The sequence below is a fragment of the Gordonibacter sp. genome (assembly GCF_036667095.1).
GTDB lineage: Bacteria > Actinomycetota > Coriobacteriia > Coriobacteriales > Eggerthellaceae > Gordonibacter.
Genome location: NZ_JAVWUP010000004.1, coordinates 1 through 56,992, shown reverse-complemented (window position 1 = coordinate 56,992; position 56,992 = coordinate 1). Strand labels below are relative to the sequence as shown.

General features: G+C 60.1%; 42 protein-coding genes, 1 tRNA gene and 1 riboswitch. Of the genes, 14 read left to right on the top strand and 29 right to left on the bottom strand.

The window, feature by feature from the left end; genetic code table 11:
- Positions 1-216: 216 nt before the first annotated feature.
- The 4 genes from priA to RR842_RS01060 form a co-directional block, all read right to left on the bottom strand.
- The gene (gene priA / locus RR842_RS01075) at positions 217-2,565 is read right to left on the bottom strand and encodes a primosomal protein N' (protein ID WP_332512645.1); all 2,349 of its coding nucleotides are present in this window, start codon (positions 2,563-2,565) and stop codon (positions 217-219) included.
- A gap of 44 nt (positions 2,566-2,609) precedes the next feature.
- Positions 2,610-3,875: a methionine adenosyltransferase gene (metK, locus tag RR842_RS01070; protein WP_332565316.1), complete on the bottom strand. Its 1,266-nt coding sequence runs from the start codon at positions 3,873-3,875 to the stop codon at positions 2,610-2,612.
- A gap of 9 nt (positions 3,876-3,884) precedes the next feature.
- Positions 3,885-3,978, bottom strand: a riboswitch (SAM riboswitch).
- 120 nt (positions 3,979-4,098) lie between these two features.
- The gene (locus RR842_RS01065) at positions 4,099-5,445 is read right to left on the bottom strand and encodes a hypothetical protein (protein WP_332512649.1); all 1,347 of its coding nucleotides are present in this window, start codon (positions 5,443-5,445) and stop codon (positions 4,099-4,101) included.
- 29 nt (positions 5,446-5,474) lie between these two features.
- Entirely contained in the window at positions 5,475-6,794 is a 1,320-nt protein-coding gene (locus RR842_RS01060; protein ID WP_332512650.1) for a hypothetical protein, read from the bottom strand.
- Positions 6,795-6,876: 82 nt separating this feature from the next.
- Between RR842_RS01060 and RR842_RS01055 the strand changes: the two genes are divergently transcribed.
- Genes RR842_RS01055 through RR842_RS01035 form a run of 5 tightly spaced genes read left to right on the top strand, consistent with a single transcriptional unit; the run spans position 6,877 to position 12,338 of the window.
- Entirely contained in the window at positions 6,877-7,629 is a 753-nt protein-coding gene (locus tag RR842_RS01055) for a gamma-glutamyl-gamma-aminobutyrate hydrolase family protein (protein WP_332512651.1), read from the top strand.
- Complete coding sequence (locus tag RR842_RS01050; RefSeq protein WP_332574463.1) at positions 7,626-8,381, top strand: DUF1461 domain-containing protein; 756 nt, start codon at positions 7,626-7,628, stop codon at positions 8,379-8,381. The genes RR842_RS01055 and RR842_RS01050 overlap by 4 nt, the downstream gene beginning before the upstream one ends.
- 60 nt (positions 8,382-8,441) lie before the next feature.
- Positions 8,442-10,013, top strand: coding sequence for a glutamate--tRNA ligase (gltX, locus tag RR842_RS01045; protein WP_332728830.1), 1,572 nt, complete (start codon positions 8,442-8,444; stop codon positions 10,011-10,013).
- On the top strand, positions 10,006-11,175 hold the full coding sequence (locus RR842_RS01040; RefSeq protein WP_332728829.1) for a 4Fe-4S dicluster domain-containing protein: 1,170 nt from the start codon (positions 10,006-10,008) through the stop codon (positions 11,173-11,175). Before gltX ends, RR842_RS01040 begins: the two co-directional genes overlap by 8 nt.
- Positions 11,172-12,338: a hypothetical protein gene (locus RR842_RS01035; RefSeq protein WP_332728828.1), complete on the top strand. Its 1,167-nt coding sequence runs from the start codon at positions 11,172-11,174 to the stop codon at positions 12,336-12,338. The genes RR842_RS01040 and RR842_RS01035 overlap by 4 nt, the downstream gene beginning before the upstream one ends.
- Before the next feature lie 124 nt (positions 12,339-12,462).
- Here the strand turns inward: RR842_RS01035 and RR842_RS01030 are convergent, their stop codons facing one another.
- Positions 12,463-13,530 carry a membrane dipeptidase gene (locus RR842_RS01030; RefSeq protein WP_332728827.1) on the bottom strand — a complete coding sequence of 356 codons (1,068 nt, stop codon included), beginning with the start codon at positions 13,528-13,530 and terminating at the stop codon, positions 12,463-12,465.
- A 270-nt stretch (positions 13,531-13,800) separates the two neighbouring features.
- Here RR842_RS01030 and RR842_RS01025 point away from each other — a divergent pair, with 270 nt between their 5' ends.
- On the top strand, positions 13,801-14,622 hold the full coding sequence (locus tag RR842_RS01025) for an arylamine N-acetyltransferase (protein WP_332512659.1): 822 nt from the start codon (positions 13,801-13,803) through the stop codon (positions 14,620-14,622).
- A gap of 433 nt (positions 14,623-15,055) precedes the next feature.
- Here the strand turns inward: RR842_RS01025 and RR842_RS01020 are convergent, their stop codons facing one another.
- The 3 genes from RR842_RS01020 to mfd all read right to left on the bottom strand — a co-directional run bounded on the left by RR842_RS01020 (position 15,056) and on the right by mfd (position 20,642).
- A complete protein-coding gene (locus RR842_RS01020) occupies positions 15,056-16,099 on the bottom strand; it encodes an EamA family transporter (RefSeq protein WP_332553635.1) in 1,044 nt (347 codons plus the stop codon).
- 36 nt (positions 16,100-16,135) lie between these two features.
- A complete protein-coding gene (locus RR842_RS01015; RefSeq protein ID WP_332512662.1) occupies positions 16,136-16,885 on the bottom strand; it encodes a GNAT family N-acetyltransferase in 750 nt (249 codons plus the stop codon).
- A gap of 205 nt (positions 16,886-17,090) precedes the next feature.
- Entirely contained in the window at positions 17,091-20,642 is a 3,552-nt protein-coding gene (mfd, locus tag RR842_RS01010; RefSeq protein WP_332574460.1) for a transcription-repair coupling factor, read from the bottom strand.
- Between the two features lie 364 nt (positions 20,643-21,006).
- Here mfd and nth point away from each other — a divergent pair, with 364 nt between their 5' ends.
- From nth to RR842_RS00995, 3 genes are all read left to right on the top strand, one after another.
- Positions 21,007-21,663: an endonuclease III gene (gene nth / locus RR842_RS01005; RefSeq protein ID WP_332517319.1), complete on the top strand. Its 657-nt coding sequence runs from the start codon at positions 21,007-21,009 to the stop codon at positions 21,661-21,663.
- Positions 21,664-21,944: 281 nt separating this feature from the next.
- Positions 21,945-22,109 carry a hypothetical protein gene (locus RR842_RS01000; protein ID WP_332517320.1) on the top strand — a complete coding sequence of 55 codons (165 nt, stop codon included), beginning with the start codon at positions 21,945-21,947 and terminating at the stop codon, positions 22,107-22,109.
- A 235-nt stretch (positions 22,110-22,344) separates the two neighbouring features.
- Positions 22,345-23,487 carry an aldo/keto reductase gene (locus RR842_RS00995; protein ID WP_332728826.1) on the top strand — a complete coding sequence of 381 codons (1,143 nt, stop codon included), beginning with the start codon at positions 22,345-22,347 and terminating at the stop codon, positions 23,485-23,487.
- Between the two features lie 156 nt (positions 23,488-23,643).
- Here the strand turns inward: RR842_RS00995 and RR842_RS00990 are convergent, their stop codons facing one another.
- Positions 23,644-26,859 (bottom strand): FtsX-like permease family protein, encoded by a 3,216-nt coding sequence (locus RR842_RS00990; RefSeq protein WP_332728824.1) that lies wholly within the window; start codon positions 26,857-26,859, stop codon positions 23,644-23,646.
- Positions 26,860-26,863: 4 nt separating this feature from the next.
- The gene (locus RR842_RS00985) at positions 26,864-27,565 is read right to left on the bottom strand and encodes an ABC transporter ATP-binding protein (protein WP_332511712.1); all 702 of its coding nucleotides are present in this window, start codon (positions 27,563-27,565) and stop codon (positions 26,864-26,866) included.
- A 125-nt stretch (positions 27,566-27,690) separates the two neighbouring features.
- Between RR842_RS00985 and RR842_RS00980 the strand changes: the two genes are divergently transcribed.
- Positions 27,691-28,281 carry a TetR/AcrR family transcriptional regulator gene (locus RR842_RS00980; protein WP_332517323.1) on the top strand — a complete coding sequence of 197 codons (591 nt, stop codon included), beginning with the start codon at positions 27,691-27,693 and terminating at the stop codon, positions 28,279-28,281.
- A 186-nt stretch (positions 28,282-28,467) separates the two neighbouring features.
- Here the strand turns inward: RR842_RS00980 and RR842_RS00975 are convergent, their stop codons facing one another.
- Both RR842_RS00975 and RR842_RS00970 read right to left on the bottom strand, forming a co-directional pair.
- A complete protein-coding gene (locus tag RR842_RS00975; RefSeq protein ID WP_332728823.1) occupies positions 28,468-32,988 on the bottom strand; it encodes a twin-arginine translocation signal domain-containing protein in 4,521 nt (1,506 codons plus the stop codon).
- Positions 32,989-33,370: 382 nt separating this feature from the next.
- Positions 33,371-34,372 (bottom strand): LuxR C-terminal-related transcriptional regulator, encoded by a 1,002-nt coding sequence (locus RR842_RS00970; RefSeq protein ID WP_332728822.1) that lies wholly within the window; start codon positions 34,370-34,372, stop codon positions 33,371-33,373.
- Positions 34,373-35,035: 663 nt separating this feature from the next.
- Here RR842_RS00970 and RR842_RS00965 point away from each other — a divergent pair.
- Positions 35,036-35,572, top strand: a complete 537-nt coding sequence (locus RR842_RS00965) for a CarD family transcriptional regulator (RefSeq protein WP_332724449.1) — start codon at positions 35,036-35,038, stop codon at positions 35,570-35,572.
- A gap of 136 nt (positions 35,573-35,708) precedes the next feature.
- Here the strand turns inward: RR842_RS00965 and RR842_RS00960 are convergent, their stop codons facing one another.
- The 3 genes from RR842_RS00960 to RR842_RS00950 form a co-directional block, all read right to left on the bottom strand.
- Positions 35,709-36,257, bottom strand: coding sequence for a flavodoxin domain-containing protein (locus tag RR842_RS00960; RefSeq protein ID WP_332728820.1), 549 nt, complete (start codon positions 36,255-36,257; stop codon positions 35,709-35,711).
- Positions 36,254-36,943, bottom strand: coding sequence for a helix-turn-helix domain-containing protein (locus tag RR842_RS00955; RefSeq protein ID WP_332728819.1), 690 nt, complete (start codon positions 36,941-36,943; stop codon positions 36,254-36,256). The genes RR842_RS00960 and RR842_RS00955 overlap by 4 nt, the downstream gene beginning before the upstream one ends.
- A gap of 148 nt (positions 36,944-37,091) precedes the next feature.
- Positions 37,092-37,514 carry a DUF488 domain-containing protein gene (locus RR842_RS00950; RefSeq protein WP_332511698.1) on the bottom strand — a complete coding sequence of 141 codons (423 nt, stop codon included), beginning with the start codon at positions 37,512-37,514 and terminating at the stop codon, positions 37,092-37,094.
- Between the two features lie 333 nt (positions 37,515-37,847).
- On the opposite strand from RR842_RS00950, the gene RR842_RS00945 reads away from it, so the two are divergent.
- A complete protein-coding gene (locus tag RR842_RS00945) occupies positions 37,848-39,554 on the top strand; it encodes a GGDEF and EAL domain-containing protein (protein ID WP_332521210.1) in 1,707 nt (568 codons plus the stop codon).
- Between the two features lie 63 nt (positions 39,555-39,617).
- Here the strand turns inward: RR842_RS00945 and RR842_RS00940 are convergent, their stop codons facing one another.
- The 6 genes from RR842_RS00940 to RR842_RS00915 form a co-directional block, all read right to left on the bottom strand.
- Positions 39,618-40,232: a hydrogenase maturation protease gene (locus RR842_RS00940; protein WP_332728818.1), complete on the bottom strand. Its 615-nt coding sequence runs from the start codon at positions 40,230-40,232 to the stop codon at positions 39,618-39,620.
- Positions 40,233-40,246: 14 nt separating this feature from the next.
- Positions 40,247-40,681, bottom strand: a complete 435-nt coding sequence (locus tag RR842_RS00935; protein WP_332728817.1) for a viscotoxin-A3 — start codon at positions 40,679-40,681, stop codon at positions 40,247-40,249.
- Positions 40,682-40,898: 217 nt separating this feature from the next.
- Positions 40,899-41,855 carry a DMT family transporter gene (locus RR842_RS00930; RefSeq protein ID WP_332728816.1) on the bottom strand — a complete coding sequence of 319 codons (957 nt, stop codon included), beginning with the start codon at positions 41,853-41,855 and terminating at the stop codon, positions 40,899-40,901.
- A gap of 115 nt (positions 41,856-41,970) precedes the next feature.
- Positions 41,971-42,669, bottom strand: coding sequence for a cytochrome b/b6 domain-containing protein (locus RR842_RS00925; protein WP_332511691.1), 699 nt, complete (start codon positions 42,667-42,669; stop codon positions 41,971-41,973).
- A 1-nt stretch (position 42,670) separates the two neighbouring features.
- Positions 42,671-44,317 (bottom strand): nickel-dependent hydrogenase large subunit, encoded by a 1,647-nt coding sequence (locus tag RR842_RS00920; RefSeq protein WP_332511690.1) that lies wholly within the window; start codon positions 44,315-44,317, stop codon positions 42,671-42,673.
- A gap of 6 nt (positions 44,318-44,323) precedes the next feature.
- Positions 44,324-45,574 carry a hydrogenase small subunit gene (locus RR842_RS00915; RefSeq protein ID WP_332511689.1) on the bottom strand — a complete coding sequence of 417 codons (1,251 nt, stop codon included), beginning with the start codon at positions 45,572-45,574 and terminating at the stop codon, positions 44,324-44,326.
- A 385-nt stretch (positions 45,575-45,959) separates the two neighbouring features.
- On the opposite strand from RR842_RS00915, the gene pheA reads away from it, so the two are divergent.
- Complete coding sequence (gene pheA / locus RR842_RS00910; RefSeq protein ID WP_332728815.1) at positions 45,960-46,811, top strand: prephenate dehydratase; 852 nt, start codon at positions 45,960-45,962, stop codon at positions 46,809-46,811.
- 21 nt (positions 46,812-46,832) lie between these two features.
- Here pheA and RR842_RS00905 read toward each other — a convergent pair whose 3' ends face one another.
- The 8 genes from RR842_RS00905 to RR842_RS00870 form a co-directional block, all read right to left on the bottom strand.
- Positions 46,833-47,411, bottom strand: a complete 579-nt coding sequence (locus RR842_RS00905; protein WP_332521206.1) for a manganese efflux pump MntP family protein — start codon at positions 47,409-47,411, stop codon at positions 46,833-46,835.
- Positions 47,412-47,662: 251 nt separating this feature from the next.
- A complete protein-coding gene (locus RR842_RS00900; RefSeq protein WP_332511684.1) occupies positions 47,663-48,538 on the bottom strand; it encodes an adenine glycosylase in 876 nt (291 codons plus the stop codon).
- Entirely contained in the window at positions 48,529-49,077 is a 549-nt protein-coding gene (locus RR842_RS00895) for an Rrf2 family transcriptional regulator (RefSeq protein WP_332521205.1), read from the bottom strand. Before RR842_RS00895 ends, RR842_RS00900 begins: the two co-directional genes overlap by 10 nt.
- A 5-nt stretch (positions 49,078-49,082) precedes the next feature.
- Complete coding sequence (locus RR842_RS00890; RefSeq protein ID WP_332728814.1) at positions 49,083-50,696, bottom strand: ribonucleotide reductase subunit alpha; 1,614 nt, start codon at positions 50,694-50,696, stop codon at positions 49,083-49,085.
- Between the two features lie 156 nt (positions 50,697-50,852).
- Positions 50,853-51,572 (bottom strand): HAD family hydrolase, encoded by a 720-nt coding sequence (locus RR842_RS00885; protein ID WP_332553351.1) that lies wholly within the window; start codon positions 51,570-51,572, stop codon positions 50,853-50,855.
- An 85-nt stretch (positions 51,573-51,657) separates the two neighbouring features.
- On the bottom strand, positions 51,658-53,538 hold the full coding sequence (locus RR842_RS00880; RefSeq protein ID WP_332728813.1) for an ABC transporter ATP-binding protein: 1,881 nt from the start codon (positions 53,536-53,538) through the stop codon (positions 51,658-51,660).
- Positions 53,535-55,697, bottom strand: coding sequence for an ABC transporter ATP-binding protein (locus RR842_RS00875; protein ID WP_332728812.1), 2,163 nt, complete (start codon positions 55,695-55,697; stop codon positions 53,535-53,537). Before RR842_RS00875 ends, RR842_RS00880 begins: the two co-directional genes overlap by 4 nt.
- Positions 55,688-56,251 carry a MarR family winged helix-turn-helix transcriptional regulator gene (locus tag RR842_RS00870; protein ID WP_332518462.1) on the bottom strand — a complete coding sequence of 188 codons (564 nt, stop codon included), beginning with the start codon at positions 56,249-56,251 and terminating at the stop codon, positions 55,688-55,690. Before RR842_RS00870 ends, RR842_RS00875 begins: the two co-directional genes overlap by 10 nt.
- Before the next feature lie 663 nt (positions 56,252-56,914).
- Between RR842_RS00870 and RR842_RS00865 the strand changes: the two genes are divergently transcribed.
- Positions 56,915-56,991, top strand: a tRNA-Asp gene (locus RR842_RS00865).
- Position 56,992 lies beyond the last annotated feature (1 nt).

Sequence of the window (56,992 nt, the reverse complement as noted above, 5' to 3'; positions counted from 1 at the left end):
GCAGGTACGACGAAAGCGCATCCTGCGGCAAGCACTGCGGCAAGGATCGACCGTGCGATCCGCGTCGCGTGTGTTTTCACGGTTCATTCTCCCTTCGCCTCTTGAATGAACGCCCCCAGCAAGCGAACAGGATACCATGCAACCGGGGCTTGCCAACCAACGATCGGCAGGAAGGCAGCCGCACGCGGAATGCTCGCGAAGGTGCCGCATCGGACGCTACAGCAAGTCGTCAGGATCGACGTCCACTGCGACGTTCACGTCGCGATCCGGCTTGCGCGCACGGAAAAACGGGAGCAGCACTGCGGAAAGATCGCTTTCCAGGGGGCATTTGACCACGATATGCCAGCGGTACGTACCGCGCAGCTTCGCAAGAACGCACGGCGTAGCGGCCAACACGTCCCAGGAGTTGCCGACATAGTTGCGCACGTGACGTCCAAGGTCGGCATGCAATGCCGCAGCAAGGCTGCGCACCGCCCCTTCGTCCTTGCCCCACACCAAGATGTTGGCCATGCGCACGTAAGGCGGGTACTTCAACAACCGGCGTTTAGGCAACTCGTCGCGCAGGAACAGCGCGCGGTCATACGTTGCGGCAGCCTGGATGGGCGCCGCATCAGCCTCGTAGGTCTGCACGAGCACGCGGCCCGGCAGCTCCGCCCGACCAGCGCGGCCCGCCACCTGCTCGACCAGCGCGAACGTACGCTCGGAGGCGCGGTAGTCGGGCAGCTTCAGCATGGTGTCGGCGTTGATAACACCCACCAGCGTCACGTCCTCGAAGTCGAGTCCCTTGGCGATCATCTGCGTGCCCAGCAGCACTGCCGCGTCAGCGGCGGCGAATTCCTCGAGCAGACGCTGATGGGACCCCTTGCCGCCGGTGGTGTCGGCATCCATGCGCACAATGGGCACGTCCGGCCCCACGCCCGGCGCTTCGTCCAACAGCACGCGCAGGTCGGCCTCGACGCGCTGGGTACCCGCACCGAACTTCTTCAAGTAGGGGCTGCCGCATTCAGGACACGTGGCCGGCGCCGCGATGCGGTAGCCACAATGATGGCAGATAAGGAAATTGCCGCGCTCATGGAAGGTGAGCGACGTGGAGCACGACGGGCATTCCGGCACGAACCCGCACTCGCGGCACAGCAAGAACTTAGCGAATCCGCGTTGGTTCAGCAGCAGCACGGCCTTGTGCCCCACGGCCAGCTCCTCGGCCAGCGCGCTCGACAGCGGACGCGAGAACATGGAGCGCGAGCCGCTTCCGAACTCATGGGCCATGTCCACGACCTGCACCTGGGGCATCGGCTTGCCGTTAGCGCGTTCGGGCAGCTCCACCTGATGCCACCGCTCGTCTTTGGCGCAGGCATGCAGGCTTTCGATAGAGGGCGTGGCCGACCCCAGCACCACGGCCGCACCCGAGCGGCGCGCCATCCATACCGCTACGTCGCGCGCATGGTAGCGCGGTGCGCTGTCCTGCTTGTAGGACCCCTCGTGTTCCTCGTCGATAACGATGAGCCCCAAATTGCGCATCGGCGTGAACAGCGCACTGCGCGCACCCACCACCACGCGTGCCGCCCCCGAGCGGATGAAATCCCACTGGTCGTAGCGCTCGCCCGCGCCCATGCGCGAGTGCATGACGGCCACCGTGTCGCCGAACCGGCCGCGGAACCGGCCCACCGTCTGCGGCGTCAGCGAAATCTCGGGCACAAGCACGCACGCCGTGCGGCCGGCCGCGAGCGTCGCCTCGATAGCCTGGAGGTACACCTCGGTCTTGCCCGATCCCGTGACGCCGTCGAGAAGCACGACCTCGCCATTGCCGGATGCACAGGCAGATTCGACGGCTCCTAGGGCACTTGCCTGGCCGGAAGTAAGGAGGGGCTTTCGGGAAGGCACGAAGCTGCTTCCCGATTCCTCCCGACTGCCGACACCACCCGACGCCCCAGAGGGCATCCCCCGCATGCGGCGACGGCGCTCGATGCGCACCGCACCTTTGCCCTCGAGCGTTTTTAGCGCACCGGATACGGCACCGAGCTCAGCAGCCAGTTCGGCCACGCGCAGCTCACCCGCACGCAGAGCCTCTACGATGGCCCCTTGCTTCACGGCGTTCTTGCGCGGCTCGAAGTCGGCAAACGACGGACCCGGCACGACCCAGCGATCGTCAACCTCCCCCACGGTCGGCTCCTCGAGCCGCCAATACCCCTCGCGGGAACGTACCATGCGCGGCACGCCGCCAGGCGGCGTGAACAGCCGCACACACGACGAAAGCGGTGCCAAGTAGCGCTCGGAGAGCCACTGCGCGCACGCGGCACCCTCCTCATCGAAGTATGCCGGGCTCACCGCCCGCACGATCGCCTTCAGCTTTGACAGGTTCAGACCTGCCGGGAGATCGTCTGCCGCATGCTCTTCAAGTGCGACGACGAATCCTATCGCCTGCCGGGGCCCGAACGGCACGAGCGCGGCACACCCCACCACGATGTCGTAGCCGCCGAGCGCGGTCGGATCGTCGGAAACGAGGTAGGTATAGGGCGTATCGAGCGCCTGCGTAGGTATGTCGAGAATGACCGATGCGAGTTTCATGGGATCAAGTATACCAGCACCCCACCCCCTGGGGGACGCAAAGCCTACGCCAGCCCGCAGGCCTTCCGCAGCGCGCCGGCCTTGTCGGTTCGCTCCCAGGTGAACTCAGGCAGCTCGCGGCCGAAGTGGCCGTAGGCGGCGGTTTTACGGTAGATCGGACGGCGCAGGTCCAGCGCATCGATAATGGCGCCGGGGCGCAGATCGAACACGCTTTCCACGGCAGCCATGATGTCGGCTTCGGGCACCTTCGCGGTGCCGAAGGTGTCGACCATCACACTCACCGGACGCGCCATGCCGATGGCATAAGCCACCTGCACCTCGCAGCGGTCAGCCAACCCCGCGGCCACCACGTTCTTGGCTACCCAGCGCGCGGCATAGGCCCCCGAGCGGTCTACCTTCGTGCAGTCCTTGCCGGAGAACGCGCCGCCGCCGTGGCGTCCCATGCCGCCGTAGGTGTCCACGATGATCTTGCGGCCGGTGAGGCCCGCATCCCCCATGGGCCCGCCCACGACAAAGCGGCCGGTGGGGTTCACATGGATGCCTGCACCCTCGGCAAGCTTGACGCCTTCGGCCGCGAAAACGGGCTCGATCACGTGCGCGACGATGTCGGCGCTCAAAGCGCCATGCTCCACGTTCTCGGCGTGCTGGGTAGACACAACCACCTTCTCCACGCTTGTCGGAATGCCGTCCTCGTAGCGCACCGACACCTGCGTCTTGCCGTCGGGGCGCAGGTACGGCAGCGTACCGTCCTTGCGCACCTCGGTCAGACGCTCGGCCAGACGGTGAGCCAGATACACCGGCATGGGCATAAGGGTGGACGTCTCGTTGCAGGCATAGCCGAACATCATGCCCTGATCGCCCGCGCCGACGCGCTCGTAAGGATCGTCGCCTGCAAGCCCGTGCTGGGCCTCCCATGACTCGTCCACGCCCTGCGCAATGTCCGGACTCTGTTCGTGGATGGCGTTCAACACGCCGCACGTGTCGCAGTCGAAGCCGTACTTCGCGCGGTTGTAGCCGATGTCGGAGAGCACCTCGCGCACAATGCCCGGCACGTCCACGTAGGCCTGCGTGCGGATCTCGCCCGTCACGATGACCATGCCCGTGGTAGCCAGCGTCTCGCAGGCGCAGCGCACCTGGGACGGGTCAGCCGCCTGCCCGCCCGGCGCCACGTAACCGCGCTCGGCCAACTCGATCTCCTTGGACAGGATGGCGTCAAGCACCGCGTCTGATATCTGGTCGCATACCTTGTCGGGATGCCCTTCCGTCACGGACTCGGACGTGAACAGATAGCTTCCTTGGTTATTGAGCATGATGTTTCTCCTTCATCGATGTCGGCAGGACCACCTTGGCATGCTTTGCCAGGTTGGTGCCGGGATCCTCGAGCCAACTCTCTTCCCCAGCTCTCGATAAACGGTCGGCGAACTCGCCTATTCGCTTGACAGACAGGCTGGTTTAAAATATCGTAAATTTGCCTCCAATGCAAGAACGCGCGTTCCAGCAATCAATGCAGCAATCGTCGTTTCGAAAAGCACCTCAGAAATTTTCATCGTCAACGGAGAAGCTCGGGCTGCACAGCCCACCGTGGTCAAGAGCAATTATCCCCTCGCATCCGTTTCGACAGTACAAACCTTTGAATGCGCCGTTGTAGACATACAGGCCTGGCATCGATGTCCAAGCCTCAACCGCACTCTGACCTCCGACTTCCGAAACGTCAGCCCGCACTAAACCAACCTCGCGTGGAGGATAATACTCTTGAACGATGTAGGACTCATCGAGCTTCTGGTCAACCAGCGCGCCCCACTCGTCAGCGGCCATGCTTACACCTGGATACACACCGCGGGCACCATAATCGTCCTCAGGTTTGATAATCCACGCATCTTTGCTTGCCTTTACCACGTTTACATCAAATCCCTGACCGCGTTGCAGCCGGAAGGTGCGCGGCACGTGCTCGTCAATGAACGAGCACTCCTCGTCAGTCAAAAAGGACCTCGTCTGTGAGTCGAACAACACGATGGAAACCACTTTGGAATGGACGACCGTTGTTCTAAAATGGCCAATCAGGCATACCTTCCGCTGTTCAACTGCATCAATGAGCGCATCGCATTCACCAGGATGCTGCAGCATCTCACTGGTAACGGCGCGCCGATAAATGACATCTATCACCGTTCCGTCGGAAGGGTCGACTAGGTTTTCCCCGTCAAAGATAAACGACCGAACATCCACAAAACGAGCCGGATAGCCCGCCCGCTCGAAAGCGGCGATGAATCGGTTGAAATCGCTAAACACGCCGCTCTCGCGAAAATCAGTTACAGCCACCGTCGGGCAAGGTTTCGCGTAAGGACACTCTCGATAGCTGGACATAAACGCTTCAACCCACGAATCGAATAGCTCAAACTGCTCAACGCGATGACGCGAGGCGAACTGATGGTAGGTAGCACCTCGCTGCAGTGCGTGGCCAATCTCAAGGTCGCGCGACATCGCCCCGCTCCCATCGGTATTGAATTCGCAAAACTTGAAGCTGAGATCGTTTTCGTCAAGAAAGATATCGAATCGGGCTAGAGGAAGCATCTGTCCATAGTCGCATGGCAGCATGATAAGCCGCTCCATCTCGGGCGAGAAACCGAACAGCGCGCGATAGGTTGCATCTTCCAAATAGCGGGCGATAACCTTGCACAGAATGGTATGGGCCATCGTGCAAACTTCCTGAAGAAACCGGCGATCCTGCGAGCCCACCAAATTGGGAACGTAGGAAAAGGGCACGGGTCGGCCGTGCACCCAAATGTCAGACTGCTCAATGTAGGACAGCGCCGCCTCGCAACCCGGCACATCGCCGTCGAGGCTTTCGAGCGCTTCCAAATATTCTTGGCGATACTGTTTCATGGCGTCTCTCTATTCGTGGGAAAGTTCCGTTAGAAGCCCATTGCACCTGGGGGCAAAACAAGACCAAGGACAAAGCACAGCACAATAACCGCAAATCCGATCGCAACAACGGGAGCAGACCTTGCAGCAAAAAACGATGCTGCAAAACCCAAGCGATTCCCCGTAGAAGAACACTGAGCCGATCGATCAGCCTCGAGCAGAAAAGAAAGAGCCCCGAAAGCCACCATCAGCACTCCCAGCATTACGAGCAGCAAAAGCCCGCGCGCCGCAAACGACATACCGCTCCCCAGCGACACCGCCCCAACAATCAACGCAATGATCCCGGCAAAAAACGCTAGCATCTCCACCATGTTGATCTTCTCGTCGTTAACGCGCCGCTCGACCTCGGCGTGCTTCTCCAGCAAGCTTTCGATCATCTCCTGAATGCCCTCTCGGCTCATTTCGACATAAGCCCGCAACGAACGAGCGCCCTGCATTTGATCGCAAGTAGTACGACTGGTTGCTATCCAGGCGATGAGCTGCACGTATTCGCTGCTGCTGTGCAAGCGCTCCCCCTCGTTGTCGCTCTTGCTCTTCGCTTCAAACTGCCCAACCGCCAGCTCTTCGGCCCGGTCGAACTCCCTCCGAGCGTCGCCAAAGAAGCCCAGGCATGCTCTGAGTCTGCCCAGATTTATATGAAACGTCGGAAAATCCTGGTCAAACGCTTGCCCCTGCGTCATCGATTGAAACCGATCCAGCAACCCTTGCAACTGTTTTGTGTCTTCGTCAGGCACTGTCGGGCACTCGAATTGGTCCGCAGACACGCCCGGCCCAGAAAGCAGACTTTGCTCAGTCTCGTCAAGAAGCATCTCAAGATAGCTGTTCAGAAGGCCTATATGCTTGGGAGCCTGCTCGCAAGCACGACACGCAAACTCCAACGCCTTCGACAACGTGCCCTCGGCGCGATAATAGAGGGAGAGCGCATACGAAAACATTGCATAGTCGGAAAAACAACTTCCAGCGGCCTTGAACAGTTTTTTCCATGCAAGTTGTCGCTCGGACACATCGTTGAGCTGGCGATGATTCCACTCAAAGCATATGAAGAACAGCAGAAAAGCCATCTTGTCCGCCGTACCCGACTCACTTTCGCAATACCGTCCAACAGCCTCGGAAAGTGCGGAAACATCTTCCCGAGAAAGATGATCGCCTTGCACGATATTTTCGCGCACGATGATCTCGAATCGTTGGCTTTTCTCATCAAGGCCGCGAAGTTTGTCAAAATGACCTAAAGAAATTAATTTGGCAAATGCCGGCTCTTTCGAAAACCACTTGTCCGTCTCTTTCGAGGCCGGAGCAACGCCGTCAGCCATCAAACCACCCTCTTCGCCATGCAACTTGTTTAATTCCATTATACTAGCAAAAGCAGTACCATCTCAGACAAGGAATGGCCTCATGAAACCAATCGTGGGAATATCATCACAATACGACTACCATCCGGAACGCTACTCGATCGCCAGAGACTACGTGACGTTTTTAGAATCGTCAAACGCCGTTGCCCTGGTTATACCGCCCTGCGATTCAAGGGGAGATCTGACAGCCCTCCTATCGCTCTGCGACGGTCTTCTCATCCCCGGCGGATCCGATATCAACCCAGCCTTATACCGCGAAAAAAGGCTTTCCCCCACCGAAAAACCCAATCCGAAGCGTGATGGAACGGAGGCGTTTTTCGTGGAGTACGCACTCTCGGCGGACGTGCCTTTTTTGGGGATATGCCGGGGAATGCAGATGGCAAACGTCGTCTTGGGCGGATCGTTGCACCAAGACCTAAAAGCTTGCGGCCGATACGAAAATCATTGGCAGGAAGAGCCCCTCAGCGAGGCCACCCACACGGTGAACACCGTGGCAGACACTCCCCTAGCGAAGACGCTCGGCACCTTAAGTATAAAGACAAACAGCGCTCACCACCAGGGAATCAGCGAACTATCATCCGATTTGGACGTAATGGGTCAAACGGAAGATGGGCTCGTCGAGGCATTCTACCGAGCTCGATCATCGTTTTTCTGGGGCATTCAGTGGCATCCGGAAATGGAACGTCCGAACAAGCATTCACGTGCAATTGCAAAGGCGTTCGTAGGCGCATGCACCGACCAAACAACCAATCGCGCCCGCCACCATTACTCCAACAAGAAAGCGATGTTCTCATGACCAGCAAAAATCCCATCGGCAAGCACCGCAGCATCGCCAGCTCGATCACAACCATCGTGGCGGCAATTGCGCTGGCCATCACGTTCGTGGCGGCAGGTTTTGCCGCCTGCTGCCTGCCACAGACGACCCAAGCCCTAGCGGGCGCGTTTTCCGGCATGGACAATCCAGGCACGGCCTTCACGCACGACCAGCTGGTGCGCGCCGCCGTGGCCACACGCGACTTTACGGTGGACTCCCACGACCAAGCCGCCCTTGCCGACGTGCTCAAGGCTATAAACCAGGAAGCCGACACACCCCTTGCAAACAAAGAGAAACGGATGTCGGGACTTGAAGAGAACTACACGCTCGATGAAAGCTCGATCTCGCATCTGGACGACGTGTATCTGGTCGTCGAGCAGGCGAGACCCTGGCTTGTCGGCACCTGCGTGCTTGCCGTGGCGCTGACGCTCGCACTACTGCTCTCGGGAAAACGCTGCAACGCCGGGGAAGCGCTGCTCATGGGCGGCACCACCGTCCTCATCGTGTTCCTTATGCTAGGAATCGTGGCTGCGGTGAACTTCGATGGGTTTTTCGCCGTGTTCCACTCGCTGTTCTTTGCAGACGGCACGTGGACATTCTCCTACGAGTCGCTGCTCATCACCATGTATCCAACTGCATTTTGGATGGGGATGGGGGCCGTGTGGCTTGCCGTTACCGGCCTGTTGTCTATACTGGCAATTGTTGTGGGATCCATCCTGCGACGGCAGGTTTAGGCTGGCGGGGAGACGGCATGTCGAACGGCTTGGTGACAGGAAAAGAAGATTGGAAGCTGTATGACTGACGAGAAAAAAGTGCGCGTACGTTTCGCCCCCTCGCCGACGGGGCGTCTCCACGTGGGCGGAGCGCGAACCGCCATCTACAACTGGGCGTTCGCCCGGGCAACCGGCGGGGATTTCGTCCTGCGCATCGAGGACACCGACCCGGAGCGCTCCACGCAGGAGAACGTGGACGTCATCCTCAACGCCATGAAGTGGCTGGGGCTGGATTGGGACGAAGGCCCCGAGGTAGGCGGCATGGCAGGGCCGTACTTCCAGACGCAGCGCATGGACACCTACGCGGCGGCGCTCAAGCTGATGCGGGAACGCGGAAGCGTGTACCCGTGCTTCTGCACCAAAGACGAGCTGGATGCGAAGCGTGCCAAAGCCGAGGCCGAAGAGGGCGGCTATGCGGGCTACGACCGCACGTGTCGCGACCTCGACGCCGCCGAGGCTGATGCGCGCATTGCCGCAGGCGAGCCGCATGTATGGCGCCTCAAGGTGCCGCTCGAGCGCGAGCCCATCGAATTCGACGACGCGGTGTACGGACACGTGAGCTTCCCCGTCGAGGTCATGGACGACATGATCGTCGTGCGCACGGACGGCTCCCCCACCTACAACTTCGCCGTGGTGTGCGACGACGCGAACATGGGCATCACGCATGTTATCCGCGGCGACGACCACCTGTCGAATACGCCGCGCCAGATACTCATCTACGAGGCGTTGGGGAAAGACGTGCCTACGTTCGCCCATCTGTCTATGATCTTAGGGCAGGACGGCAAGAAGCTCTCGAAGCGCCACGGCGCGGCCTCGGTCGAGGAGTTCTGCGAGCGTGGCTACCTGCCCGATGCCATGGTGAACTTCCTGGCGCTTCTGGGCTGGTCGCTCGACGGCGAGACGACGCTTATCGACCGGGAGACGCTTTGCCGCGAGTTTACGCTTGACCGCGTGACCAAGAAGGATGCAGTGTTCGACGAGACGAAGCTTGACTGGATGAACGGCCAGTATGTCAAGGACATGGGGGCGAACGCCTGGGTAAGGGCGTCTCTTTTGTGGCTGGCGAAGGCCAATATCCTGGGCAGTGCCGTCGCAGCCGGAACGCCACTCGACCCCGAAGAGGCCGAAGGCGCCTACAGCCAGGCAGCCATCGAGGCGGCTCTCGCCGACGTACAGGAGCGCGCAACGTGGTACTGCGCGCTGTACCCGCTGGTGGCCGAGCGTCTGACGCGCTTGGACGAGGCTGTGGACAAGCTGGCGTTCATGTTCTGGGGCCCTTACGTGCAGCTGGACGAGAAGAGCGTAGCCAAGGTTTTGCGCAAGGAAGGCGCGCGCGCCGACGAAGCTCTCGCCGCCTGCCGCAGCGTGCTGGCCGACGAGAGCGTGGCTTGGGAGGCCGAGGCTTTGCAGGAGGCGTGCCGCGCCTGCGGCGAAAAATTGGAGATAAAGCCGAAGCTACTGTTCCAGCCCTTGCGCGTAGCCATATGCGGCAACATGGTGTCGCCGCCGCTGTTCGAGAGCATCGAGCTTCTTCCCCGCGCCGACGTATTAGCGCGCATCGATGCTGCAACGAAAGAGGTGTTCGGTGGCTGATGCCCGCCCCTTGGCAAACAAAGAGGGCTTCGAAACCGACGACGGATGCGAACGCGACGCCGAGTCTGCATCCGTGCAGGTCGACGGCGCTGAGGAGCGCCTGCGGCCTCAGCATATCGTCGTACTGCGCGACTTCTGCACGCGAGCGCATGGCACGGACTGCGAGCGGTGTGCCTTAGCCTGTCCCCACGGGGCCGTCTCGTATACCGACGAGGGGGTTCCCGTCCTCGACACGGAGGCCTGCACCTACTGCGGCATCTGCCTGGGTATCTGCGACGCGTTCTCCTCGACACGCGTCACCATGAACGATTTGCACGCACGCATACGCCGTATCGCCCTGCGCGGCGAGGACGTGGTGCTCACCTGCAAGGAGAACCTGTTCCCCGGGCTCGAGCCGGCAGCCAACGTCGTCGTGCTTCCCTGCCTGGCGGCGCTTGCCCCCGAGTTCTGGACGCTGGTGCTCTCCGAGAACATCCCTGTGAAGATCGCAGCCGACCTGGCCTACTGCACCGACTGTCCACGGGCGGGAGACATGGGCGAGCTGCTGTACTCCCACGCCATCGAGACGGCCGAGCAATGGAGTGGACGCAGCATCGGATGGATCGAGGAGATCCCCGAGAAGGAGAGCCTGGTCAAGGATTTGACGGATCCCACCGGGGTCGATCGTCGCAGCGCGTTCACGAACATCGTGGGCGACGTGGGTGATATCGCTTCAGGCAAACGCCGCCTGCGCAACTCCGAGGTGCTGCAGGAGTTCTACGAGCGTCGTGAGCGCTCGCGTGCCCTCACGCGTCTGAACCTGGGAAACGGCACGGAATTCAACGACTTCGCGCCCGACGGACGCACGAAAAAGACCATGTGGCCCAAGCAGCAGATGATCCTCGAGGCCATCGAGCGCGATCCGAGCATCGCGGGCAAAGTGCCCGTCGTGGTCTCGCAGACCGACTGCTCACGCTGCACGAATGCGCTCGATTGCGTCGCCGCCTGTCCGACCGGTGCTCGCTACCCCAACCCTGCCGACGGCACGCTTGCCTACGACGTGCGCTACTGCATCGGCTGCGGCCTGTGCGTCGGCACCTGCGCCCAACAAGCCGTCGACCTGATCGAGGCAACGGCCGAGATATTCCGCGAACAAGATGGAAACGAGAAGGAGCAGTCATGACCGAGCCCGAGCAGCCGAACGCCGGTAGCACCCCCGAGCCCTCAGGAGACCAGCCGGCGGGCCAAGTGCCAACAACCCCGCCGTCGCCCTACGAGGTGCCGCCGATGCCCGGCGAAGGAGCGCAAACCGCCTCGCCCGCTGCCGCCTATCCTCCGCAGGTACCGCAACCCCCGGCGACGCAAGGATACCCGCAGCAGCCTTACCCACCGCAAGGCTATCCGCAGCAGCCCTATCCGGGGCAACAACCTCCTGTTGTATACGGTGCGCCGCAAGCATACGACCAGCAACCGTATGGACAGGTGCCGCCCGCGCCCTACGGAGCGCAGCCTTCCTACCCGCCCTATCCCGCACAGCCGCCCTATTTCGCTGCCGCCGAGCCCCCTCGCAAGAAGAAGGCGTGGCCGTGGGTGCTGGGCGGATGCCTGCTCGTGTTCTTGCTGGGCATCGGTGGCTGCGTAAGCTGCACCACCGTTGCCGCCATCGTTGGTGCACAGGAATACCGCAACTCCGGTTCGTACCTCGACAACTACGACGACTATGGGTACGATTACGACAACAGCGACCCCTCGGCGCAAATGGATACCTTCACCCTCGACGAGATCAGAGGTGCCTACGGCGAGATGAGCAACTCCGTGGTAGACGGGCGTTGTTCCGCAGGCGTCTACACCGTGGGTGCTGGCAAGGACATCCAGCCGGGAACGTACTTCCTCGAGGGAAGCCAAGCCGAGGAGATGAACTTCTACGTGTTCAAGGAAGCCGGCAACGGCTCCTACCGCCTCGATGACGGCGTGGTGTATTTCGGTAACTACTTCACCGAGCTTGGCAGCGGGGATGTCATCGCCTTCGTCGCGAACGACACGGCGCGCTTCTATCCCGTCTCGAAATCCGAGTTCGCCCCGACAGCACCCTATCAAAGCGGGTTGTACCGGGTGGGCACGGACATGCCCGCCGGAACCTACACCATCACGGCGCAAAACGACGCAGCCGCCGTCGCCGAGAACGACAGCGCGGCCTTCGTCATGAAAGACCTGGCCTTCAACGACGATTCCATCACCGACACCAAGTATGTTATCCGCGGAAGCTCGCAAACCGTCACGGTGAAAGACGGCGACTACCTGGAGCTGTACGCCGCCACGGCAACGCCCTCAAGCCAAGCAGCCTAGCGCCACCCCGACGCGGAAGGTCGAAGCTGTCCCCTAGCGACAGTTCCCGGGCGGTGGCAGGCCAAAGCCAACCGGCAGCCGAAGACGCAACCATCGCTCGCGAGCGCAAGCGCCCGCGAGCGCTCTACTCCTCCAACCGCTCGAAGAAGGCGTGTGCGTTGTCGAAGAACACCTTGTCGGCTATTTCTGCGCCGAACTGAGCGACCAACAATTCGTGCAAGGTGCCTATCTTGTCGCAAGGATTCAACCAGCTAGGAACGTCGCAGCCGTCGTAGTCGCTGCCCAGTGCCAGCACCCCCTCGCCCGCCACGTTCAGGATGCGATCCACCTGGCGCAGCACGTCATCGCGCGTGGGGTCGGCATGGGTTTCGGACACAAAATCGGTACAGAAGTTCAAGCCCGCAATGCCACCGCGGTCGGCAAGCTCGCGCAGCTGCCAATCGGCGAGGTTGCGGGGATGGCCGCACACGCTGCGTGCATTCGAATGCGAAGCGACAAAGGGGCGCGTCGCGGCCTCGCACACGTCGCGAAACCCGGTGTCGTTTAGATGCGACACGTCCACCACGATGCTGCGCCGCTCCAACTCGCGCACACACACGCGGCCGAACGCCGTCAGGCCATGCGCGGTGTCGTTGCCGCTGCCGAGCGCATTGCGCCCGTTCCAAGTGAGCGTGACCATGCGCACGTTCGCGTCGGCCAACGTGTCGAGGCGCTCCTCGGCCGTTCCGTCGTCCTCTAAAAACGACGCACCCTCCACCGTGAACAGCCCTGCCGTCTTACCTGCAGCATGGACCGCTTCTATATCGGCCACGCTGCGCACGCGCGCCAGTCTGTCGGCATGGCGCTCCAGCTCGCGTTCCCATACCGCACGCACGCGCTCGAACAGCCCCCACGCTGCATTGCCGTGCGCCTCGTCGGGAATGAACGCCGCAAAGCACTGGCACCACCGATACGCCTCCATGCGGTCGAGCGACACCTGCGCGTCGTTGGCCGCCAGCGAGCTCATGCGCGATGCAGGGATGAGCGCATCATGCTCCGCGAACCCTCCCGGCACCGATGGATCGCCATGAAACGCCAGTCTATCCAGCGTGTCGCAGTGCAGGTCGAACACGCGCAAGCGCCCCGTCTGAGAGCTATCGCCTCCACACGGCACTGCAGCCTCCTCGGTCCGAGTCTCGGAATCGCTTGTCATTTCCCCGTCCATTCTTTCTCGAGCTAATGTCTATTTCACCAAAGCGCCTGTCGCAGCCCTCACCCGCAGCAGCACAGGGGTCCCGAGCGTTCGCCCCTCCTCATTCTCGCAGCCGATTATAGCCAAGAAAACACCTCGGATTCAAGGGCACCTTCGCCCTTCCAACATAAGATTGGCGGACACTATCATGCCTCTGTCAAGTATTATAGTCATCGATATCAGCAATGCGTTCAGGGGATCGCGTTGCGCTTTCAGGGGACAGGGGACATCATGGAAAACAAAGGAGCCTTCACCGCACCGCAGGCGCAAGCCTACTTGGAGCGCATCGGCTGCACGAGGCCGGCAGGCGCAACGCAGGGCGCGCTCGACGAGCTGGTATACGCCCATCAATGCTCGATTCCGTTCGAGACCATCGACATGCACCAGTGCACCGAGGCACCCGACCTCGATCCCGGCCACGTGTTCGACAAGATCGTCACGCAACATCGCGGCGGCTACTGCTATGAGCTGAACGCGCTGTTCGAGCGCCTGTTGGTCAGCTTAGGATTCGCAGCGCGCCCGTGTTTGTGCCGCGCCGTGTGCGGACAGATCGAGAAAGACCCCATCAACCATCGGGGCATCTTGGTGGCAATCGACGGCCGCGAGGTGTTCGCCGACGTAGGGTTCGGCGGCCCCTTGCCGTGTGCCTCGGTAAACTTGAGCAACGGACAGGAGCAGGTTATCCGCGGCGAGCGCTTCACCACCAACAAACTTGACGACTACTGGTGGGCCATCGACCGCGTAACCCAGGCGAAGAAGGATCTCTACGGCATCGAGGGGCCCTCGCGCACGCAGACCGAGGTAGAATTCTGCTTGGCAACAGTTACCGACAAGGACTTCGACTCGCTGAACCTGTCGTGCTCGCAACCTGGCATGGAGTTCCACGACCACCGCATCGCCAACCTACGCACCAAGGATGGCTACTACGGCATCTGGGACGACACGCTGACTGTGCGTGCCAACGGCGAGAGAACCCGCACGCCGCTGCCCGACGAAGCAGCTTTCGCCGACGCGCTGGAAACCTACTTCGGCTTCCGGCCTTACGGCACCTAGCCCGGAAGCCACCGACGTCGGCGAGCTGACCGAGCAGAATGCTACCTGCTTTCCAACGTCGCGCATACAGCGCTTCCATTTATATAATTCAGAGGGTCATGGACAAAAACGAGGTTCGGGGTTGCGAAAAACAGCGATTTTGAAGGCAAATCAACTTCTGGCATACAAAAGGCCAGGTCGCAAAACCCCATAGACGCTTGCCATACGCTGAGCAAGGCCCCGAACGCTATTTTTGTCCACGCCGAACCTACCATCCCCCGCGCCGCCAGCTGTGCCCACCAGCTGTGCCCACCAGCTGTGCCCACCAGCTGTGCCCGCCAGCTTCGCCCGCCAGCTGTGCCCGCCAGCCGCACCCGCCAGCTGCCCCACCTGCAAGCCATAGGTTGGACAATCGCGTTGCGACACCTCCCCGCTGTAGGGCAACGCGGAGTTGTCAGGATTCAGAAGCCTTCTTGCCAACATGATCTTCGCTATCGCTTTTCGAAGCGGCGGCATCATCGGGCATGCTCGGCTTCTCCCCTGTCACCAAGAATATCATGGCGATCATGAGCGCAAAACCTATCCAGTCGGCTCCCGTGAACGCCGTGCCCAACCACAGCGCCGCGAACACCGTGGCGCTCACCGGCTCAATGGCACCAAGGAGGCTTCCCTTCACCGAGCCTATAACAGATACCCCATGGAGGTATAAGGCAAACGCCGCGAACGTTCCCACGACGGCGATGACAGCCAAGACCGACCACCCCGCCGCATCCATGACAGGTAACGCTCCTGCCTGGCCGTCGAGGATACCCGATAGCCATACAGCCGTAGCCGCAATGCCCCCCACCAGCATACCGAGGCCCGTTACGGCAAAGCTCCCCCACTCGGCAAAAAGGCTCTTCGGAAACATAATATAGAACGCGACCGACAACCCGTTCGCGATACCCCATACCAGCCCCGGCAAAGGCAACGCCAGAGTGCCCACATCGCCCTGCGTGGCAATGATCCAGGTAGAGCCCATGGCTGCCACCAGCCCCACCGTTTCGCGTACGCGCGGGAGCCGTCGCAAGAACACGCACGTGAACAGCAGGACGAACGCAATACCCGTGCACTGCAGCACCGTGGCCGTGCCCGCGTTCGTGTAGCCGATGACGATGGCATAGGTTATCTGGCACAAGTACAGTCCCACACCGCCGAACACCGCAAGCCTGCCCATCGTGCGCTTGTCGCGCAGCATGGAGAAAAGCTTTTCGCGCTGCGTTGCCCACAGCACGATCAAGAACAGCAACCCGGCCCCCAGCATGCGGGCGCTAGTAATGAACGCCGGGGTGATGGCGTAGTTCGACAGCAGGAACTGCGCGCAGGCCCCCGAAAATCCCCAGAGGGCCGCTCCCACCAACGTACACACGATGCCCCGCCAAAACCGCTTGCGGAAGAATGCCTCCCCCGCACGAACGCCTTCGCCGGGAGCAGTTTCCCTCAACTCACTCGAACCCACGCCGACTCCTTGTCTCATCTACTCTGGCCGCCTGGCTTACTTCTTGAGGATTCTCTCCACATAAGCCGTATCCACCAGGTTCACCGTCTCGAAATTCCCCTGGTAGAACACCGCCCAGTTGTTGAACACGCAGGGCAGCTCCTTTGCCTTTTGCAGCGAATCCACTTGCACGAGAGACAAAGGGACGCCTTTGTCCTCGCAGTACCGCTTCACCGACTCAATATGTCCCGGAACGTAAGGGCACTGGAAGTCGTAGTAGATCGTCAGCTCCTGGCGCTCGATGCGCTCCTCCTTGGCACCCGGCGCAAACCGAGGCATGCCTCCGTCGAAGGAAAGGGCGAGCAACTCGTAGCCATTGTTAGTAGTATCGACCGCTTCGAACCCGTACTTCCTCGCAAAGGACTGGTCGGAAAGCCAGGATTTCTGCTTCTTGGCACCCAGCATGCACACGCCCGACTTGCCCTTGGCTCGGGCATCGGCTAAGCAGTATTCCATGAGTGCACGGCCGTACCCCTGTCCCTTGGGGGCACCGTATACCCAGAGGCAGTATAAGTATATATAGTTGTCTCCCACGATGGGGACCCAAGCCGTCTCAAGCGGGGCGTACTCGATGAACACCGTCGCCTTCGCATCCAGTTTCCTGAACACATGGCCCTCTACCAGGCGCTCAGCAAGCCAGTGTTTCTTAGCCTCGATACCCGGGTGGGGTTTCTTGCTGCGAATGATGCAGCTCACCTGTTCGTCGGCCAGGTTCTCCGGCGTCAGGTTGATGAAACGAGCATCCATAACAAACCTCCCTTACCACTATCAATCCTACAACCATACCCTTCATCCCGCCCACCGCATCGCTCCCTCAGGGAACAGTGCCCAGGGATACCCACCAAGCGACTTTCCCCTTCGGGGACTTGCTTCGCGGCGCCGCAGCCGCAAAGCGGCGAGTACTGCCGAGCGACTGGGTTTCCCCGGGCACTGCTCTTGGCAGGAAGCGAATCTACCCTGCCAACTCCTTTAGAAACGCGAATACCGGGCCCAGCAGGTTGTCGCCTTCGTCCAGCTTGAAGTAGCGCAGGGGCAGTTGTAGCTTGCGCTTGTCGGCCAAGTAGCGGCCGCCCGCGCGGCGCAGGCCCGTCATCTTGTCGCGGGGCACGTCGATAGGCTCCACCACCAAGCGGCCCGCCGTGATGGACACGGTCTTGATATGGTGCTCGTTGGCGAACGCCTTGATGCGGGCGCGCTCCAGCAGGTTCTTCGCAGCCTGCGGCATGTCGGGGCGCTTGTCCACAAGGTCGGCAGCCACCTCTTCCACCGCCTGTTCGGTGGCGGCGCTGGCGATCTTGCGGTACCACAGCACGCGCTCGTCGGCGTCCGGCACGTAGTCCTCGGGCAGGTAGGTGTGCCCCGGCACGTTCACGGTGATGTCGGAGAGCGCGGGCGGCAGCGCGTCCATGGCCTTGAGGTCGCCCTCGCGCGTGGAGTTTACGGCCTGGGAGAGCATCTGCGCGAACAGGTCGAAGCCCACGGCCGACATGTTGCCGGACTGCTCGGCACCCATAAGGCTACCTGCGCCGCGTATCTCCAAGTCGCGCATGGCGATGCGCATGCCGCTGCCCAAGTCGGTATGCTCGTCGAGCGCGGTCAGGCGCGCCTGCGCCTCCTCGGTCAGGCTCACGTGCTCAGGGAACATGAAGTAAGCGAAGGCCTGCGTGGACGAGCGACCCACGCGGCCCTTCAGCTGGTACATCTGGGACAGTCCGTAGCGCTGCGAGTCCTCAATGATGAGCGTGTTGGTATGCGGGTTGTCGATGCCGCTCTCGATGATGGTGGTGGCCACCAGCACATCCAGCTCGCCTGCCACGAAGTCCTCCATGACGCGCTCAAGTTCGTCCTTCGACATCTGCCCGTGCGCCACGCCCACGCGCGCCTCGCCGGCGGCGGCCATCACGCGGCGCACGGCCTCCTCCATGGTGCGCACGCGGTTCGACACGTAGTACACCTGCCCGCCGCGCGCCAGCTCGCGGCGGATAGCTGCGCTCACCAAGTCGGGGTCCCACTCGCCTACGTGCACTTCCACCGGACGCCGCTCGTCGGGCGCGGTGAGTATCAGGCTCATGTCGCGCACGCCCGACAGCGACATCTGCATGGTGCGCGGGATGGGCGTAGCCGACAGCGTCAACACGTCGATGGACTCGCGCAGGTTCTTCAGCTGCTCCTTGTGGCCCACGCCGAAGCGCTGCTCCTCGTCGATGATCACAAGCCCCAGATCGTGCGGGTTCACGTCACGCGACAGCAGGCGGTGCGTGCCCACGAGGATGTCCACGTCGCCCTCCTGGAACCCCTTGAGGGCCGCAGCTTGCTGCGCCGGCGTGCGGAAGCGCGAGAGCACCTCCACACGCACCGCAAAGGGCTCGCAGCGCTCCTTGAAGTTCGTGAAGTGCTGCTGCGCCAGGATGGTGGTCGGACACAGCACCATGACCTGCTTGGAATCCTGCGTGGCCTTGAACGCCGCACGCAGGGCCACCTCGGTCTTGCCGAAGCCCACATCGCCGCATACCAGGCGATCCATGGGCTTGGCCGACTGCATGTCGGCCTTCACGTCGGCGATGGCAGACAGCTGGTCGGGCGTCTCCTGGTAAGGAAACGCCTCTTCCATCTCGCGCTGCATGACCGTGTCCGGCCCGAAGCGGTAGCCCTGCACCGTCGCGCGACGCGTGTACACGTCCACCAAGTCGAAGGCGAGTTTTTTAGTGGCGGCACGGGCCTTGCTCATAGCACGCGACCAGTCGGCCGTGTTCAGGCGCGTGAGACGTGGAGAGGCACCCTCCGGCCCCACGTAGCGGGTCACGCGGTCGAGCTGCTCCACCGGCACGTAAAGCTTGTCGCCTTCGGAGTATTCCAGCAGCAGGTAGTCGCGCGCCGTGCCATCCACGTCGCGGCGCACCAGCTCCTTGAAGTGCGCCACGCCGTGCGATGCGTGCACCACGTAGTCGCCCGGCTTGTAGGGAAACGTGATCTCGGTGATGTCGATGTGGCGGCTCGGACGCGCCGTGGAGGCACCTTGAGTGTCAGACACGCTCACCAGCGCCAGCTTCGCCTTCGGGATGATCATGCCCAGCGGAATGTCCACGTCCACCACGTTCACCACGCCCCGTCGCAGCTGCCGCTTCGCCGCAGCCTCCGACGTGCCCAGGTTGCGCTTTGACGCCGTAGCCCCAGAGCCGGCCAAAGATGCCGCGCCCGGCGACGCGCCGTCTTCGCCGTCAGCCACGTCCAGCCGCTCCTGGATGGGCAGCCCCTGATCCACGAACGCCAACTTCATGTCTTGGCGCGCGCGGTAGTTCGGCGCGCTGAACACCACCGTGTAGTCGGTATCCACGAGCGAGCGCAAACGGCCGTAGAGCTTGTCAGGATGCCCCGCCACCTCCACGCGCTTCACCGGCAGCTCGTCGTCAATGTGCCCGCCCACGCGCATGATAGACACATAGGTGGCGCGCTGGTTGTCGCCGAAATTCAACTTAGCCGGGTCGGCGTAGAGGCCTTCAAGCGCCACCTGCGTGCCCTTGGCGCGACCGCGGACGTCGTCCATGGCATGCGTCGCATCGTCGAAGAGCGAGCGCGGCTCCACAAGCGCCGTCAGCGCATCAGGGCGCAGATAGTCGCCGAGCGTGGCCGTCTTGTTGTACAGGTAGGGCAGCAACACGTCGGCACCGTCGAAGCGCAGGCCGCCCTCCAGCTTCTCCAGCACGTCGCGCAGGGCGGGGTTTGTACTCGCGGGACGCGCCAGCTTCTCGCGGGCGCGGGCAAGCGCGCTTTTCGTGGCGGCAAACTCGATCACCGGGTACACGTCCACCCGCGGCAGCGCCTGGATGGTCTGACCGGTGGAAGGCACGATGCGGCGTATCTCGTCCAGCTCGTCGCCAAAGAAGTCCAGGCGCACCGGATACACCAGGTTGCCCGGGTACACGTCGATGGTGCCGCCGCGCACGGCGAACGTGCCGGGGCCGTCCAACTCGCCGGTGTTGGCAAAGCCGCGCTCCTCGAGCGCGCGGGCCACGTCCTCAAACGCTGCCACGCCCGTCTCCGTGGCACCCGTCATAGCAGCAAGCTCGCGACCCGCCTCCAGCACCAGTGGCAGAAACACATTCGACCCCACGGGCGCCAGTGTACGCAACAACGCCCGGGCGCTGGCCACCACCACGGCCGCGCGCCCGGATGCCAGCGCATGCACGGCCTCCATGCGGCGCGCCACCTGGACGGGGTCGGCGGGCTTGGGCGCAAAGGGATGGTCGGCCCGCTCGGGAAAGCGCATGACGCGCTCGTCACCCAAATAGGCCGCCGCCGAGCGCGCGAACGCCACGGCGGCGTCTTCGCCCGCAACCACCACGAGCGTGGGCTGCAGCTTGTGCGCGAAGCGGGCCGCCACCAAAAACGGTCGCGCCGATGACGCCACACCCAACGTGGAGTCCTCACCTGCGTCGAGCTTGCCCCAAAACCCGTCGAGGGCATCCGATTTCTCCAGCGTGAACGTCAATGAATCTATGAGCATAAACCTGGTCCTTGTCCGTATGAAAGCAACGCGAAAAAGCCGCGTTTGCGGCTCTCCATCAAGTGCGCCCACTCCCTCTTGTCGGCAAAGCGGAGTAGCCTAGACAGTGTACTACACCGTTCGCGCCGAGTGCCTCAGGGCGCCCCGGAAGCAAGATGAATCCGTCCTCGAGCACCAGCGCCCGCTACGTGATCACCCCGTCGTAAGTTCTCGATACTGGTCTTCCATCCACGACCCTTTGCTCACTTCCAACAAATGGGTCAGTTTGCCTTGCTCCAGCATTCAACCAAGCACACCAGACGACGCGTCGTTCGTTCGCTATACTGAATGCCAATGCAACTTACCCTGTCGCGAAGGAAGTCATATGCCACGCGAATCTATGAAAGCAAAGCGCGAACGCGCCCTGGCCGTCGAAGACCGCATGAACGTGCACTATCCTGCCGCTGAATGCGCCTTGCACTACTGGAACGACCCGTTCCGCCTGACCATAGCCGTACTGCTCTCCGCCCAGACCACCGACAAGGGCGTGAACCGCGTGACTCCGGCGCTGTGGGAGCGCTACCCCACCATTCCCGATCTCGCAGCCGCGAACATCGGCGACGTCGAGGACATCATCCGCACTATCGGCTTCTACCACACAAAGGCCGCCAACGTCATCAAATGCGCTCAAATGGTGCTCTCGGAGTTCGGCGGCGAGGTGCCGCGGACCATGGAGGAGTTGCAGCGCCTTCCCGGCGTCGGCCGCAAGACGGCGAACATCGTCATGAACGAAGGCTTCGGCATCGTGGAGGGCATCGCCGTAGACACCCACGTATTCCGCATAGCCCACAAGCTCAAGTTCACCAAGGAGGAAACAGCGGGAAAGGTGGAGGAGGACTTGCTGAAACTCTATCCGCGCGAGTGCTGGGGCCCCATCAACCACCAATGGGTGCTGTTCGGCCGCGCAACTTGCATAGCGCGGCGCCCCAAATGCGGCGAATGCTTCCTCTGCGACCTCTGCCCCAGCTGCGGAAAAGCGTAACGCGACCCGATTGCGGCACCATAATCGGGGTGATATTGCCGTATGCTTTTGCAGTGAGATTCCGAACGAGGTAACCCCGCCTTGCTTGACTCCTGACTGAGTTTTGCTGGATTTTTACTACCAACCTGCTTGGCTTTTGCTGAGAAAATCGTGGTTCCACCGGGATAGCTTTGACGTCATCAGTCCTGATAGGATGCTACCCACAAACTTGTCCAGGCGGGGAGGCTCCCACCCTCTTAACATCCATTTCCTATTCTAGACAGGGAAGGGGGTGGTCCTCTATGGATGATTTTGTTGTTGCTTTTACTGGGGTGATCTTGCAGGTTCTCGGGCTGGTGCTTAGTTTTGGCACCTTCGTGCTCGGGGTGATCGAGTTGGTTTTGAAACTCGCATCAAAAGATACGCCCCGGTCGTCCCCTGAGGACGAACCGGAGCTGCACAAATAGCCCGAACCGCCGAAGCAAGTTCGAGAGTCGTAGAGAGTAAACGCTCTCTACGACTCGCCTGTAGTATAGGCGAAACCATCCTGTTTGTGAATGCCTTTCACCTAGGGAATGATAGGGAGGTCTGGCTTGCTCGCAAGCTATCTTTATCTCTCGTTAGGCTCTATTTTTCTTGACTTGGAGTGCGCTCTATGTGGTTCAATGATGGAAACTGAACCAGTTAAGAAAGCGGGTACCCATGAAATACCGGAAGCTAGGCCGAACTGGCCTTGAGGTAAGCGAGATCGGCTTTGGGGCCGAGTGGATGGAGAAGAAGTCGGCCGCCGAGGTAAAGGCAGTAACGGGCACGTGCGCCGAAGCGGGTATCAACCTTTTGGACTGCTGGATGGCGGACCCCGATGTGCGCAGCAACTTGGGCGCGGCCCTCAAGGGCACCCGCGATAGCTGGATTATCCAAGGGCACATCGGCTCGACCTGGCAGGACGGACAGTACGTGCGCACGCGTGACCTGGACAAGGTCGTCCCCGCATTCGAGGACCTCCTCGCACGCCTTGGCACCGACCATGTGGAGTTGGGCATGATCCACTACGTGGACGACGTGGAGGAATTCGAAAGCATCATGTCAGGCGAATTCATCGCCTACGTGCGCAAACTTAAAGCAGCCAACACCGTGCAGCACATCGGGCTTTCCACACACAACCCCGAGGTGGCAAAACTCGCTGCACTTTCGGGTGAGATCGAAGTCATTATGTTCAGCATCAATCCTGCCTTCGACCTGTTGCCAGCATCCACCAGCCTCGATGACGCATTCAGCTTCCAATACGACGACACCCTTGAGGGCATGGAACCTGCCCGCGCGGAACTCTATGCTCTTTGCGAGCGCGACGGCATTGGCATTACGGTGATGAAAGGCTATGCGGGCGGGCGCCTGTTCAGCGCTGAAGCATCACCCTTTGGCGTGGCGCTCTCCCCCGTACAGTGCATCCACTACGCGCTCACCCGCCCCGCCACAGCCAGCATCCTCGCCGGCTTCGACACCGTCGAGCACGTAACAGATGCCGTGCGCTATGAGAGCGCCTCGGAAGAAGAAAAGGACTACGCAAGCGTACTAGCCACCGCACCCAAGCACGCTTACTTCGGGCAATGCACCTACTGCGGACATTGTGCGCCCTGCGCCGCCAACATCGACATTGCCCTGGTGAACAAGTTCTACGACCTGGCGCTCATGCAAGACGAAGTGCCCGCCTCCGTGCGCGCCCACTACAAGGCGCTCGACGCCACGGCCGCCGACTGCATCGGCTGCGAGGACTGCGAGCCGCGCTGCCCCTTCGGCGTGCCTATAGCCAGCCGCATGGAGCAGGCAGCAGCCCTGTTCGCATAGAGCGTCAGCCAGCAATCGTGGCAATTGGGCAAGATTCATTGACGGACTGCCCTCTAACAAAAATAACCGCGTACGCATATGTTTCACCCAAATGAAACTTGCTTTATGCGTACGCATATATGATGTCAGCACAAAGCAACGCCTTTTTCCGCCGCCCTATTCCACGCTCTTCAGCGCCTCCACCATATTGATGTGGTCGAGGCTACGGTTTGTGATAAGGTTCACGACCAGCGCGAACACGAATGCCAAGGCCGCGGCCAACAGATAGCTCGTCCACTCGATATGCACGGCGAAGTAGATGGACGGCATGTTCAGCGCCACCGTCAGCAGGTTGCCCAGCATATGCCCGAGCGGCAGCCCCAGCGCAATGCCGAAGCCCGTGAGGATGAGCGTCTCGCGGTTCACGTAGTGATGCACCTCGCCTTTGCGGAATCCCAGCACCTTGATGGTGGCCAACTCCCGCTCGCGCTCGGAGATGTTCGTGGTGGACAGCGTGAACAGCACCACGAACGCCAGCGCCGCAGCCATGGCGGTGATAAGGTACACCACCGAGCTCACCAGCGAGAACGACGAGGCGAAGTTGTCCCGCAGCTCTTGGGTACTCGCGGTAGACAGCACACCGTCGCGACGCGCCAAGTCATCGGCAAACGCCACCTGATCATCGGCTGAAAGGTGCGCGAACAGGCCGTTGGGCTCATAGGTGCCGAACAGGCGCTCGTAGGCGCCCTGGCCCATATACACGACGTTGCCCAGGTAGTTCTCCACAATACGGTCAATAGGGGCCGCATGCTCGGCCAGCGAGGTGTCCTTGAGCGTAACCTCGTCGCCCTCCGCAAAGCCCAGCACCTGCGCGGCGTTGCGCGTGATCAGTATCTCGTCGTCCCCCAACTCCACGGGCGCACCAGCTGCGTCCTCAAGCGCGATATAGCCGTCAAGCGTTTCGCCTCGCGGCACCACCACCAGCTGCATGCTCTCTTCGGCCCCGTCGTACTTCACCGATACCGAATCGATGCGCACCGCTTCGAAATCTTCCACGTCGCCATCGGAGCGCAAATCATCGGCAACTTCCTCGAAGTCGCCGGGGGCCGTCACCGCCATCAGATCGTAGGAGTAAACATGGCTGTACTGCTGAGGTCCCAGATAACTCACGGAATCGTTGATGGCGAACCCGCACACCAGCAATGCCGTGCAGCCCATGATGCCCGATACGGTCATGAACAGGCGCTTCTTGTAGCGGAACAGGTTGCGCGCCGTCACCTTACCCAAAAACGACAGCTTCTTCCAAACCGGGCCGATGCGCTCAAGGAAGATGCGCGAGCCCCTGCGCGGCGCTTTCGGGCGCATGAGCGCCGCAGGTGTCTGCTTCAGCTCGGAGCGGCAGGCGAACACAGTCGAGCCCACGATGCCGAACGTAAACAACGCGATGCCCCCCAACCCGTAGAGCAGGTCGAATTGCAGCACGTAGTCCGGCAGCACGTACATGGTGGTGAAGATGGAGAACACGAACTCCGGCAGGCCGACAAATCCCAGCACGTCGCCGATGACGCCGCCTATCAGGCAGGCCGAGAGCGCGTAGACCACGTACTTCGCCAGTATCTCGCGGTTGCGCAGCCCGAGCGCCTTGTACGTGCCGATAAGCCCGCGCTCCTCCTCCACCATGCGCGTGACAGTGGTCAGGCTGATGAGTATGGCCACGATGAAGAACACGATGGGAAACGCCGTGCCCACCGCCTCGACGGACGAGGCGTCGCTGTCGATGGAGGCGTAGCTACCCAGCGACGTGCGATCCTGCACGTACCACAGGGCGTTCTCGATAGCCGTCACGTCGGCACGAGCGTCGGACAACTTCGTTTCGGCCTTAGCGCGCTCGTCAAGGTAGGTCTGGCGCTGGGCGTCCAGCTCGGCTTGGCCTGCGGCAAGCTGTGCTTCGCCGTCGGTCAGTTGCTGCTCGGCGGCGGCCAGCTGATCTTCGGCGCTCTGCCGCTGCGCCGGGAGCTGGGCCGCGCCCGCATCGAGCTGCGCGCGCTTGTCCGCAAGCTGGGCGCGCCCCGCGTCCACCTGTTGCTGCGCAGCCTGCAACTGCGATTCTTGTGCGGCTATGCCATCCCACTGCTGCCCGAACGCAGCAGTGGCGGCAGCCCTTTGCGCATCGAGCGCCGCAATCTGCTCAGCCGGCGCACCGGCCGCAACCAGCGCTGCGCGCTGTTGGGAGAATTGTAGGTCGGTTTGCTCCTGCGTAGCCTTCAACTGCGCCTTGCCGGCCTCAAGCTGGCTCATGCCCTGCGCCACCTGCGCAGCCGATTCGTCCAGTTGGCTCGCCCCCGCTTGCAGCTGGGCATAGCCGTCATCTATCTGCTGCTGGGCGGCGGCAAGCTGCGACGCTGCCGCCGCACGTTGGGCATCCAGCTGGGCGCGGCCGTCGGCAAGCGTCTGACGACTCTCGTCGAGCGTCTTTTGCGCATCGGCCAGCTTGGCTTCCGCATCGGCGAACTCGGCCTGCGCCTCGCGCTCGGCATCGTCCAGCTTGGCCTGGGCCTCGGCTTTCACGTCATTGCTGCGCGCCTGCTCACGCGCGCCCTTGATGCCCTCGATCTCGCCTTGCACCGAAGCCACCAGCTTGTCGTAGGCATCGGAGTAGCACACCAGCTCGCGCCCGCCGGCAAGCGTCAGGTACGCCGCCGTGAACACGTCGGCGCGCGCCGCGTCCTCATCTACGAAAAACGTGTAGTCAGAAGCCGTGGCCGAGCGGAACGCCGCCGGGCCGTCGGGATTGGCGATGTTGGCCGGATCGACCACCACGCCCACGATGGTGTAAGCGCGCCGCTCGAACACGAGCGCGTCGGCATCGTCGGGCGCGTTACCCTCGGCTGCGGCATCGTCGGCCGAACCCTCTTTGGCGGGCGAAGCCGCGCCGCCCTCGAACTCCACCTTGTCGCCAATGCTCTTTCCAGAGTCCTTCAGGTAACCCTCGGTCACCACGACCTCGCCCGCACGCTCAGGCAGCGAGCCCTGCACCACGTACGGCTCGTTGATGCCCGCAGCGTTGAGTGCCTTCACATCCACGCTGCGCCGCTTGCCATCCACCTGCACGTACGCGGTTTCCTCGTAAGCACCCACGGCCTCGTCCACGCCATCGAGCGCAGCAAGCGCCGCCACGTCGTCCTGCGTCAGCCCCAGGGTCGATTGCACGCTAAGGTCGAAGAGCTTCTGATCGTCGAAGAACTGGTCGGCCGACGCGCGCAGATCGATGCACGCCACCTGCAGGCCTGTGAGCATCGTCACGCCCAGCGCCGTGATCACCAGGATCGACAGGAACCGCTTGCGGCCGCGCACGATGGCGCGCCAGATGTCTTTGCGAAATGCCCGGGTCAAGGTATCACCACTCGATCTCGGCTATGGACACAGGGTGCTCGTTCACGTCCATCTCGAACACGCGGCCGTTCTTGAAGCGGATGAGGCGGTCGGCCATGGGAGCCAGCGCCGCATTATGCGTGATGATAACGACGGTGATGCCCCGCTCGCGGCACGTGTCTTGCAAAAGCTGCAGGATCTGCTTGCCCGTGGCGTAGTCGAGCGCGCCTGTCGGCTCGTCGCACAGCAGCAGCTTGGGATTTTTGGCCAGCGCGCGGGCAATGGCCACCCGCTGCTGCTCGCCACCGGAGAGCTGTGCCGGGAAGTTGTCCGTACGATCGGCCAGCCCCACCTGGGCAAGCGTGTCGGCAGCATCGAGGCAGTCGCCGCATATCTGCGCCGCTAACTCCACGTTCTCAAGCGCCGTCAGGTTGGGTACGAGGTTGTAGAACTGGAACACGAAGCCGATGTCGGAGCGGCGGTACTCCACCAACTCCGACTCGCTCAAGCGAGCAACGTCGCGACCGGCCACGATGACCTCGCCCGACGTAGCCGCATCCATGCCGCCGAGAATGTTCAGCGCCGTGGTCTTTCCCGCTCCCGACGCGCCCAAGATCACGGCCAGCTCGCCTTCTTCCACGCAAAACGATGCGCCATCCAAAGCCTTGATGGCCACGTCGCCTTCGCCATACGCTTTGACGACCTCGTTGAATTCAATATATGCCATAGCCGTGTTTCGCTCTCTATCACTGAACAACTTGTTGACTGATTACAGTATAGGATTGCTAGAATAACGATATCAATCGACAATATGGCCCAGAGTGTTGAGCAAAGCGATAACAAGGAGCTGGCATGAAGAAGCAGTCGCAGGTCACCGAGCTTACGAAGGCCAAAATACGCGAGGCTTTCTGGCAACTCTACGAACAGAAGCCCATCGACAAAATCTCCATCAAGGAGATCACCGATGCCGCCGGATACAACCGGGGAACGTTCTACCTGTACTACAAGGATGTCTACGACCTGTTCTCCCAGATAGAAGAAGAGCTTCTGGGCATGATCCGCACACTTATCGACGAGAAGCTCTTGCAGGGCGACGAGCCCGACTTCAAACGTCACATGGGTTTTATCCTGCAGCTCACCCGTGCGTACGAGCCCTACGTATCAGTACTGCTGGGCGACCGCGGCGACCCAGCATTCAACCGCAAGCTGAAGGCCATCATCGCGCCGCTGGTGGAAAGCCTACTGATCCCTGCCGATGGCTGCACCGACGAGGAGCGCGCCCTTTTGCGCGAGTTTTACCTGTCGGGCCTGCTTGCAGCGGTGAGCCAATGGATCACGAACCCCGAAGGCATGCCTATTGACCACCTTATCCAGCTTATATTGGACACCGTACTGCCCAACAAGGATAAAATCGCCGATACCTCGCGCCCATTCACCCCGTAGCGGTACTCGGAGCAGCGCGAAAAAACAAATCAGCGGCGGACGTTCCGCAACGAACACGCCGAAGCATGACAACGGCTGCCAGGAAGCGCTCCTCCTAACAGCCGTTTCATTCGGCTTCTCGGCACCGCAGCGTAAGGGAGTTTTTAGGACAAGCTCTCCCTATGCCAGCAACAGCGTACTTGCGCCCTATCTCCCTTCATCTTTCCCAGCCTCTTCTATCCTCTTTCTCCGGGTACTGTAGACAGCAAGACCTGCGCCAGCTACAGAAGCAACTGCCGCAATAGCCGCAAGCGGGCCAAACGAGTCGGAGGTTGCCACGGTGCCGCTCTTATCAGGTGCGGTACCCCCGCCACTCGGGCCGTTGCCTTGCGAGCCCGACCAAGCGTAGGAGCTCTTTTGGACCGTATCGACCATCGACATGCTTCCTGCACTCTCGGCGTAGATGTCCACAAATGCCCTCACCGGAACAATCTCGCTCAGCGTCGGTATTCCAGAGGCCTGAAGCAAGGCATCCTCGTTCTCGATCTCGGCAGCAACAGGCACGGTCGAGAGCTTGACGCTTCCCGGTACAACCTGAGCCTCAAGATCCACATCCCCCTCCCAGCTCTCAGGCACCGTCCACTTGAACTCGTAGCGACGCTCTTCCGTAGGCAGCAGCGCACCCGCCTCGGCCACCGCACTCAAAGAAGGTGGTGCAACCTCGCCGGAAGAAGGGTCCGCCGAAGGAGCATCCCCGCTTGACTGCGTCCCCACCCCGCCTCCATCAGCAAGGCCCACGATGGTGGAAACCTCCTTCGAGGCAAGATCGAGATGAACCGTACTTGAATAAGTGCCGTCGACGGTAGCTATCCGCAGATCGAACGCGCTGGTGATCTTATTGCCATCATTACGTGCATTCACATAGAAAGGCTCCTCAGAACCTGCGCAAACGAAGCGATGCACACTACCAAAACCCGTGATGGTTGCTCCCAAAATCTTGGGCAACGTACAGTAATAGATGTCTGAGAGACTTTTCGAGAGATCGGTTATCTGCGAGAACAGGAAACAATAGCTATCAGGTGCTTCTATAGCTACAAAACTGTCCACCGGATGCGCGAGATGACACAGCGTAAACGGCTTTGTGAAGCGATATTCCTTCGCCGCGTTGTACACACAGGTCTGCGCGCAGATGGCATACTCTTTAACTTCCTTTCCTGCAATCTTGTTGCCAAGTGGGTCATAGGTTTCAGGCTCCTTGCCGTCGCGTATGACTGCATAAAAGACGGTATTGCCATCGAGCGAAAGCGCAAACTTCCCCAATTTGAATTTATTCTCAAGCGATACTTCGGTTTGTGTGGCGCTACCGTCCGCCGCCACGACAAGGCGCATCAAAACGGGGTCGTCATTAGTGCCACCGGACACCAGAAAACCCTCTGGTACCCGTTCATCATAAGCCATAATGCCATTCTTTTCATCATGATGAATCTTGGTGTACCACGGCTGCACGCCACCTGCGTTCACGATATCAAGCGAGGTGTAGTCCGTCGTCATTATTCCGGAGAACCCATCGCCGTTCACTTGCTTATCGGCATCAAAAGAACAAGTGAGCAACCTGCCAGCCGAGGTACCATCAGCGTTCTGGATGGTATAGAGCCAGGCAAGGCGCAACGTATGGATGCTCGACGCAGGCTGGACAATAAAGGCGAGATCAGATTTCATACGGCCATCCGCAAACGATGCCGGCGCCTTCTCGGTTGCTTTTTCGGTTAAGCTGAAGAAAGCGACTGTGCTCTTCCAGGCACCGCCGATATTCCGATCTGACCACAGCACCGGAGATTCCAAGTAGGGACCCTCGACAAGCGCTCGCGCACTTGCCGCCGTGCGCACAAAAGCACCCGCCACAGTAGCGTATCCAGAATCCTTTTTGAGAATCTTCTCATCATCAGGAATAACCGAACAAGTGCTAACGAACGGCTGGGAGACCATACGATACGAATCCCCCGAAAAACCTTCGAAGGTCTTGGTGGAAAGAACTTGCTTCACCTTGTAACTCTCATCAATTTCCAGCACCGAGAGCACGGTAAACCCAGCAGCCTCCCCTAGATCGCCCGCATTGCCCGGCCGCGTACCCGACACCAGCACCACCCGCATGATACCGTCCCACATATAGGCAAGGTGCCCGTTGTACGGATCGAGCACCTCCACCGCAAAGTCATAGTCATACAAATTCGCACGGTTCTCCGCCCAACGGTAAGGACCGTTCTCCACCACAACGCCCTCCGTCCAACAGCCCTTATCCTCCGCGTAAGCGGCAATGGTAAGGCGCGTCCGCGAGGTTCCGTCGGCCAACTTCACCGGAAGAATGCGCAGCAAGAACTTTTTATCCTTGAAAGAGACGATCTGCATACGTGGGTTGGAGAACACATTGCTGTAGGCAAGCGTCTCAACCGGCTGAGCCGCTTCTTCCCCGCGCCCAGCAACAGCAGACGCTAACGAAGGATGGGATAAGTACGTTGCGCCGCGCCCCTCTATATGCTCAAAAACCGGCTCTTCGACCTCCGTCCCAGCAGCGCCTTCCTGCAAGATAAACGGATTTGCACCAGACTGCGCGAACTCAGCACAACCAAGCAACTCTTCCTGCGTCACCATTACGAAATCGTCTGCGGACAAAACCGCGCCCCCCTGCCCGAACAGCTGCTTACTCGACGAATGTCCGTCTGGAGTCGCATGTAAAGCAGGGTACTGCGCCATCGTCGATAGGTCGTCAAGCGAGGCTTCCTGAGATGCGGCAGACCAGCTGTCAGCTAGCGTCCAGCTGCCGTAGGCAAGGGGACACGAAAACTTGAACAGAAGTATCTGTACGCAAATATCCACACCAAGGGAGAAAACTACCCGGTGGCGCGGGTTCCCATGCGATGATTCCAGAGTAGTGCCTTTGTAAGGATCATGAAAGAAGTAAGAAAGAGTGTAGATGAACATCGCACAGCCGCGCAAAGACACAGAAGCAACACCAGCAATCCCTATGCCAATCGACAACGTGATACCCAAATCGCTCTTCCAAACCAAACCGCTGGCATCAGGAACGGCGGTTTTGTTAGGGGTTATACCAAGCGGATACATCTCTCCACTCTGGTGCTTCCACGCAAACAACTGGCCTTCGACAGTAATCTTGCTATTCAGCGCAAAGCCGAACTGTATGAATACCGGGAAAAAACCTGAAATGAAAAACTGCCATGTGTAGGTAAAGCTCAAGCCAAGGGACACATACCCCACGAGGCCGCCTTCGAGCAAATAGTCGAAGCCGGGATACGCTTCCTTGAGTTTATCTGCCTCGGTGCCGATTTTGCGCAGAACAATACCCAAACCCGCCGAAAGGGTGAAATCGAAGTTCCCGAAGAACTTCTTGGACTGTGGGGGATTGTATAACCAGTCCAGGTTGTCTTTGCTATACGTATCCCGATAGTCGTTGAACTCCGTCAGCGCCTTATCCCACGTGTTCTTTGCGTTCGCTGTCTTCCAATCGCCCGCGCCTGCACGTCCTGTCTCGTAGAGCGACTTCGATCCGCTGTATTCGACCATAAGCATATAGAGACCGCTCGGATCTATGGAGAGCGACACGAAGCAGCCTGGAATAGGCAGCGACACATCTTGGCCACCAAGGACAGGGACCGTGTTGGGAATATGGATCGAGATACCCGATCCTTGTATCTCGGGCATCTCGCTCACGATCTCATCTTTGGTGGGAATTACCGCCGCAAGCCAACTGAAGATATCGGCATCCGTTTTTTTGCGCATAACAGCCGTCTCGAAGAACGCTTCTTCCACCACCATTGTCGTCGTAGCGGTGAGCGTGCTGCTTCCCAGAACAACTTTGATGAAAACCGGGCTATCTGCATCGAGGCAGGCTTCTTTCGACACGCCAAGATAGCGCCCCGTGAACTGCGCCGTATAGGTTCCGTCGGCATTTTTATTCGGAGAGACAGACCCCACCTCATGTCCGCTTGCCTGATAGACCGTAACCGTGGAAGACGCAAGATTGCCACCTGCAAGTTTAACGAGAAAAGTATGGTCGGCATCGTTTGGGACAGAACGCGTGAACCCCGTTTGCTTGGCGTATTGGATATCCCAATCATCGAAGGTGACGCACTGTAAATACGGAGTGCCGTCATCAGGCTCGGTTGCCGCATCAATCTCTACGCCGCTCGTAAAATGGGCAAGCCCCGTCTCGTAGGTGCGATAGCCTGCTTTTGAAACCAGAAGGGAGCCAGAAAAAGAATAGGTACCGTCGTCGTTGGGTTTCTCGCACATCGATCGCGCATCGAGTACCACGTAACCCTCCTGATTGGCAATAAGGGCACCCGTATCTTTCCCTGTCGACCACGAATGAACATTCATGGTCGCACTGCCAACTGGCGCATGGGGGCTTGTCGACACATCATAAAAAATAATGGGGATTTCCCAACGCTTAAATACGGTAATGGTGTAGGCAGTCTCGCCTTGCTCGTCCGCATAGGCTTGCACAAGCGTCCCGCGCCAGGGAACAAGCCCCATTACGCCTGCAACGCCCATCATTTTCAGAAAATCACGGCGCGTGACATCCCCTCGAACCTTGTCCGGCTCATCGTAGATTGCCTCAGTCGAAAAGGTGCCGCACGGATGCTCCGGCACGCTCCGCACTTCTCCCCTATCGCTGAAATAGGGAAAATCGTCAAGAGAATATCGTTTCACAAGAATGCCACCTTACTATGTCCAATGGCTCGCAACAAGACGAGACGCATCTCCCCGGAGGATGGTTTGGAGGGGGACAAAACGAGTTATCCCAATGGAATTATCATAGAGCGCACGATTGAGGCGCACCACCTCCATCAAAGGAGGAAATCGGGCATTTAAACACGTGTTTTCGATGTTCGAAAGCGCCTTGAAACAACCTTGCGCATGACAGTACAACCGGAGATGAAGGATCAAGCATTCTCGAATGTAACGAAAAGCACAACCTCGCTAAAACAAGTAATCGGAAAGGGTGTGCGTCAGCACCTTCATCACAGCGGATGGCGGGCTATCACCCCATCCTGCTCCAGGAGTACTGAGCGACACCGTTGCGACGCACAAATCACTTGAGCATAAAAGGTGCAAGCTGGCATCGCCGCGTAATACCCAGCTTAGCATATGCTTCAGAGAGATAGGTCTTAACCGTGCTAGCCGATAACCCGAGGTGCTCCGCAATCTCCTTGTTGGTCCAGCTACGACTTGCCAGCATAGCGCAGGTAAACTGCGTGGTCGACAAGGTGTCGGCCACCGTGCTACTCGTGGCCTGATTATGAATACGCCGCCATCCGTAAGCAAAACGATAGGTAATATCGACAATGCGCTTGAAGTCATCGGGCCAATCGTGCTTGAGACATTGCTCCAACATGCCGCCCATCAGGCCATGATGCTCGCCGAAAGGTTCGATGAGGCCATCGGGGCGAGCAAGCTCCCATGCAGCCATGAAGTGCTCGCGCGCTTTGTCAGCCTGACGCAAGCTCATATAATTCATAACGCAAACCAAGTGGACATAAATTTCAGGAATAGGATGTGATGCCGTTAAAAAAGCCAAAGAGCCTTCGGCTAGACCGATGGACGCAGCATGGTCTCCCCTAAGGTAGAGCCGATGAGCGTTCACATAAGCAGCAAACAGACGCAAACCTTCGGGAAGTTCGCACATCGCCATAGCAAGCGGCGGAATATCCTTTGGAACCGGAAGATGCAGCAACGTGGCCGACCCCGTCTCAACAAGGATAGCCGATGCCATAAGACGAGGACGAGATGCACAAAACGATAGATCTTCAAGCATCTCATGTACTTGCACGATCGCTTTGCGCGTGAGAGGCGTGCGATTGAGCGCAAGGTTCGCGTAGCCGTAAAGCCAACAAGAGGCAAGGCGGATCAAGGGATCGCAAGATGTGAGATAAGGCTCGACAACATCAGAACATTTTTGAGCCTCGCCACGATAGTAATGATATTCAGCAAGCGCCACGTCGCGCGAGCAAGAATCGCCTATTTCCCGAACAGCCCCGAACGCCCCTCCTGGTTCAAATACAGCATCAGTCAGCGGTAAAAGAACATCCGACACAGGCAAGGCTGCGCCAGCGCGAAGATCACTCTCGGCATCTTCGTCAACATCGCAAGCACCGCGGACTCCCTTTGTCTCAAAGGAGAACATCGTGGAGGATTCCCGCACAATCATACCTCCGTAGATCCGTATCGATTATTGGTCGCGCTCCGCAAGCGCCCGCTCTGAACCTTTTGCTTGCAAGCTGATAGTGCAAGATGGAGCAACAGTCAGAGCCACACTCCCATGAGCCACAGCGAACGTCTTGGGCGCCCTCATCACGCCCGCGCCCTTCAAAGTCCTCAACACCCCGCCCCTCAGCACAAGATCGATCGCCAATCCTACGCGGAATTCACTGGCACCAGGCATAGCAACGGGTTGTTTTTTTACGTATTTCATTATAGCAAGACTTCGCCCCATAGCCGACCGTCCCCTCAAACAGAGCGAGGGGAATCTGCCGGAATTTAATTTTGATTGATTGCCACTTTAAGTGCAATTGAACTTGCACTGTGTCTGTCTTAACTTCCCAGACAGGTAGACATGTAGACATTTACGCACACCGAGGGCGCGAGCATCGCCTTAAGGGATCTGAACTGGTATAATAAATTAAACTGTTCTGCGCCACCTTTCTGACGCGATACACAGCACCTGTCGTCTACCCTATCCGACCAATCGGAGGTCATTATGTTTTCGCCAGGAGACATCGTCGTCTACCATCACCACGTCTGCGAAGTGGTCAGCATCCGAGAAGGATACTTCGAAGGCAAGGACTACTTCGAGCTGCACGCTTTGTTCGAAAACTCCCTGAAGCTCTTCGTAGCCATCGACGACGCGGCACCTCCCGCACTGCGGCCCACCATGACGCGCAAGGAGGCGCTTTCGCTCATCGACTCTATAGCCGACGCGGAAAGCATCGACGTAGATGCACTCCGACCAGGTGCGAATACCCCCGTGCTGCTGGATCGGCATATCAGGGAAGAATACGACCGTCACCTCAAGACGTTCGCCCCGAAGGATCTCATCCCCATCATGAAATCCGTACGCGAGCGCACGCTACGAAGGACCGACAGCGGGCGCCAGATCACGGCCACCGACAAGAAGTACCTCGAATTGGCGGAGGGCCTGCTGTGCGACGAGCTTTCCATCTCGCTGAACATGGAGCGCGACAGCGTGAAAGACTTCCTTGCGCAATGCGTGGAGAAGTCCGAAACGCGCCGGTAGCCCGGCTTCTTCTCCGCACGAGGCGCATGATGTCGACGAAAACCCCAGCCTCATGAGGCACTGCGTCCGCTAGCTCCAGTCCAACAGGAGTTGCCGCACGCTACTTCGAACCCTGCTTGTAAGCATATTTTATCGCTTACCGGCAGGCTCTGCCCACCGCAAGCTCTTTCGCACAGGCAACAAGCGGCCCAATAGCCTCCCTATCAGTGGCATCGAATCCCTCGCGCATACCAGCCAGGCCCTCTGCCGCGTCAGCATCGCCCGAGGCCGCCTTCTTTTCCAATTCCTTGAACATCATCTTCATGAGCATCTTGTCCATAAAGGAAAGGGAGGGGTAATCGAACCCCCCACGCAGGTAGAAGCGCGGCAGGTCCGGGTAGTCAGCCTTGGGATAGGTTCGCTCAAGCGCCTCGGCCGTCTGCTCGGTCTCCTCGGGCTTCGTCGCACCCACAACGAATACCACGAACGGCACATCGGGGTGCTCAGCCATCAGGTGCTTGCACTCCTTCGATCCAGGAACCAGCGCAGCGTGGAACCAGCTGCCAAACACCACCACGTCAAAGTCACCCACATCGACAGGCGATACCGCCATATCAATCGCCTCGCACCCCAGCTCTTCGGCAATCCAGGTCGCATAACGACGGGTGAACCCGGTGTTGGATCGATACATTACAACGGCCTTCATGAAACCCTGCTCTCTTTGTTTGAATCGGATGCACTTGTCGCGCTAGAATCCTTGCTAACAGCGTCTTTCTCTTCGCCGCATCCTTCTCGGCGGGTGCCTGCGAACTGCGCCAAGTGTGCGGCAATGCGCGGTGCGGCCTCGCCCCAGGGCACGCCGGCATGCAGCAACAAGAAAACCGGCCCGTAGAACTCAACGGCCATCTGGACGGCATCGTCGCGCACGAACTCGCCCGTGGCCATAAGGTGCTCGAACACCGTGCGCTGCAACGCCAAAGGGCGCTCGACAAACACCAGACGATAAGCCTGCGCCGCCATCTCGCTCTCGAATTGGCTGATCACCAGGAGGCGACGTAGGCGCACGATGAAGGAATCCTCGAAGAAGGGCCGGAAGGTAGCCAGAACCAGATCGGTAAGCCCCTCCAAGGACAAGCGCTCGTAAGCGCCCTTGTCGTCCTCGACGCAGACCAAGACGCCACGCGGCTCGAAATGGCTGCGCAGCCGCTGGATCGCCCCTTCGAGAATCGCCTCGAACAGCGCCTGCTTCCCGGGAAAATGATTGTAAAGCGAGGCGTCCTTGATCCCCACCGCAGCCGCAATGTCGCGCATGGACACCGCATGGTAGCCGCGTTCGGCGAACAAGGCGAATGCCTCCTCGAGAATGCGCTCTTTCGTGTTCTCGCGCGCCATGACCCTCCTCTTGTTCTAAAACTAGCACTTGCTAGTATAATAGCTAGCAAGTGCTAGTTTTGCAAGAAGGAAAACCAGGCGAGCAGACACAAAGGCTCCCGCTCGCAGGAAGGAGCCGACAGGAGCCGCTGCTTCCAGGGGCCGTATGCTAGGCCTTCTGGAACTGCTCCAACAGCTCTTTCAGCACCTCGACGTGGCTACGACGCTTGCGCGTGGCAGTGCCCAGCAAACAGACCTGGTGGTATTCGTCATAACGCTCGAAGAATTGCCCGACCGCATCGCGCTCGCGCATATCCTCGCGATAAGCATCCGCATAGGCATCCCATCCGATGTTCCCATGCAAGTAGCGTTCAAGAATGGTAGGCGCCGGGGAAAACAGCTTGTCATGCACGTAGTCGGCATGCAGCAGCTTCGGCACGAAATATTCCAGATCGTTCTTTTTCGTAAAACCGGCCAGTTGGTTCGTGTTTTTCAAACGCGTGTCCAGCAGCAAGTCAACCTTCTCCGCCGTAAGCTTGCCGAAGAACTCCTCGGCGGTGGTTTCGTAGGCGCTGTTCGTATAGATGTTCATGGCATCCATCTCCTTTTCGGCAGCTCGAAGAACAAGCCACGGGCTTTTGAAAGAAGTGTAGCCCCATCCGTGGAACAATCGCCATTCTGCAAACGCCCCGTCGGAAAACCGCAGGTGTTTTGTCACGGAACGCCCGGTCACGTCCCCATGCCCGCCACTGCACCCCGCGAGGCAAGTGCATCGAGAGACCACCGCTCCCGCTCCTTCTATCCCAGCAGCCACCCTCATGCACCTGATGAGCCGAGGGCGCGCATCTTTGCAAGCGCCCGATCGCTTTCGCGCAATTTCTTGTATACTGTACAACTAAAGATTGAACCACTTGAAGGATGCGAGGTGAACCCCATAGACACGCAAGAAGCGCTGAAATCGTTCGACCTTGATCCGCGCCTGCTCTACGAGGCCATCTCCTACAGCACCGAGGACTACCTCTACATTATCGACATGAAAACGGACATGGCACTCATATCCGACAACATGCTGCGCGATTTCGATCTTCCAGACCGCCTTTTCAAAGGCCTCATCCCCCACTGGCGGCACCTCGTTACCGAGCGCGACCTGCCAAGTTTCGACGAGTCCATCGAGCGCATGCTGTCCGGCAAGACCGACGAGCACGACTTGGAATACCAGGTGCACAACCGCCAGGGAGGGCATCTGTGGATCGTATGCCGCGGCTTGCTCAAACGCGACGAGCACGGAGAACCCCTCCTGTTCGCCGGCGCCATCACGAACCTCGAGCGCAAGGGGAAAGTCGACGCGATCACCGGGTTGTTCACGCACAGCAAATGTTTGCAGATACTCGACCGCCTGCTGCTGCGCAAGCAGGTAACCGGAGGCCTGCTGCTCTTGGGCCTCGATGACTTTACGCGCATAAACTCGCTCAACGACCATGCCTTCGGAAACGGCGTGCTCAGGCACTTTGCCCAAACGCTGCAGCGCCTGCTGCCCGATAACGCCGCGGCGTTCCGCTTCGACGGAGACGAGTTCGCCGTTGTCATAGACGACGCGGACCGCAGCACCATGGAGTCTTTGTTCCGAACCGTGCACGCATTCTCGAACCGCACGCAAGCCATCGACGACACCTCGTATTTCTGCACCGTATCAGGCGGCATCGTCATGATCGGCGAAGATGGAAATACTGGTTTAGAGCTGGTAAAACATGCAGAGAGCGCCCTGGAGGAAAGCAAGCACGGCGGCAAGAACACCGTTTCGTTCTTCTCCTCGTCGCTCTCTCAGGACAAGCTGCGTCGCTTCGAGCTAAGCGACCGCCTGCAAGCCTCCGTCTTCGACGACATGGACGGGTTCTCGTTGCACTTCCAACCGCTCATCGAAGCGCGCACGCTGCGTATCGCAGGTGCCGAGGCGCTACTGCGGTGGAAAGCCGACGGGTTCGACGACGTGGGACCCGACGAGTTCGTACCCGTCTTGGAATCTTATGGGCTGATAGCGTCGGTTGGACGCTGGGTGTTCGAACAGGCCGCACTTCAGTGCGCAGCGTGGAACCGCCTCCACGACGACTTCATCATGAATATCAACATCTCGTACTTGCAACTGCTCGAGTCCGACTTCGTGCCGTTCGTACAGCGGACGCTCGAAGCGACAGGAGCCTCGGCACACCGCATCGTGCTGGAGATGACGGAAAGCTACTTCGTCACCGACCTCGAGGCGCTGCGCACGACGTTCGAACGCCTGCGAAAACTGGGCATACAGCTTGCCATGGACGATTTCGGCACCGGGTACTCATCGCTCGGCATGCTGTCGCAATCCCCCGCCGACATCGTGAAGATAGATCGCCTGTTCATCAAGAACATCCAAGCCGAGGCATTCAACCGTGCCTTCATCGATGCCGTCATCGAGCTCTGCCACAGCGTCAATATCAAAGTGACCGTCGAAGGCGTCGAAGAGCGTATCGAGCTCGATACCGTGCGCGCTATCGGAGCAGACATCATCCAAGGGTTCTTGGTGTCGCGACCCGTTCCGGCAGCGGAGTTCGAGACGCGATTTTTAAGCACCGAGGCCGTCGACGAGGAAATGCCGGCATAACAGGCGCGCCGGACGCGCCCGAACCGCGAACAACATCCTCGCAAGCAAACACTTAAGGGCAGATCAGAAAGCGGTATCGACCTGCGTGCGCGGCACGAGCGGTGACCCGAAACGCGCTAGCTCGCCTGCCACCGTCTCCACCAACAGCGGTAGGGCCGCATCTACCTTCGGCGTCAACCCGATGGTCACCAACGCAGGCGAGGGATTCTCCACCTGCATGCCCAAGCACAGCCCCTCCGCTTCGTAGCCCAGCAGGAAGGCGGCATCGAACAGATCGATCAGCTTCAGGTCGTGCAGCGATGCCGTAGCACCGACGTGGCGCGCCATGGCATCGGGTTGGAAACGAAACACCGTACCCGGCTCCTTGTCGGTACCGTCCACGGCATCTACCGTGACGATCACCTCGTAATCGTTCACGTAGTTCAGCATATCAAAACTCAGACAGCCGACATCGAACAACTCGACGTTGTCCGGCATCTCGTAGCGTGCCAGCAGCTCTTCATACACCGCCGGGCCCACCCCATCGTCCAGCATAAGCTTGTTGCCCACGCAGAACACGGCAATGCGGGGCAGGGGCGCCGATACGCCTTCGCTTGGGTAGCCGACATGGTCGCAAAGACTCGCGTCCTCGGTGGTTTCGCCTGCAACGGGCGTCGCCCCGCCCCTCGCATCTTCCACACCCGGACCCGCGCTCATGCAAGGCCCACGGTCGGACGGATAGCCAGGTTGTAATACGCCGCCGCAGCGATCATGGCAAGTCCCACGGCCACGCTGACCACCGCCCAGATGCGCTGTCGCTTCAGATACGCCTCCTTACCAACGCCGCGCGATGCGGCGCGGTGGGCAGCAAAAGGCTGTCCGATCAGCGAGAACGCTACTGTACCCGCCGTCAGGGAGACGAACACGACCGTAGCTACTATGATCGCGAGCGGCGTGCGTTCGGTCCAGGCCGCATAGAACGTGTTGTCCGCGAACAACCAGACCGGGTAGAACAGGATGGATGCCCAGAAACCATGAGCCGGACCCCAGATGGGAGGAAGGAACAACGCGCCGATGTTCAGCCGCGGTATACCTTCGAGGAACCGTTCCTCGTTTGCTATCTGCTCGTCGGTCAATCCTGCCGGCATCTTGGCCTCCTTCGTTTTTCTCTCACCTCTATTATAGCGAAGCTTCTCTTTCGCGGTAGGCTGCCACGTCGAACGGCACCCTACTTGGAAAAGCAGGCCGACGCATTCGTACGCTTCATCGAACGCGAGGGACGCTAGGCCGCAAAGCCTCAGAAAACGCCCGGCTAGCACCGTCCCGAGGTCAGGTGCCGCCGCAACCGCGTCGCCCAGCATCAACCTAAGGCAGAGTCCGCCCCGCCTCGTCCGGCGCGGACTCTGCTTTTCCGTCCGGCCCAAGCCCTGCCTTTACCCGTCCTTTGCCACGCTCAGACAGCACCAAGCCGGCGCAGGTCAGCACGATACCCAACACGATTGGTATCGTCAGCGGCTCGCCAAGCACAACCACCGAGGCGGTCACGGTAATCACCGGCACCAGATAGATATAGGCGCTCGTCTTCACCGCACCCAGCAGCCGCACGGCAATGCCCCAGGTGGCGAAACAAGCAGCCGAGGCCCCCACGCCCAAGAACAGCAGGTTCCCCGCCATGAGTGGATCAAGGAAGCGCTCCACGCCGAAGTGGAAGTCGAACAGGAACAGCGCGGGAACCATCAGCACCAACCCCCAGGCAAACGTGCGCTTCGTCGCTTGGATGGGGTCCTCGAAAAGCGTGCCCAGCTTGCGGGTGAGCACGGCGTAGCATGACCAGACGGCTGCCGCAGCAACGGCCAGCAGGTCGCCGACCAAGCTGCCTGTCCCCAAACCGCTCCAGCTGATCAGGGCAATACCCGCAATGGCAAGGGCGAACCCCGCGAAGAACATCGCATGGGGCCGCTCGTCCTTCAGCAGCACGGCGGACAGCAGAGCCGTGAAAAAAGGGCTCACCGCCACGATAACCCCTACGTTGCTGGCGGTAGTCGTGGTCAAGGCGATGTTCTCGAACAGGAAGTACAGCACGACGCCCGTCAGGCCGGCGGCCGCCACCTGCGCCTCCTGCCGCCAGTTACCCAGCCGCACGTGACGCGGCCGAAAGGCCAGCAGCACCAAGAATCCGATGAGAAAGCGGTAGAACAGTATTTCCACCGGCGAGAAACCCGTCAACAGCACTTTCGTCGCCACGAACGTCGTACCCCACACCAGCACCGTGAACAGCGCGAACATATGCCCGCGCATCCTCGTCTCCTCTTCGGTTGCCACGCCTCGTCCTCTCTCGTACGCACAGACCACTACGATAGCACGCCCATGCCAGGCGTATCGCACAAAAAAGACCCGGTAAGCCCGGGTCTTTTTTGTGCTACCGAAACTGCGAACGCTATGCCTTTTCAGAATGCTTCATGTCGTCTTCGCCGACGATCGTGTGTTTCTCGGTGTCGTACACCAAACCGCCATGCTCTTTCCAGAAGAACATGAGCAGCGTCGGGCTGATGCCCTCGATGTTCGCCAAATAGATATGGATGAACATAAAGCAGATGAACACGTACATCAAGAAGTAGTGGATGATACGCATCGACATAAGGCCGCCCACCAGATCGGTGCCGCCAGCCATGAGGCCCCAGCCCATCGTGGGAGCCCACAGGCACAAGCCCGTGTAGAACATCACGATGACGAGGAGGGGTATAGCCAGATAGCTGATCTTCTGGGGCACGCCCAACTTGGCACCCAGCGGATGGTCCTTCTTCAGGAACAGGTAGTACTTGATCCAAGCACCCAGCTGGTGGCGGTTGTCGGCCTGCGGCAACCACGTCTTGTAGTCCGTGACCTGGTTATGCGTGCCGCCCGTGGGCGACGACTTCACGAAGAAGGCCATGAGCACGCGGATGATGCAGTTCAAGAACAGGATGAAACCGCAGAACACATGCACACCGCGGGCAATGCCCATGAAGCCGGCCCAGAAGGGGAAGTGGATGCAGAAGCCCGTAACGATAAGCAGGATCATGGCAACAAGGTTGATCCAGTGCGTGATGACGAAGGGCATCGGGTGCGCTTCGCGGTAGTGTGCCAAGTGCGCCATGTTACTTCACCCCCCAAGGGCTCGTCACGGTCTCGAAGCTCTTGCCCGTCGCCGGCTCGGTGATGTGCACCGCACAAGCCGTGCAGGGGTCGAAGCTGTGCACGGTACGCAGGGCGTTGATAGGCTTCTCTATGTCACCCACCGGGTTGCCAATAAGCGCCTGCTCCATTGGACCATGTTCGCCAGCCGCATTCAACGGGGCCAGGTTCCAGGTGGTCGGGATGATGATCTGATAACCCGTAATCTTGCCGTCCTTGACTTCCTCGGAATGGTAAAGCGCACCACGCGGTGCCTCCCAGAAACCAGTGCCAGCACCGGTGACGGTGGCAGGCTCACGGAAGTACTCGCTGTCGCCGCCCTTGATGGCCTCAATAAGTTCGGCAACCCATAGCTTCATCAGGCTGGCGATGTAGAGCGTCTCGATCTGGCGCACTGCCGTGCGTCCCAGCGTAGACTGAGCAACGCTAATCTTGCCCGGAGCGCCGAGTGCCTCGAGCAGGCCATCGACCCGGTCGACAACGAAGGGCACGTTGCGCTTGTATGCCGCAAGGATACGGGACAGTCCGCCAGCTTCGTAGGGCTTGCCGCCGTAAGCGGGGCACTTGACCCACGTGTAGCGGTCCTTGACGTCATATTCCGTGTACTCCGGCTCAGTAACAAAGTACGGGGAAGTCAAAGTCTCTTCACCCTTGTACCATGAGTGACCCATGTACTCGGTAATGAGCTCTTCTTTCACGTCGGACAGATTGAGGTTTTCGTCGATTACGCCCATGGGGAGATAACGATCCTTCATCTCCATGGTCTCGCTCTCGAACACGCCCCAGGCGACGTAGCGGCCACAGCCCTTGCCCCAGGTGAGCGCATCGGTGTAGTAGGGCGCAATAGCGAGCGTGTCGGGAATCATCGTGGCCTCGACCCAGTCGTACACCTCGTCAATGAGGTACAACAGGTCGTCGAGCTTCTGTTCGGTGGGCACGAAGGCGGTGCCACCAGGAATCAAGGTCATGACGTGCGGCATCTTGCCACCCAAGATGGCTGAGATCTGGGAAGCCTTAGCCTGCATCTGCAGGGCTTCCAGATAGTGTGCCGTGCAAATGAGGTCGAGCTCGGGCGGCAGCTTGTAGCCAGTGCCATCCTCGGCATCAAACCAGTTGCCCGAGAAGATGGAAAGCTGACCGTTCTGCGCAAAGGTCGAAAGACGCTTTTGCAGCGCGACGAAGTCGGTGTTCATGGACGTGCCGGCAGCCTGAGCAAGCGCAATGGCATCGGCCGGATCGGCCTTCAAGCCGTTGAGCGGGTTCACGTAGTCGAGAGCCGCCAGGTTGTAGAACCACAGGATGTGGCTATGAAGGAACTGCGCACCCTCAAGCAGGTTGCGGATGATACGCGCATTGTTCGAAATCTTGATTCCGTAGGCTTTCTCGGCCGCAATAGCGGACGAATGAGCATGGGATACCGGGCACACACCGCAGATGCGCTGCACGATCTGCGCCGCATCTTCGGGCGTGCGGTTCTCCACGACCATTTCCATACCACGGAAGCAGCCGCCGGACACCCAGGCGTCGGACACCTTGCCGTTCTCTACTTCCATCTCGACGCGGAGATGGCCCTCGATACGGGTGATCGGGTCAATGACTGAACGGGTCATGTAGGCTTACCTCCCCTCTTCTTTGTTGTTGTCGGCGTCGTCCTTCTTGTCGGACGAGGCCGTATCGTACTTGCCGATGGAATTGTCAGGATGCTTGGCATCCCACGAGCGCACCTTCTCGAAGTCGGCGCCGCCGTCCATGCGGCCGGACAGCTTCATGCCGAAGCCGTGTACGATCAGCGCTGCAGCCAGAATGCCCGTGATGCCGAGCGCAATCGTGCCGGGCTGGACCATCCAGTCGCCGATACGCAGGTCGCGATGGCGCTTGTAGAACGGAGTGTTCACCTCGACCCAGTTATGCCCGGGATCGTTCGGGGCAGCCTCGCAGCAGCCGATGCAGGGAGAACCGGCCTGGACACACCAGCTGCGACGGTTGTTCCAGAGCACTACGCCGCAGTTGGACATCGTCTGAGGTCCGCGGCAGCCCATGGGATACAGGCAGTAGCCCTTGGCTTCTTCTTCGGAGCCGAACTGGTAGACGAACTCGCCGTTCTCGAAGTGGCCGCGACGCTCGCAGTTGTCGTGGATCGTCTGGCTGAAGATGCCCGCAGGCTTGTTCTCGCTGGTCAGCTTAAGCGTCTTACTGTCAAGCATGATGACATCGACCAGCACGGATACGAGCCACTCGGGGTTCGCCGGACAACCGGGAATATTGATAACCGGTGTCTCGATGCCAGCCTTCTTCAGGTACGCCTGCACGCCCAACGCACCGGCCTGGTTCGGGTTCGCGCCCATCCAGCCGCCGTTGACCGCGCAAGAGCCCAACGCAACGACCGCATCGGCGTTCGCGGCAGCCTCGACCAAATGCTCCGTGCCAGGCTTGTCGGCAACGCGCAGCGCTTGACCGCCCCAACCCTCCAGCACAGCGCCCTCGTAGATGAGGATATAGCCGCCGGCGTGGATAGTCTGCTCTTTTGCCTCTTCCATCGACCAACCGGCAGCCGCGGACAGCGTCTCCGAATAGTTGAGCGAGATCAGCTCCAGAACGACGCTTGCCGGATCGGGGGTCTCGACTTGGGCGAACGACTCGGTACAGCCCGTGCATGACGCGCCTTCGATCCAGATTACCGGGTACAAGTTCCCCTTCGTCGCGCCGATCACGGATTTCTCAAGGGCCTGCGCCACCTGCGGAGCGGCGAGCTGAGATAGCCCGGCAGCCGCGGCAACGGCGCCGCAAAGTTTCATGAAGCTGCGTCGCGTCACCCCGCGAGCGGACAGCATATCCTGAAACCCTGAAACCGTGGCCTCTGTTTCCATGTGCACACCTCCTCAGGTGCTCTCGTCTGACATAACATACTAGATACATTTTCCCCGAGAAATTCTTCCTCTAACGTGGCGGTGACGTGAGCGCAACATTTGAGCCGCAAATGGTCTAAAAATGTTACGGAATGGCTGCTACGTAACATATTTTATGCAGGTCAGAGTTCTTTTATGCAGAAACATGCATAGAAGCTACCACCGCCCACATACCGCGTACGTTGCAATACCGCTCATCGAAAAACAGGAGAATTGTAGGATTTCTGCAAAGGACTGCAACCGCATGCGAACAGGTTCTCGTACCGGTATTATAGCCTGATATTGTGTGCCCGCAACACAACGCAGGCGCACCGCCCAAGCACCGAAGAACCCGAAGGAACCCGCCATGACCCCCCTTGGACCCGTATTCGCCTACCTCGGCCCCGCCGGCACCTACACCGACGAGGCAACGCGCGCCTTCGCCGCGCGGCTCGGCATCGGCGAGCCGCAGCTTCTGGAATGCACTTCGTTCGACGAGGTGTTCGACTGCGTAGACCGCGGCAAATGCGAGTACGGCGTCGTGGCCAAGGAGAACTCGCTCGAAGGATCCGTCACGGCCACGCTCGACAACTTCGCGTTCAAAAGCTCGGCTAACATCTTGGGCGAGGAAGTCGTCGACGTCCATCATTGCCTAGTCATGCACCCCGACGCCACGATGGAGGACATCACCACCGTGGCGTCGCATGCCCAGGGGCTCGCGCAATGCCGCCGCTTCCTAAACGAGCGGCTCCCCGGCCGCACCGCCATCACCACCTCGTCCACCGCCGAAAGCGCCCGCTTGGCCGCGAGCGACCCGCATATCGCGGGCATCGCCAACGCGTTCGCCGCCGAATGCCACGGAGCGCGCGTCTGCGAGCGCGACATCGAGGACCACTTCGGAAACCAGACGGCGTTCGCCCTGATCGGCCGTCAAGGACACCCGCCGGTGTTCTCCGGGACGAAGCTCAAGACGTCGCTTGCCCTCTTCTTGCAGGTGAACCGCGCGGGAACGCTGCACATGATCCTCTCGGAGTTCGCCTTCGCCGGCATCGACCTGTCCCTGATCCAGTCGCGCCCCACCAAACAGGCGCTGGGTGACTACATGTTCTTCATCGAGTTCGAAGGTTCCGAGAACGACCCCATCGTGCAGACCGCCTTGAACTGCCTGCGCCTGAAGCTGCGCGAAGTGAAGGTGCTGGGAAGCTACCCCATCGTGTAGGCGGCACGCCTCCGCGCGGCGCTAAAACGCGATGACACCTAGGTGCTCGAGCAGTATCTTCAAACCTATGAGGATAAGGACGGCACCGCCCGCTATGGTGGCGGGCTTCTCGTAGCGCGCACCGAAACGATGGCCCACCGCCACGCCCACCAGGGACAGGGCGAACGTCGTGGCGCCGATGAGGCCTACCGCAGGGGCGATGTCCACGCTCAGGAAAGCGAACGTGATACCCACGGCCAAGGCATCGATGCTCGTGGCCACGGCCATCATGGTAAGCTCGCGCATATTCAGCTTGCCGTCCACCGGACACGAGGAGCCCTCGTCATCGTCATGGAAGGCATCCCAAAGCATCTTCCCGCCGATTAAGGCCAGCAGCACAAAAGCGATCCAATGGTCTACCGGCGTGATGAACCGTTCGAACTGCGTGCCGAGCGCCCAGCCGATCAGCGGCATGACAGCCTGGAAGCCACCGAAGAACAGCGCGATGACGGCGGCTTGGCGCAAGTTTAGGCGCTTCATGCACAAGCCCTTGCAGATAGACACCGCGAAGGCATCCATAGACAACCCTACTGCAATCAACAACAGCTCTACGAATCCCATGGATAGTCCTCTCGTCTTATCGCAGCCACCCCAGCCGCAACCCGCAGCGCCCTTTCGGACGATAGGCAAAAAAATACCGACGCATACGCGCGCCGGCTATCTGATGAACGGTGCGACGAGTACGCCACACCGCGAGTCTTGTCGTTTAAGAGTGCGCCAGCTTCGCCTGGAAGCAGTATGTTGACGCAGCCACGCCTTTCGGCATCGACTACTCCCTCACGGAGTAGAGGGATTCTACCACAGCTTTTCGGTCAGGGAAGGAAAACGTCGCCGTCGCGACGGAAAAAGCCTTCGGACACGAGATCTGCCACGATGCTGTCAAAGATTACCGCATCCACGCCGTCGCGTGCCCCGGCCCGCTCGAACTCGTCGAGACGGACTGCCAGCTCGTCCGCAGTGATGCCGGGTGCCGCCAGCACGACGCGCACGAGCTCGGCGCGTTTCTGGCGCCGAGAGCCCTCGAAGGCCGACTGGCGCGTATAGTGCGCGCTGCGGCGCGAGGGGTTTGCCACCTGCGTTTTCAGATGCGCGCCGTAATCCAGCAGCGCGTAGTACCACGCCCGTGCATCGTCGGGGGGACACGTGTCGGCCACCAGCGGCACCAGTTGCTTGTCGCTCACGCCCTCGCAGTCGGGGTACAGCTCGTGCAGGAACACCGTGCGCACGTTCGTCTCAAGGTACAGCGAGGGGCGGTTGAAGGCGAAGGCGACGACCCCGGCTGCCGTAGCCGGGCCGATGCCCGGCAGCGCCTGCAACTCCTCAGCCGTATCGGGCAGTGTTCCTCCCCGTTCAGCGGCGCACACGTCCGCCGTCTTCTTCAGCGCCAACGCCCGGCGGTTGTAGCCGAGCCCCTGCCACATCTCCAATACGTCGGCCGTACCGGCCGATGCCAGGGCATCGAGGGTGGGAAACCGCGCCAGGAAACGCTCCCAAAACCGCCCCACCCGCGCCACTTGGGTCTGCTGCAGCATAATCTCGGATACGAGCACGGCATAGGGGTCGTCCAGGTTCCTCCACGGAAGGTCGCGGTAGAGCCTCGCTCCCTGCATACGCACTTGGGCGATGAACGCGTCGCGGTCCGGGTCGTCGCACGGCCACACAGGACACGCGTCCTGCGTCAGCGGCATGACCGACAGGTACAGGACGTCGCGTCACTCGGACAAGCGCAGCTGCCCGCTCCCCCGCCTGAGGCCTTGTCGTTCATACCCGCGCAGGAGGTCGGCCCGTCGCCCGAAGCCATAGCCGCCACCACCGCGGGATGCGTACCGCCTTGCTCGAACAGATCTTTCAACGTGATGGCGGCAAAGTACCCGTTCAGCAGACGATCGGCACCTTGCCAAACCTTGTTGTACGCGCACCCTTCCTGCTTCTCGCAGTATTCAGGATCGATAGCGCAGAGAGACACGCTCACGGGACCCTGGATGGACTCCAGCACCTCGAGCAAGGTCACCTCGGCAGGATCGCAGTTCAGCACTAAGCCTCCCCGTGCGCCGCGCACCGTCTTGATAAGCTCCGCCTTCACCAAGTCATGCTGGATGCTGCGGGCGAACGCATAAGGGATATCTTCGGCCTCGGCAATATCCGACACCGAGACGTAAGAGTCACCGCTCTTGTAAGCAGCACGGAGAATTCGGCAGGCATAATCGCAACGTCGCGTGATATCCATATCTCCTACTCCCCGGTTCCTTTCAGCAGATCGTCGAGATGCTCCAATTCGCGTCTGAAATCAACCACGACCGCATCTTCGAGCGCATGGTACTCGGCCGAGTCCAGCGGCTGATAGGCCGCCAGCTTCTCAAACAGGTTGTCTTTCGTCACCGCCACGTAGCGGCGTGTCATGAGGCCAGCTTTGTAGGCTTCCTCAACCGCTTCGCGGGCAGCCAGGTACATATCGTAGCGCGGCATGCCCTCGGAGTACTTCACCAGGTCGGCACGGCAGATACTGCGCAGCGACGGATGCTCGCGGGCGATCTCCATCCAAATGTCAGCCCGCTCGGCCGGCGTGGGATAGTCGATGTCCACGATGGACAAAGGCTCCAGCAGATCGTAGAAGAAGGGGTCGATCTCACCCTCCTCAGACGCGCTTGCCAACACGAACACGTCAGGACTCTCGGCCGCCGAGCGGATCAGGCCGATAGTCTCGCGCGCACCGCGAGAAAGGCTGGAGAACACGAATCCGCCCATCTCGTCCAGCGGGTCCGCATAGGGCGACACCCAAAGGTCCAGATCCTCCAGCAGCAACACCCCTGGTCCCTCGAAGGTATTGCGCGCCGCGTTCAGCTTGGGCTGGTTGTCGGCCTGGGCCATAACGCACAGCACCGGCATGCCCTGCAAGTTCTCTTCCATGCGCATACGGATAGTCGGCATGTCCAACTCGCCAAGGGTGGCCACCATGAAGCGGTTCGCGTCCTCGCGCGCGGGCGAGCGGAACAAGATGGCATCGGCAGCCGGCATGCTGTCCAGGCCGTGGCGGGCGTTCAACAACGAGACCAAGTCCTGGAACTGGGCATCGCCTTGCATGCCCACGCCGAAATCGCGCATGAGCGCCACCGTGTCACGGTATCCGACGATGTCGGCATAGGTGATGCGCTCGAGCGATACCACCACCGCATGGGCATCGGCATCATCGACCCCGTCCTCGGCCGCCTGCGCTGCGGGCACGATCGCAGCCGTGCGCTCCGCCGAGGCATCAAGAGCCGTCGTCTCCACCGTATCTGCACCGAGGGCGAGAGTCTCTTTTTTCACCGCAGCCTGCTCGCTGTCTGCCGCATCGACCACGGTTTCGGCCTTCGTTTTGCCCGACACTTTCAGGCCCGAGCCGAATACACTCGGCAGCGTCACATGCTCTACCTGCATCAGGCGCGGCGCATCGATACCCAGGAAATCCTGCGAGATCATATCAGTCATGTCCTCGAGATCCTCGCGGGTCAGACCGAATTCCTCCAGCTTATCCAACGCCAAGCGCTGCAGCTGCTCGGCGCAGGCAGACACCTCGCCGGGAGCCAGGAAAGGCTCGAGCTTCTCGAAAATGTACTCTGCCAGCGAGCGCTCCTTCAGCTTGCAGGCCAGCGACCATGCCTGGCGCAGCCCGTCGATCGCTTCGTCATCAGGGGCATAGGCACCATGTGCACCTCGCTCGAACGCAGCAAGGTACAGGTGCATGCCCAGCACGGCGTCTCCCGCCGCGCTGGCCTGCGCGGCACGGCGCAGGTAGTCGGTGGAAGAGCTGTTGTCATATTCGTCGTTCTGGCTTGGCGAGCTGTTCGTGTCAGCGTTCTCGAACATGGGCCCACCTCCTTCGCAGCTATAGAAATTGCGCTTTTGCGCAAATGTATATACTCAAGTCGCATTTTACCGGAGTCGAGCGCGACAACAGAGGCCGCAGCGTAAAAACATGAAATGTCACAGGAACGAAACCTACCAACGAAACCTAGAGCAGCGCTACCAGGCCACCACATCCCAGTTCCGCTTGCGAGCCGTGCGCATAAGCGGTCGGTCGGGATTCACCGCGAAGGCCCGCCGGGCAGCCGCCAATACGGCCCGGTCGGAGTGATGGTCGCCGTAAGCGGCCGCAAGCTCCCAGTTCCCAGGGCCGTAATGCTCGTCGCCAAAGTGCTTCACCGCATCGAGCTTCTGCTCGCCTTCGACAGGCAACCCCTCCACTTCCCTCGTGTAGGTGCCGTCCGGGGCGATGCGCATGCGCGTGGATATCTGATGCTTGAAGGGGTGGTGCTGCATGGCCTGCAGGATGATGGGCTCGAACGTGGCCGAGATAACCAGGACCACCTCGCCCGCCTGCGTATGTGCACGCATGGCAGCATCGGCCTGCGGACGGAACCGAGGTGCCACGCACTCGTCGTAGAATCCGGCAAGGAATCGATCGACCTCGGCGGCCGGCTTTCCTTCGAATGCCGTGAACACCAGGCTGCGCACCGAGCTCTCGTTTTGCGGCAGGCGCAGCTTGTAGGCGGCAGCCCACACCAGGATGCGCAAAACGACGCTCTTCCTAAGCAGGTGGCGCCGCCTGAGGTACCACACCAGCATCACCGGCGAATTACCGCAGATACTGGTGCCATCGAAATCGAATACGGCAAGCTGCACCCGGGTTGCAGGTGCGGCTTGCGTCTCGTCGGTTGTGCAATCGGCTCCCTTTAGGGGCATGCGGCCATCCTCGTCCGTTCGAGCGATGCGGTAGCCGAGGCAGAGCCATACATGGTTCCACCTCGGCAAGGACAGCGCATTCCCCTCAGCGCTCTTCCTCCGCCTCGTCGATAGTCTCAGCGAACTGTGAATTATACAGCTCCGCGTAGAAACCGCCAAGTTCGAGTAATTGTTCGTGCGTGCCTTGCTCCACGATGTCGCCATCGCGCATGACGAGGATGAGGTTCGCCGAGCGAATGGTGGACAGGCGGTGCGCGATGACGAACGAGGTGCGCCCGGCCATGAGGTTGTCCATAGCCTTCTGGATGCGCTCCTCGGTGCGCGTGTCCACCGAACTGGTGGCCTCGTCCAAGATGAGCATACGGCGATCGGCTAGGATAGCGCGTGCGATAGTCAGCAGCTGTCGTTGGCCTTGGCTGATATTGCTGGCATCCTCGTTGATCTCGGTGTCGAAGCCCGCAGGAAGCGTCTGGATGAAGTGGTAAACGTAGGCCGCTTTCGCCGCTGCCTCCACCTCTTCGTCGGTAGCGTCGAGCTTGCCGTAGCGGATATTGTCGCGGATCGTGCCGTTGAACAGCCAGGTATCCTGCAAAACCATGCCGAACATGCTGCGCAGGTCGTCCCGCGCGAACTCGCGCAGGTCATGGCCGCCTATCTTGATGGAGCCCGCCTGCACGTCGTAGAAGCGCATGAGCAGCTTCACCATCGTGGTCTTGCCGGCACCCGTAGGACCGACGAGCGCAATCGTCTGGCCTTCCTCAACCGAGGCCGAGAAGTCCTCGATAACCGGCCTTTCCGGATCGTAGCCGAAATGCACGTGCTCGAACTCGACCCCGCAGCAGGCATCTTCGGAGCGAGCCGTCACGTGGTCGGGTTCCTCCTCGGGTGCGTCGAGGAACTCGAAGATACGCTCGGCCGCCGCCGCCATCTGCTGCAGCACGTTGGACACCTGCGTCAGTTGCGTAATGGGCTGCGTGAAGTTCTTCACGTACTGGATGAACGCCTGGATGTCGCCCACCGTGATGATGCCCTGCACGGCCATGAAACTGCCGGTAATGGCCACCACGACGTAGCCGAGGTTGCTCACAAAGCCCATGATAGGCTGCATGAGGCCCGAGATGAACTGAGACTTCCACGCCGAGTTGTACAGGCGGGCGTTCGTCTCGTTGAACGTGTCCACCGTGCCGTCCTCGCGGTTAAACGCTTTCACGATGGCATGTCCCGAGAACGTCTCCTCGACGATGCCGTTGATCTCGCCGAGCGTCTTTTGCTGCGCGAAGAAGAACTTCTGCGACTTCTTCACCACGATCATGATAAGTCCCAGCGAAATGGGAAGGATGACCACGGTGATAAGCGTCATGAGGGGGTTGATGGTAAGCATCATGACTAGCACGCCAATGATGGACACCACCGACGTGATGAGCTGGGTGATGCCCTGGTTCAGGCTTTGGCCGAGCGTGTCGACATCGTTGGTGATGCGCGAGAGCGTGTCGCCCACCGAGTTGCGCTCGAAGTAGCCCATGGGCATGCGGTCGATCTTCGACGCGATGTCGCGGCGCAGCTCGTAGCACGTGCGCTGGGAGATGGAGCTCATCATCCAGCCTTGCACGAACGAGCAGGCAGCGCTGATCAGGTACAGCCCCATGGTGAACAGCAGGATCTGCGCGATCAGGTCGAAGTTGATGTCGCCGGTGCCACCGATCTTGGCCACGATGCCGTTGAACAGCTCGGTCGTTGCTTGTCCCATGACCTTGGGGCCGACGGTGGTGAACACCGTGGAGGCGACGGCGAACACGAGCACTACGGCTATCCCGACCTTGAAGCGGCCCATGAAGCCGACAAGCTTCTTGAGCGTGCCTTTGAGGTCCTTGGCCTTCTCGCCGGGCATCATGCCCCCGGGGCCATGCCCTCCGTGGCCACCCATAGGACCACGACGAGGGGCGCCTGCTTTCGTCTGCGCGCTCATGCTGCATCACCCCCGCTCAATTCCTCAGCCGACAGCTGGGACATCGCGATCTCCCGGTACTCTTCGCAGGTTTTCAGCAACTCGTCATGCGTGCCCTGGCCGACGATCCGGCCATCGTCCAGCACGACGATCTTGTCGGCATGCAGGATGGTGGAGATGCGTTGGGCCACGATCACGACCGTCTTGTCGGAAAGACGCGTATGCAGCTCTTGACGCAGCGCCGCATCGGTCTTGTAGTCCAGCGCCGAGAAGCTGTCGTCGAACAAGTAGGCGCGGGCCTCGGTAGCAAGCGCGCGGGCTATGGCCAAACGTTGACGCTGGCCTCCCGATACGTTCGTGCCACCTTGGGACACGTCCGATTCCATGCCTTCATCCTTCGACGCGATGAAATCGGCCGCCTGGGCAATCTCGGCAGCGGCTTGCACGCGTTCGGAAGGCATGCCCTCGTCGCTGTAGGCGATGTTCGACTCGATGGTGCCCGAGAACAAAAACGCCTTCTGGGGCACGTAACCCAGCTGCGCGCGAAGCGCCTCCTGGCTGACAGCGCGAATGTCCACGCCGTCTAACGTGATAGAGCCGCCCGTGACGTCATAGAAGCGCTCGATGAGCTTGATGACGGTTGACTTGCCCGAACCCGTCGACCCGATGAGGGCCGTGGTCTTGCCCGGCTCACAGGTGAAGTCCAGGTCCTCCAGCACGCACTCCTTCGAGTCGCCGTACTTGAAGCTGACCTTGCTGAAAGCAATGGTCGCCCCGCCCGCAAAACTGGCCAACACGTCGTCCTGGGCCTTACCGGGTACCGGGTCGCAGATGGTGGGCTGCGTGTTCAGCACCTCGTCGACACGTTGCGCGGCCACGTCGGCACGCGGCAGCATGATGGATATCATGCCGATCATGAGGAAGCCCATGATGATGACCATGGAGTAGGTGATAAACGCGATCATGTCGCCAGTCTGGATGGTGCCGTTGTCGATGTAGCTTCCGCCTACCCACACGATAAGCACACTCACGCCGTTCATGATAAGCATCATCAGCGGCATCATGAACGTCATAACGCGGTTGGTGAACAACTGCGTCTTCATAAGGTTCGCACTGGCCGCATCGAAACGCTGCTCCTCGTGCTCTTGACGGTCGAACGCGCGGATGACGGGTAGGCCGGTAAGTATCTCGCGCGACACAAGGTTCACCCGATCGACCAGCTTCTGCATGATCTTGAACTTGGGCATAGCCACTTTCATGAGCACGACGATGAGCACGCCGATGACCACGACCGCAAGAATGATGATCCAGCTCATGGCCAGGTTCGTACGAGACACCATGATGATGCCGCCGATAGCCAAGATGGGCGCGTACAGCACCATGCGCAGCAGCATGACGGTGATCATCTGGATAAGCTGGATGTCGTTGGTGCCGCGCGTGATAAGCGAGGCCGCCGAGAAGCTCTGAACCTCAGCGTCGGAGAACGACACCACTTGGCGGAACAGCTTCGCGCGCAACGTGGCGCCCACCTTGGCGGCCGTACGGGAGGCGAGGTAGCCCACGATGACCGCAGCCACCATGCCGAGTGCCGCCAGGCCCAGCATGATAAGGCCGATCTGGATAAGATAGCCCATCTGCATGTCGGAGAGGTTGTAGCCGAGCGATTCGTACTCCGCCTTGGCCGCAGCGATGGCCTGCTGCTGCACGATGGAATCGCCCCTATCGCCCATCTTGCTCTTGGCCTCGCTCAGCATGTCGAGGATCTGGTCTTTCTGCACCACCCCGGCCTGATAAGCTTGCAGGGCCTGGTCGAGATCCAGGTCGGGAATCTGCTGGGCATTGTGGATGGCAACCAAAGGCATGGCCGCCATGCCATCCAGCGCTGCCTGCTCCTTCTCGCCTTGGGCGTTCAGCTTGTAGGTGCCCGCATCGGTTTCGGTATAGGCATCGCGGAACGTCTGCTCGTCGCTCGCAGGCAGCATCATGGCCACCAGATCGTGCGTCTTCGCGGTCATCTCGGTCGTGGCCGCATGCTCGATGCCCGATTGTTGGATGCCCACGTCGACGATCTTCGACGTGTAGTTCGGCAGCGACAGGTCAGTAAACGCCTGCACTACCAGCAGCAGCACGATAAGAACGACCGCGATCTTGGCGTTTTTAAGGTAACGTATTACGCGCACGGGCTCTCGCCTCCTTTTTGCTCGTCGGTTTCCTCGTCGACCCTCTCTGCAGATGCATCGCGCGGGGCTTCGTGGAATTCCACGATCTTGCGGAGAATGCGTATCAGATGGCGAATGTCGTCCTCGCCCATGAAGGCCACGACCTCTTTCATATGCTCGCTATGCAGTCGCTTGGACTCCTTGGCGAGCTGCTTTCCTTCGTCGGTCAAGCTCAAAGCCACACCTCGGAAGTCGCTGCTCGTTCGGTGCCGCTCCAGCAGCCCTTTCTCTTCCAAAACGCGAAGCGTCTGCGACAGGGCGCTGGGCTTCGTATGGGTGACCTCCGCAACGAGCCCCGGACGGACGTGGTCGCGACGGCAGTGCAGCGCATCGATCGCCGACAAAATGCGCGACTCCGCCTGCGTGAGCCCTTTGGGTGCCGGCACGAGATCGGCCTGCCGCGCTCGACGCATCAGTTCGAACAGCTCGCGAACCATGTCATCGAGCGGGCCGAACGAAGCGCCATGCTCGGACATAAAGGGGTGCTCGAACTCCTCGTCTCGCGTTATCTTCATAACCCCATCGCTTCTCTCGCTTTCTCTCCTATTTAATTTAGGCACTAAAATATATCACTTGTTAAAAATTTCATCATGAAATATAAGCGGATCGTTTTCTTTTCCACAGAACGTGCACGCCTGCATGTCCGGCACTTCGTCGAGACCGATCTGGCTTGCTTGGTTTTAGTTAGACGCATGTCGAATACCTGCTTGCATCCTACCCAGCCTCCGACGGTCGATCTGCTGGTATTTTGCTGGCTTGATGCGGCTTTTATACGGCAAGGATACGGTCGATCCGCAAGGTCGCGGCGCTATAGTATGCATCAGGAAACGCCCGGCGGCTTGGTGCCTCTCCCTCTCATTATTCTAGATGAACGGAGGTGAAGCCCATGACCGTTTTGGATTTGTTCATGCTTGCTGCAGTGCTTTTAGAGCTGGTATCCCGCGTCATCGAGTTGTTTTTGGTGATAAAGGAGGCGCTCCGATCCCGCAAGGGGCCGGAGCGCTAGAAACAAACCCAAACCGCCGAAGCGATTCTTAGAGCCGGTGGGAGTACACGCTCCCTTCGGCTCGTCCTCTATTATACCCCGTGCCCCTTTTGGGGACGAGATAAAAAATTTTCAAAATAGGGTATTGCGCCCTTTTTGATTTCCCGATAGAATATCCCTCGCTGCAAAGCACGGGGTGTTAGCTCAGTTGGTTAGAGCGCCGGCCTGTCACGTCGGAGGTCGCGAGTTCGAGTCTCGTACATCCCGCCAT

Bases quoted from the DNA above. Each gene is read 5' to 3' on its own strand.
- priA (WP_332512645.1), bottom strand. From the start codon at position 2,565: ATGAAACTCGCATCGGTCATTCTCGACATACCTACGCAGGCGCTCGAT.
- metK (WP_332565316.1), bottom strand. From the start codon at position 3,875: ATGCTCAATAACCAAGGAAGCTATCTGTTCACGTCCGAGTCCGTGACG.
- RR842_RS01065 (WP_332512649.1), bottom strand. From the start codon at position 5,445: ATGAAACAGTATCGCCAAGAATATTTGGAAGCGCTCGAAAGCCTCGAC.
- RR842_RS01060 (WP_332512650.1), bottom strand. From the start codon at position 6,794: ATGGCTGACGGCGTTGCTCCGGCCTCGAAAGAGACGGACAAGTGGTTT.
- RR842_RS01055 (WP_332512651.1), top strand. From the start codon at position 6,877: ATGAAACCAATCGTGGGAATATCATCACAATACGACTACCATCCGGAA.
- RR842_RS01050 (WP_332574463.1), top strand. From the start codon at position 7,626: ATGACCAGCAAAAATCCCATCGGCAAGCACCGCAGCATCGCCAGCTCG.
- gltX (WP_332728830.1), top strand. From the start codon at position 8,442: ATGACTGACGAGAAAAAAGTGCGCGTACGTTTCGCCCCCTCGCCGACG.
- RR842_RS01035 (WP_332728828.1), top strand. From the start codon at position 11,172: ATGACCGAGCCCGAGCAGCCGAACGCCGGTAGCACCCCCGAGCCCTCA.
- RR842_RS01030 (WP_332728827.1), bottom strand. From the start codon at position 13,530: ATGACAAGCGATTCCGAGACTCGGACCGAGGAGGCTGCAGTGCCGTGT.
- RR842_RS01025 (WP_332512659.1), top strand. From the start codon at position 13,801: ATGGAAAACAAAGGAGCCTTCACCGCACCGCAGGCGCAAGCCTACTTG.
- RR842_RS01015 (WP_332512662.1), bottom strand. From the start codon at position 16,885: ATGGATGCTCGTTTCATCAACCTGACGCCGGAGAACCTGGCCGACGAA.
- mfd (WP_332574460.1), bottom strand. From the start codon at position 20,642: ATGCTCATAGATTCATTGACGTTCACGCTGGAGAAATCGGATGCCCTC.
- nth (WP_332517319.1), top strand. From the start codon at position 21,007: ATGCCACGCGAATCTATGAAAGCAAAGCGCGAACGCGCCCTGGCCGTC.
- RR842_RS01000 (WP_332517320.1), top strand. From the start codon at position 21,945: ATGGATGATTTTGTTGTTGCTTTTACTGGGGTGATCTTGCAGGTTCTC.
- RR842_RS00995 (WP_332728826.1), top strand. From the start codon at position 22,345: ATGAAATACCGGAAGCTAGGCCGAACTGGCCTTGAGGTAAGCGAGATC.
- RR842_RS00985 (WP_332511712.1), bottom strand. From the start codon at position 27,565: ATGGCATATATTGAATTCAACGAGGTCGTCAAAGCGTATGGCGAAGGC.
- RR842_RS00980 (WP_332517323.1), top strand. From the start codon at position 27,691: ATGAAGAAGCAGTCGCAGGTCACCGAGCTTACGAAGGCCAAAATACGC.
- RR842_RS00965 (WP_332724449.1), top strand. From the start codon at position 35,036: ATGTTTTCGCCAGGAGACATCGTCGTCTACCATCACCACGTCTGCGAA.
- RR842_RS00960 (WP_332728820.1), bottom strand. From the start codon at position 36,257: ATGAAGGCCGTTGTAATGTATCGATCCAACACCGGGTTCACCCGTCGT.
- RR842_RS00955 (WP_332728819.1), bottom strand. From the start codon at position 36,943: ATGGCGCGCGAGAACACGAAAGAGCGCATTCTCGAGGAGGCATTCGCC.
- RR842_RS00950 (WP_332511698.1), bottom strand. From the start codon at position 37,514: ATGAACATCTATACGAACAGCGCCTACGAAACCACCGCCGAGGAGTTC.
- RR842_RS00935 (WP_332728817.1), bottom strand. From the start codon at position 40,681: ATGCCGGCAGGATTGACCGACGAGCAGATAGCAAACGAGGAACGGTTC.
- RR842_RS00925 (WP_332511691.1), bottom strand. From the start codon at position 42,669: ATGGCGCACTTGGCACACTACCGCGAAGCGCACCCGATGCCCTTCGTC.
- RR842_RS00920 (WP_332511690.1), bottom strand. From the start codon at position 44,317: ATGACCCGTTCAGTCATTGACCCGATCACCCGTATCGAGGGCCATCTC.
- RR842_RS00915 (WP_332511689.1), bottom strand. From the start codon at position 45,574: ATGGAAACAGAGGCCACGGTTTCAGGGTTTCAGGATATGCTGTCCGCT.
- pheA (WP_332728815.1), top strand. From the start codon at position 45,960: ATGACCCCCCTTGGACCCGTATTCGCCTACCTCGGCCCCGCCGGCACC.
- RR842_RS00905 (WP_332521206.1), bottom strand. From the start codon at position 47,411: ATGGGATTCGTAGAGCTGTTGTTGATTGCAGTAGGGTTGTCTATGGAT.
- RR842_RS00900 (WP_332511684.1), bottom strand. From the start codon at position 48,538: ATGCCGCTGACGCAGGACGCGTGTCCTGTGTGGCCGTGCGACGACCCG.
- RR842_RS00895 (WP_332521205.1), bottom strand. From the start codon at position 49,077: ATGGATATCACGCGACGTTGCGATTATGCCTGCCGAATTCTCCGTGCT.
- RR842_RS00890 (WP_332728814.1), bottom strand. From the start codon at position 50,696: ATGTTCGAGAACGCTGACACGAACAGCTCGCCAAGCCAGAACGACGAA.
- RR842_RS00885 (WP_332553351.1), bottom strand. From the start codon at position 51,572: ATGCCCCTAAAGGGAGCCGATTGCACAACCGACGAGACGCAAGCCGCA.
- RR842_RS00880 (WP_332728813.1), bottom strand. From the start codon at position 53,538: ATGAGCGCGCAGACGAAAGCAGGCGCCCCTCGTCGTGGTCCTATGGGT.
- RR842_RS00870 (WP_332518462.1), bottom strand. From the start codon at position 56,251: ATGAAGATAACGCGAGACGAGGAGTTCGAGCACCCCTTTATGTCCGAG.